This window comes from Clostridium sp. DFI.1.208, assembly GCF_024463855.1.
Lineage (GTDB): Bacteria > Bacillota_I > Bacilli_A > Erysipelotrichales > Erysipelotrichaceae > Clostridium_AQ.
This window is the reverse complement of sequence record NZ_JANGCA010000041.1, coordinates 1-42,542: the sequence shown is the minus strand read 5'-3', so window position 1 is coordinate 42,542 and position 42,542 is coordinate 1. Positions and strand designations below refer to the sequence as shown.

The window sequence follows — 42,542 nt, the reverse complement described above, 5'->3', positions numbered from 1 at the left end:
AAATCCACATTCACAATTACACATTTTATCACAACCTGAAGTGATACCAAATAATTCAGGTGGAAAGGAGAACTGGTATATTAAATTTATTACTCATTATATGAGTAACTTAAATATACCAGGAGTATTATGAAAGCACTAATATTTGGAGGTACAGGCGCAATTGGAACACCATTAGTAAAAATGCTTGCAGGAAAAGGATATCAAGTATATGTTACAACAAGAAGTGATAGGATTTCAAAAAATCAAAATATTAAGTATTTAAAGGGAAACGCACATGATTTCTATTTTATACAAGAACTTCTAAAAGATAATCGATATGATATAATTGTAGACTTTATGATTTATCGAACAGAGGAGTTTAATCAGAGAATTATGTTATTGCTTACTTCTACTACACATTATATTTTTTTGAGTTCTAGTCGAGTCTATGCAAATTCAACTTCAGTAATTACTGAAGAGTCACCTCGTTTATTAGATATTTGCAAAGATCAAGAATATCTAAAAACTGATGAATATGCATTAGCAAAGGCTAGACAAGAAGATATATTGTTTACATCTGAATATAAAAATTGGACGATATTACGTCCCTATATAACTTATAATGCTGAGAGACTTCAACTCGCAACATTAGAAAAAGATATATGGTTAAAGAGAGCATTACAGGGAATGAGCATTCCCTTACCCAAAGATGTTGCTATGCATCGGACTACTTTGACATTTGGAGATGATGTGGCGAAAGCAATTATATGCTTAATCGGTAATAGTAATGCAATGCATGAAGCAATACATCTTACAGGTGATGAAGCTATAACATGGGAAGAAATACTTAATATATATAGTAATGCATTAGTAAGGAAAACTGGAAAAAAGCCCAAAATATGGATGCCGAAAAATAGTGATTTTATTGCAGATATAATGGGAAACTATTATCAAATATATTATGATAGAAAATTTGATCGTGTATTTGACAATAGTAAAATGCGTGCAATTTGTTGCAAGGATTTTCAATTCACTCCAATACAAAAGGGCTTGACAAACTGTATTGAAAATTTTATTGATAACCCATCTTTTAAAGAATTAGATGCTGCTGTTATAGCTAAATTTGATTACTATAGCAGAGATGTGACAGCATTAAAAAATTTTACAGGAATAGAACAAAAATTGAAATATATTGCTTGGAGATATGCACCAAAAATAATTAAAATGGTTAAGTCTAATTGTTAGTATTAAAAAAGAAATATTAAAATATGAAAAAAACTTTATCATTTACTTAATTCATGAGGGTACTTGGAATGTATTATTTAGATATTCAGATATGAGTCTACCAGCTATTATTTATGCCCCATTTTATGTTGGTCTTGTGTATATAGCATCTTTTTATATATATGAATTTTATGCATTAATAGAATTAAAATAAATATCCATATAAAGATATATTGAAGCATCGTTTTGTTAAAATATTCATTCCATATATTATTATAGTGATTATATCATTTTTAATTCCTTGTATGTATACTGGTTCTCATCGTGTATTTGCCTTATTCAGTCATATATTTCTATTTAAGATGTTTGCAGAACAATTTGTGAGTAGTTTCGGTATTCAATTCTGGTATATTTCTACCTTATTTCAGTTGTATTTAATTTTTATACCACTTTGTAAAATAAAAGAAAACTTGGAAAATAATAAATTTTTTTTATTATGCTTTTGCATAAGCTTAATATGGTGGATATTCACAGTGATAACCTCTTATTATGAAATTAGAATTTGGAGTAGCTATTTCCTGCAATATTTGTGGGAGTTTGATTTAGGAATTCATTTAGCAAGCTTAGTTCATTGGGGGGGATTAAATATATAAGTAGAATAAGGCTTATAATAATCTGCATATTTTGGACTGGCATTAGAAGCTGTTTTAGCCTTAAGAGGTGGCTGGATAAATTCCTTTAATGATATTTTCGCTGTATTTGGTTATGGAAGCTTAGCAGTTTTATTATGTCAAAATAATGTAGTAAGAAATATTGAGATTTATATTTCAAAAAATATCGTATGAATGGTATCTAACACATATACTGATTTTTACGATTATTTATTATCTTGTTCCTTCTAATGATATTATAACTATATTATTAATAGCGCCTATCGCATTTATTATTAGCTTAATTATTGCGAAACTAACTGAAGATCAAAAGAGAATGAATATGAACATTAAAACATTTTTTGTAAATCATAACTACATGAAACGTATACGACTTCCTGCTTGATGTGGAACACGCACCCAGCATAAATACCATCACTACCACCAATTAAAGAAGATATGGATAACTCTGTATCTTCATTTTTTTTATTTTACCATAATATTTACATAAATTACAAATCTCTGAAATCATTACACCTTTTGTATTCATAGCATCCCTCCTCACATTCCTGTATAATATTACCCATGTTCCCTTATAATTCATCCAACTTTAGGATTTCTTTAGAATTCCTGCGATATACTGAACATACAGAAATGAGAGGTAATCAAAAATGTTGCTGCGACTACTAAAAAACGACCTGCTGCATGGCAAGCTGACCAACTTCATGGTAATGATATTCCTTGCCGTATCCACCATGCTGTCCTGTGCCAGTATAACTTTGATCTATTCGTCACAAAACCAGATATCCTACTTCATGGACGATATGGGAAAGGTGGCTGACTATAACTTTTCCATGATGAACATCACCAAAAAAGACATACAGAAAATTACAGCCTTCATGAAAGCAAAAGACATCGATGCATATCAAATCGAGCATGCTATCACCCTGCCGCTGAGTGTTATGCGCTTCAATGGCACCAACGACCTGGAAAGCTCCGGCTGCTTTGCGACGACCTTGCCAAAGACCTATAATTTTCTATTTGATGAAAACAACAATATCCCGGATATCCAACCAGGTGAGGTCGGCATCCCGCTATCTATGAAGCATCAGCTAAACCTACAGCTGCATGACACCTTCCAGATTTTGCGCGGTACCAGGACCTATACCTATAAAATCACCAGCTTTGTACGTGATTCCGTATACGGCTCTGATATGATGGGACAAAAACGCATCATCCTGCACCCTGCAGATTATCAAATTCAATATGATATCACGCAGGACATTGATCATGCTGTGGTACTCTCGGTAAACGATGGGCCAAACACAAAGCAGCTGGAATATGAAATGCAGAAGGCCAGCTTGCCCAATGCGATTCTTGTAGACAAAGAAACAGCAGAGCTCTCCTTTATGGGAGTCAGCCTCGGCACCAGTGCAATGCTTCTCATGAGTGGCATCATTCTGCTATGCATGTCCTTTTTAATCATTCGCTTCACCATCCTCTTTCAGATAGAAAGCAACTATGCGGAAATCGGGATCATGAAAGCAATCGGATTCCAGCACTCTCAAATCAAGCCACTCTATCTGATGAAATATATGGGTATCACACTTATCGGTGTTATTATAGGATTCTTTACCTCCATTCCGTTTGCTGAGCTGCTGGAAAATATGCAGGCCAGCGTCGTTCCAATTATGCCGGGGAACACAGGCACCTATCTGTCCCTGATCATTGTTATCCTAATCCCGGCACTTGTCTATACCGTGACAACTCTGGTACTGCGAAAGCTGAAAAAGCAAAGCACGATGGATGCCATCCGCAAAGGGAACGAGGGAGAGACTTATAAGGAACACACGCACTTCACACTCGCAAAAACCCGCCTTCACCGCCTTCACAGCTTTCTGGCCTTCAACGATCTCATGACACATAGAAAGCACTTCCTTATGATGGTTATCATCTACGCCTTCTGCATGGTATTGATACTCGTTCCGCTAACCCTTAAGGATGCCTTCCAGAAGGATACCTTTCTGCAAATTCTGAAGATATCAATCGGTGATCTCTACTCCCAGCAAAACGGGGGAAACAGCGTAAAGGATTTGGAAGAAAAACGTGCCATGGTACTCCGCGATTTGAAAGTATACGATGAGAATATCCGTGTCGATCTTGAAACCATGACCAGTGCATCCCTCAGCGATGCTGGTCTGAATACCTCGGTATTTCTCATGAAACGCGCCGATGGGAATACAATCGCCTTTGATTATGGCAAGGCTCCCAAGCTGTCCAATGAGCTTGCACTTTCCACTACACTGGCAAAGCGTTATGGAAAAACTGTCGGCGACTCCATCAGCATGGAATACGAAGGAAAGAAAAATACCTACCTCATCAGCGGTATTTACAGCAGTATGATGAATCTGGGAAACAACATTCTTGCAGGTGATCTTGAATATGAATATGCATATACCGGTTATCTGGTGATTCACCTTTCCCAGGACGAGCTAACCAACCATCAGGTTGCAGAAACTATTAAAAAGGAGTATAAGGGTCTGAAGCTGATTGACAGCAAGCAGATGACGAAATCCTTCAGCGGCGATATGCCGCAGCAGATCACCATGATGTCGGATCTGATTATTTCTATCATTCTGATCATTCTATTTGCTTTGACGATTTTATTCTCCAAGCTGCACATGCTGCGTGCAAAAAAAGCAATCGCTCTAATGCGCAGTATGGGCTATGCCAAACGAAATATCCGCAGATGGCTGTTTGTTCGCTGTATGATTCAGGTACTGTGCGGTCTACTACTGGGTATTCTGTTACACACCTTCTGCATGAACGGACTACTGGAGGCCTATCTGGAATCCATGGGAATGGGGAGCGTAGAGCTGAGAAGTGCTCCACTCAACATGTATGTCCTGTATCCGTTACTGTTTATTCTAGCAGCTATGGCAGCACAATGGATTGTCAACCGTACCATACCGGCATGGAATATCAAAGATTTGAGTGAGGAATAAATACACCGCAACCATATCAAAAATTGAAATACATCAGAAAATCAAGGAGGAAAACGAATGGAAGCAATGATAGAGGTCCGAAAGCTGTGCAAAAGCTTTGTTGTAAATAAAAAACAGAATCATGTCCTGCGCAATGTGAATCTTTCCATTTACAAAGGGGAATTCATCGCCGTTATGGGACCAAGCGGCAGCGGTAAATCCACCCTGCTATATACAATCAGCGGTATGGATCATATCAACTCCGGAACCGTGGAATTTGACCATAAAGAAATCAGCAGGTATAATGAAATGGAAATGGCGAAGCTGCGCCTGCATGAAATGGGATTTATCTTCCAGCAGATGCATTTTCTAAATAACCTGAACATCTATGACAATGTGATACTTCCCGGCTATATGGCAAAGAAACGGAAGCATAAGGAAATCAATGCCTATGCGGATGAGCTGCTGCGGAAATTTCAGATTACTTCAATTGCAGGACACAGCATTCAGGAAGTAAGCGGCGGAGAGCTGCAGCGTGCCTGTATCGCCAGAGCAATGATCAATCAGCCGCAGATTCTGTTTGCGGATGAGCCTACGGGAGCGTTAAACAGCTTTCATGCGAGGGAAGTCATGGATATGTTTTCAAAGGTACATGAGCAGGGAACGACGATTCTGATGGTAACGCATGATGTGAAGGTGGCTTCCTATGCACAGCGCATCTGCTATATCAATGATGGAAAAATTGAAAGCAATCTTGATATCGGTGTGCTGAAGCATGCGGATGAGCTGAAGGAACGGGAAAAAAAGGTATACAACTGGCTGATGGAAAAGGGCTGGTAGAAGGGATGCGTGTGTATGATTGATATTCTTGTTGTTGAGGATAATGATGAGCTGCGAGATGTATTAGAGCGGTTTCTGTTACATGAGGGATATCAGACATGCTGTGTACAGCGGGGAAATGACGCACTTACACTCTTACAGCAGGAGAAGGTGCGTCTTCTTCTCGTTGATATCATGCTGCTGGATATGGACGGCTTTCGCATTTGTACCGAGGCCAGGCAAAGCAGCAATCTTCCCATTATCATCATGAGTGCACGAACGCAGACAAGCGATCAGCTGTTGGGCTATGAGCTGGGAGCGGATGATTATGTAGAAAAGCCCTTTGCCATGGCGGTCATGCTGGCTAAAATCAAAGCTCAGCTGAGAAGAGGCTATGAAATGCAGGAGGAGCGCAATGTGCTGAAGGACGATGATCTTCTGGTAGACATCGAGCGGCGAAGTGTGACATTAAAAGGAAAGCAGCTGGCTCTTTCTGTAAAGGAGTTTGAGCTGCTGGTTCTGCTGCTGAGAAAAAAGCATACAACGCTGCGTAAGGACTATATATTTTCCGCAATCTGGACGGATGCCTCTGAAAGTGAGCTGTCCACGCTGACAACGCATGTCAATACGCTGCGTGAAAAAATAGAAACCGATCCACGTCATCCAAAGCGGCTGATCACCGTATGGGGAGTAGGCTACCGCTATGAAGGCATGGAATAGGCTGACCGTGCTTGTTCCGGCACTGCTTCTGCTGCTTTTGCTGGGATTGAATGGCCTTCTTTTACAGCTGCGTGATGAAACAATACCGGATGAAGCTCTGGTAGAAATCAATCGCATGGCGAAAGAGCTGGAAGAGGGAAAGCAGATGAAAGAGCTTGCTTCATCAGAAATTCAAATAGAGCTGCTTGAACTGAAGAAGACCTCCATGCAATCCTATATGGATCGCTCCCGTACAAGAAGTGTGCTTCTTCCGGCAAAGCAGGAGGGCAGCTTCTATCGCTTTACCTATCGTGTACAGCGCATACCGTCTTCGGTCTTCTGGATTATCAATACCACCCTGCTTGGTGTCATATTGTTTGTTATCTATCTTCTATTCTATATCCGTCGCCAGATCATACAGCCCTTTCATAATATGGAGGCGATGGCAACGGCTTTGAAAAACAGAGACTTCACCTATGTGCTGCCCCAGCAGAAACAGCGGTATTTCGGGAAATTTGTCTGGGCAATCGATGTAATGAAGGAGGAGCTGCGTCATCATGAGGAAAAAGAAACAGCGCTGATGAAGGAAAAGCAAACGATGATTGCCTCTCTTTCCCATGATATCAAGACACCGCTTTCCAACATCCGTCTGTATACGGACGCAATGAAGGAGCACCTGTATGCGGAAGAGCTGATCTGTGAGCGCCTGTATGAAAACTGTGATAAAATTGATCAGTATGTAAAGGAAATCATGCATACGAGCAATGAAGATCTGTTTGATTTTGATGTACTAATGGAAGAGGTCTATCTCCATGATGTGGAAGCCTTGCTGAGGCGGGAACAGGAGCGCATTGAACTGGCACTGATATCCTATGAGCAAGCTCCCTGTAAGGACCAGCTGATCTTTACAGATTTGATCAGGTTACGTGAAGTCATTGGGAATGTTGTTGATAATGCGATGAAATACGGAGATGGAAAATGGATTCACATATCCTTTTATGAAGAAGATCATCACAGTATCCTGAAGATAGAAAATTCCGGCTCCTATATTGACCAAAGTGATGCCGGTGCTATCTTTCAAAGCTTTTACCGGGGAAACAATGTTGCCGGTCATGCAGGAAATGGTCTGGGCTTGTATATCTGTAAGCAGCTGATGCAGAAAATGGATGGCGATATTTTTATGACACAGGAACAGGGGAGTGTGAGCTTTCATCTTGTGCTTGGTACAGTATAGGCCAGTAACAGGATTGAGATTTTCCAATCACGTGGTATGATACCACTAAGGAGCTGATGACATGAAGCGTTTACCGATCGGTGTAGAAGACTTTAAAGAATTGATTGATCATCAATATTATTACATAGATAAAACCATGTTTGTTCAGGTTGTGCTGAAAGAAAAAGTTGTTCTGTATACCAGACCGCAAAGATTCGGGAAACTTTGAACATGAGCAGGCGCTGCCCGCCCAGGCGTGCTGTATTATTTTTTCTCAATCAAACAAAAGGAAAACGCGTCCCTTTTTAACGGGTTAAACATTACCAAAAACAAGACTGCATTACAATATCAAAATCAGTATCCGGTTATCCTGATAACACTTAAGGATATGAAGGATATCAGGTTTCAAAATCAGATTGATATTTTCAAAGTGATCATACGGGAGCTGATAGGTAAATATAAGGATTTACTTACAAGTGAGGGACTGGATGAAATTGATAAAAAACTTCTCAAATGCTATCAGGAAGGTAATGTGAACATTGCTGACTTAAAAAACGGATTGCGCTTTTTAAGTCAATGTCTATATAAACATTATCAGAAGAAAGTAATTATTCTGATTGATGAATAGGCACTGCCCGCCCAAGGCGTGATGTTCCTTTGCAAAATGCGTATTTAAATGCTTATTATGAAGAAATGACAGATTTTCTTGGTGGTATCTTCAGTGCAGTATTGAAAACAAATGAAGTTCTGGAAAAAGGAAATCTAACCGGCTGTCTGCGAATCGCGAAGGAATCTATTTTTACAGGTCTTAATAATTTTAAAGTGAATTCTATCTTTGATGAGGTATCAAGCCAACAATTTGGCTTTTCCTCTACGGAAATAAGTTCACTGTTACAGGATTATCATTTGCGTGAATATCAAAGGGACATAAAAGACTGGTAGGCGCTGCCCGCCCATGGCGTGATGGATACCGGTTTGGGAATCAGGATATTTACAATCCATGGAGTGTATTGATGTATATCTGAACACAAGCAGAAAGACGCCGGTATCCTTTTGGGCAAATACGAGTGGTAATGATATTATTTACCGCTATATAAAAGAAGCTGATGCCACTATGCGACAGGAATTTGAGATATTGTCTTCCGGTGATTATATTGAGAAACCAATGAAGGAAAGTCTGACATATAGAGAAATGGATCAGATCAATCATGTATATAGCTTTTTATGATACACAGGGTATTTGAAAGCCATAGATTGCGTTATGAGGAAAACAGCATATATCGCCTCATGATTCCCAATAAAGAGATTAAAAGGATTTATACTACGATTTTTGAAGAATGGTTCCAGGAACAGGTAAAGGAAATACGTACTGATTTTACAGAAGCATTGCGAAGGGAAGATGTGAATCTGGCGAATGAGCTATTAAATACGATCTTATTTGAATCCATCAGCTATTTTGATTACGATGAAAAATTTTATCATGGCATGCTGGTTGGATTGTTTAGCAACTCAGATTCTTTTGAATCAGGAAACCGGGTTGGGAAGGCTCGCACTGCGCACCTTGAGGTGAGATCTTGCGGTGCTTCCATTCTATAAGAAGAAACGGGGGTTCCTGCTGGTATTAAAGGTTGCCTCAAAAGAGGAAGAGATGGAATATGCAGCAGTTCAGGCATGTGAGCAGATAAAGGATAAGCAGTATCTGGAGGGTTTGCAGAAGAAAGGATATACAGATATTGTAGGATATGGAATCGCATTTTATAAGAAATCATGTCTTATTGTAGCACTTCCATAATGTTTATTTACTATGCAATGTGTGAATAATCTGTAGTTTATGAAAACTGTGATATAACGCTGTCGCAGTTTTTTTGTTATGATGGCTTTGTCACAAGCATAACTTGCAGCTATGTGGCAGGAAGGAGAATGCAATGAATCCATACAGACAATGTCCTATATATCAAGATGAAAATTATCGTATTCGATTCGTAAAACAGAGTGATGCGAATGATTTGTTAAAGGTATACAGTGATCCAAAAACGGTTGCTCTTTGCAATTGTGATAATTGTGAAAATGATTTTTATTATACGAGCAGAGTACGGATGGAACAGGCAATCAATTACTGGATCATAGAATACCAAAGAGAAGGGTTTGTTCGCTGGAGTATTCTGGACTGTGCTTCCTCGACTGCAATCGGGACGATGGAGCTTTTTAAACGTTCAGCAAATGATGCCTATGACAATACGGCTCTACTGCGCCTTGATCTTTTAAGCAAATATGAAGAACAATCCTGTCTTCAAGGGATCCTTTCTTTGATTCTGCCGCATATCTGCGATTTATTCCAGTGCCCGCAGGTTATAACCAAATGTGTGCAGGAAGCAGATAAACGCAGGGCTATATTGCTGGATATGGGATTTTGCCCATCCAGGGAGCCGCTGGTCGGCTGGGATGGCACACGTTATCAGGATTATTATCTGCGAAAGCTATAAGCGGTCTAATATAAAAAACGTGTATACTGGAACCGAAGTTCTGATATACACGTTTTTTTGTAGCTCCTTTCATTCCTAATCCTGTGCTCTCCAATACGGATGGGCTGCCGCAAGGATGCATTCTGCACTTCCTGTAAGCTGAATGCATTCCTCTGGCATAACAAGGATACTACCACCCTGTGACACGGGAAAGGTATCTACCTGAAGATTACCGGAAACCACGGATATCACGGATGCGATGGAATACGGATTCGTATAGCTGCCGGATAAGGTGAGGTGCCGCAAAGAGAACTCCCGCTGATCAAAGCTGCTTCCTTCTGAAAAACTCTGTTTTTGAACATGCAGGGAGGAATCCAGATTCGCAAGTGCTTCCTTCACATGGAGTGGTCTTGTATGACCATGCATATCCTTTCGCTCATAATCATATAAGCGGTAGGTAACGTTGGTAGACTGTTGAATCTCATAAATCAAGGACCCTGCGGTAAGGGCATGCATCATGCCGCTTCGGATATACACAAGGTCATTTTCAGAAACGGGAATATGATCGATTACACCATGGAAATCCTTTTTTTGCAGTGCAGCTTCCACAGCTGTTCGATGACCCGCCTTGTTCTCGGCATACACCCAGCCCTCACTTGGCTTCTCTATGAAATACCAGGCCTCGCTTTTTCCATAGGGCAAGTGCAGCTGCTCTTTTGCATAGGTATCGGTTGGATGAATCTGAAAGCTGACATCCTGTGCACAGGAATCAAAAGCGATGATCAAAGGAAATTCCTCGCCCGCTTCAAGACCAAAGGCAGCAGGATTCTCCTTCACTGCCCTGCGAAGGGTTGTTCGTTCCTTTTTATTATAAATTTCACAGTCGATTCCATCGATTCCACTCAGCGTATACACACAGCCAATCATCTGCGCAGCACGATCTCCCTGATAGGCATGCAGACGCGTATCTCCCCAGAGGGTTTCCATCGTAACGGGACGCACAATATACATAACAATAACCTCCTGACTTCTCCATATCTACTGTGATTGTAGCATATCTCACTATCAGAATATAGTGGTTACCGACATAAAGAACGTAATTCCCTTTTATCTGTCACAGCTGCCGTGATATAATGTAGTTACAGGAGCTGATAGCTATGAAGCATATAACGATTGGCATTGAAAATTTTAAAGAATTGATTGTTGGGGATATTATTATGTAGATAAGACACTGTTTATAAAGGAAGTGTGCAAAGGAAAGGTCGCATTATATACAAGACCAAGACGCTTTCACCGAAATAGTGTCGAAACCTTTAGTATCCGACAAGAGGCGCGCTAGTAGCGGGTAAAACTCTGAATATGAATAGACGCTGCCCGCCCATGGCGTGACGGTTATCTGTTTGGAAACAAAGAGATATACAATCCATGGAGTGTACTGAAATATGTGCTGAAAATCCTGCAGGTAAATGATGTATCGGAATCTTTCTGGGCGAATAATACGAGTGGGAATGATAGTATATACCGTTACATTCAGAAAGCCGCGGATTTTGATATGCTGACATCTGGCGGAAGGATTACACAAACGGTAAGATATGAACTTACCTATCGTGAGATGGATCAGATTAACCATATTTACAGTTTTCTGCTGTTCACAGGCTACCTGAAAGCGATAGCGTGTGTCAATAAAGATAAAGCAGTTTATCAGCTTATGATACCGAATAAGGAAATCAACAGAATCTATACCTCGATATTTGAAGAATGGTTTCAGGAGCAGGTAAAAGCAAAGAGCAGAGAATTGGTAGATGCTTTTCTGAAAGAGGACGTGGAAACCGCAAATGAAGTTTTGAATACCATATTGTTTACATCCATAAGCGATTTCGATTATGATGAAAAATTTTATCATTGAGTGTTGGTTGGTATGCTCAGTGATTATCAAATCGTATCCAATCAGGAAACCGGTAATGGCCGCAGTGATATCATTGTCCTACCGGCCTATAAGAAAAAAAGAGGACTTGTGCTTGAGGTAAAGGTTGCAACAAAAGAAAAGGATATAGAAATAACCGCACAAGGAGCATGCCGTCAGATCAGGGAAATGAAATATATCGATGGTTTACAGGAAAGAGGATATCCGGATATTATAGGATATGGGATTGCTTTTTATAAGAAATCCTGCGTAATTATGCTGGCGAAGTAAAACGCTTTGCTTGATCGGAAGGTGAACCGACATAGTCGCATTGAAGTGAGCATTTCATCTATAGGATACCCCATCCTTCTAGGTAACAACAGGGGTGTGATATATCAATAAGAAAAGGCAGGACTTTTCTGGAAAGGAGAATATTTATGAAACGATGGACAGTAGAAGAGCTGGCAGGGATGATTGATCATACCTATGTCAAGGCAGATGCAACACGCAAACAGATGGAAAAGCTATGTAAGGAAGCCAGAGAATATCATTTCGCGATGGCCGCCATCAATTCTTCACAAACCGCCTTATGTGCAGAATACTTACGGGACAGTGATGTTCATGTGGGGGCTGCAATCGGCTTTCCGCTGGGACAGACAACAATTGCTGCCAAGGTGTTTGAAGCAAAGGATGCCATACAAAACGGAGCGGATGAAATTGATTACATGATCAATTTAACAGAAGTAAAGGCCGGAAACTGGGAGTATGTAAAAGAGGAAATGCAGCGTATCGTTACGGTATGCAGAAACAATGGAAAGCTGTGCAAGGTCATTTTGGAAACCTGTTATCTGACAAAGGATGAAATTAGACAGATTTGTAAAATTGCGGTGGCTGTCAAACCGGATTTTGTGAAAACCTCAACCGGCTTTGGAAGCGCAGGAGCTACTGTGGAGGATGTGGCACTGATGCGCAGGTGTGTCGGTACCGCAGTCAAGGTTAAAGCCTCTGGAGGAATACGGGATGCACGTACATTCAAAAACATGGTTGCCAGTGGAGCTTTGCGTATAGGGACAAGTGCCGGGGTATCCATTGTCAAGGAGCTGCAGACGGAGGCCTTCAAGCACAGCGGTTATATCGCAATACCGGAAGAATATTAGTATGCCCTGTGATTCCATAATATGAGCACAGCTGTCTTCTGTTAAAAAACAGGAGACAGTGATGAAAAGGGAATGAAAATATTTTCACAAAATAATGTAACGGAATTACAAAAATGCATTGACAATTTACAAGAAATGCTATATCCTTTTGATAGTGACTACAAAACCAAAGGCAAGGATCGGGACCAGCATAGGAACCTTCTGCTGTAGAGAGCCGCTGGCTGGTGAAAAGCGGCGCAGAAATCTTATCCACTCACCCGTAAGCTGTAACCTGAACACATCGCTGATGTCAGTAAGCGTTACCGTCTGCTCACACGTTATCGTGAGAACATATTCGAAGTCTGGATATGTGAGGGGAATGATGCTTTTCATCATTCAACAAGAGTGGTACCGCGGAATTGGTGATAAGCTTCCGTCTCTTAGGATAGAGATGGAAGCTTTTTTTGTTACAATAAGGAGGACAGGATGATGGAAGGATATCAGAAGTACAAAAGACAGTATTTTTTACCACCGGAGCCATGTATGGACTGGGCAGGAAAGGAATATATCGAATCCGCACCACAATGGTGCAGCGTGGATTTGCGGGATGGCAATCAGGCATTGATCATACCGATGAGTCTGGATGAAAAAATCGAATTTTTCCAGCTGCTTGTAGAGGTTGGCTTTAAGGAAATTGAAATCGGCTTTCCGGCAGCCAGTCAGACGGAATTTGAATTTCTGCGCAAGCTGATCGATGAGAATTTGATTCCGGAGGATGTAACGATTCAGGTGCTGACACAGGCAAGAGAGCATATTATCCGCAGAACCTTTGAAGCTGTCAGGGGTGCGAAAAATGCGGTGATACATTTATACAATTCCACATCTCTGGCACAGCGAGAACAGGTGTTCAAAAAATCAAAGGAAGAAATTCTGAATATCGCTGTGGAGGGTGCCAGGCTGTTAAAGAAGCTGACAGAGGAGGACGGCGGCAATTACCGCTTTGAATACTCACCGGAAAGCTTTACGGGAACAGAAGTGGAGTATGCTCTGGAGGTCTGCAATGCCGTATTGGATATATGGCAGCCAACCGCAGATAACAAGGTCATCATCAATCTGCCGGTGACTGTGGAAATGAGCATGCCGCATATTTATGCACAGCAGATTGAATACATGTGCAAGCATATGAACTATCGTGAGAATGTTATCGTATCCCTGCATCCGCACAATGACCGCGGATGTGGCGTTGCGGATACGGAAATGGGTATTCTGGCAGGTGCTGACCGCATCGAGGGAACGCTGTTTGGCAACGGGGAGCGTACCGGAAATGTGGATATTATTACACTTGCAATGAACATGTATGCGATGGGTGTCGATCCCAAGCTAAACTTCACGGATATGCCGCATATCGTCGAGGTCTATGAGCGCTGTACCCGCATGCAGGTGCACATGCGTCAGCCCTATGCGGGACAGCTGGTATTCGCAGCCTTCTCCGGCTCTCATCAGGATGCCATCGCCAAAGGCATGCATTACCGTGATGCACAGGATCCCGAGCACTGGACTGTACCGTATCTGCCAATCGATCCAAGAGATGTCGGACGTGTATATGAAACAGATGTTATCCGCATCAACTCACAGTCCGGTAAGGGCGGCATCGGCTATATGCTGGAGGAATACTACGGCTATGATCTGCCATCCGATATGCGCGAGCAGGTTGGCTATTTTATGAAGGATGTATCCGACCATGAGCACAAGGAGCTGCTGCCAAATGAGATCAACGATCTGTTCCAGAAGGAATACATGAATGTCAATGCGCCGTATGCGCTGAATGATTATCATTTCGTACGTCAGGGTGATATCGTAACCGTAACGATGAATATCACCTATGAGGGAAAATCGCAGTTCATCACCGCTATGGGAAACGGACGTCTCGATGCTGTCAGCAATGCCCTTCGCGATAATATGAACCTGACCTTCGACATTCTGGATTACAAGGAGCATGCGGTAAGCAAGGGCTCCACATCCAGAGCGGTATCCTATGTAAAAATCATCGACTGCCGCAAAAAGGATCAATGGGGTGTGGGACTGCATGACGATATCATCGCATCCAGTGTACAGGCATTATTTTCTGCCATCAACCGTGCAGTAGCACAGCGCCGTGAGGCAGAAAAAGACGCAGAAGCGTAAACAATAACAGCAGGAGGAAAACCATTATGGGAATGACAATGACACAGAAAATTCTGGCAGCACATGCCGGTCTGGATCACGTAGAGGCAGGACAGCTGATCGAAGTGAATCTGGATATGGTACTGGGAAATGATATCACATCACCAGTCGCTATCAAGGAATTTGAAAAATATGGCTTTACACAGGTATTTGATCCCGGGAAAATCAGCATGGTAATGGATCATTTTGCGCCAAACAAGGATATCAAGGCAGCCCAGCAGTGCAAGGCTTGCCGTACCTTTGCCTATGCAAAGAACATCGAACACTTTTACGATGTCGGAGAAATGGGAATCGAGCATGCTTTGCTTCCGGAAAAGGGAATTGTAGGTCCTGGGGAATGCATCATCGGTGCTGACTCCCATACCTGTACGTATGGAGCGCTGAATGCTTTTTCAACCGGTGTGGGCAGTACGGATATGGCCGCAGGCATGGCTACCGGCAAATGCTGGTTCAAAATCCCGGAAGCTATCAAATTCGATCTGCGTGGAAAGCTTGCTCCGCATGTCAGCGGAAAGGATGTTATTTTACACATCATCGGCATGATCGGTGTGGATGGCGCTTTGTATAAATCCATGGAATTCAGCGGTATCGGTTTACAGAGTCTGAGCATGGATGATCGCTTATGCATGGCAAATATGGCAATCGAAGCCGGTGCGAAAAACGGAATTTTCGCCTTCGATGAGATTACGGAGGCTTATGTCAAGGATCGTGTAAATCGCCCGTATGTTACTTATGAAGCAGATGCGGATGCAGAGTATTGCAATGTTTATCATCTGGATTTAAGCCAGATCACGCATACCGTAGCCTTTCCACATCTGCCGGAAAACACGAGAACGATTGATGAAATCAAAGAGCCTGTGGTGATTGATCAGGTTGTCATCGGCTCCTGTACGAATGGACGTCTGTCTGATATGGCAGAGGCTGCACAGATTCTGAAGGGAAAGCATGTAGCCAAGGGAGTGCGTGCCATCATCATTCCGGCAACACAGGAAATTTACAAGCAGTGCATACAACTCGGCTATACGGAAATCTTCATCGATGCAGGCTGCGTGGTATCCACACCGACCTGTGGACCATGCCTGGGCGGCTATATGGGAATTCTGGCAGAGAATGAACGCTGTGTTGCGACGACCAATCGGAACTTTGTCGGCCGTATGGGGCATGTGGATTCCGAGGTATATCTGGCAAGTCCGGCTGTAGCTGCAGCCAGTGCCATCATGGGCAGAATCGCAGCACCAAAGGAGGTAGCGTAAGCATGAATGCAAATGGAACAGCACATAAATACGGAGATAATGTTGATACTGATGTTATCATTCCCGCAAGATATCTGAATACCAGCGATCCCTTGGAGCTGGCAGAAAAATGCATGTGTGATATCGATGCGGACTTTGTAAAGAAAATCAAACCGGATGATATTATGGTGGCAGGCTTCAATTTCGGTTGCGGAAGCAGTCGTGAGCATGCGCCGATCGCCATCAAGGCAAGCGGCATCTCCTGCGTTATCGCGAAAAGCTTTGCGCGTATCTTCTACCGCAATGCGATCAACATCGGGCTGCCGATTCTGGAATGTGTAGAGGCAAGCGAGCGTATTGATGACAAGGATGAGGTCGAAATCAACTTCGATACCGGAGAAATTATAAATAAGACAAAAAACGAAACCTATCAGGCACAGCCGTTCCCTGCATTTATTCAAAACATCATGCAACATAACGGATTACTGAATGCTATTAAAGAGGGGGGAAAGTAAATGGAGAAGCATATTGCGGTGATACCGGGAGATGGTATCGGTCCGGAAATCGTCAAAGAGGCAGTCAAGGTACTGGATGTGATAGCAAAAACATACGGACACAGCTTTGTATACACAGAAGTGGATGCCGGAGGCTGCGCCATTGATAAATACGGAACCTCTCTGCCACAGGAAAGCCTGGATGCGGCCCTTGCCAGTGACAGTGTGCTGCTGGGGGCAGTTGGCGGACCGAAATGGGATCATGTCGACCCATCCATTCGTCCGGAGAAAGCATTGCTGAGTATTCGCAAGGAGCTTGGCCTGTATGCTAATCTGCGTCCTGCGAAAATCTTTGCGGAATTATCCGATGCCTCTCCGCTGCGCAGGTATATCGTCGCAAACGGAATTGATTTTATGGTGGTTCGGGAATTGATCGGCGGTGTATATTTCGGAGAAAAAAGCACAGTAGAGAAAAACGGAGAGCTGTATGCCAGTGACAACATGTGCTATTATGCGCACGAAATCCGCAGAATTGCCCATACAGCATTTCAGACGGCTCGTAAAAGGGGACGCCGCGTTATTTCCGTAGATAAGGCAAATGTACTTGACACCTCCCGTTTATGGCGTAAAATCGTAAGTGAAGTCGCCATGGAATATCCGGATGTAACCCTTTCTCATATGCTGGTGGATAATGCCGCAATGCAGATTGTGAAGGATCCATCCCAGTTTGATGTCGTGGTGACAGAAAATATGTTCGGAGATATCCTGAGTGATGAGGCCAGCATGATCACCGGCTCCATCGGTCTGATACCGAGTGCATCCCTTGGGGAAACAAAGCGCGGTATGTATGAGCCGATTCACGGCTCTGCTCCGGATATCGCAGGTCAAAACATCGCCAATCCGATCGGTACAATTCTGGCAGCCGGCATGATGCTGAAGTATGCCTTTGATATGGATCAGGAGGCTGCGGTAATCGAGGCAGCTGTGGAAGAGGCACTTCGTCTGGGCTATCGAACAAAGGATATTATGGAGGATGGTAAAACATACCGGACTTGTTCCCAGATGGGAGATACGATTGCAGAACTGATTACGAACGCATAGGAAGTGCAAAGGAGAGCAGACAACATGTTGATTAAGAATGGAAGAATTCATACGATGGCCGCAAGCGGAACTATACAGGCCGATATTCGCGTGCAAAATGGAAAAATTGCGGCAGTGGGTGAAAATCTGAAAGAGGAAATTGGAGAACTGATCATTGACGCATCCGGGAAACAGGTGTTCCCTGGAATGGTGGAAGCACATTGTCATTTGGGGATGGAGGAAAGTGCCATCCGCGGGGAAGGGGACGATGTGAATGAAATGAGTGATCCGATCACGCCGCAGGTGCGAGCAATCGACGGCTGCAACCCGCTGGATGAAACGATCATCAATGCCCGCAATGCAGGTATTACAACCGTAGCCGCAGGTCCGGGAAGCGCCAATGTCATCGGGGGTACCTTTATGGCCTATAAAACACACGGCGTCAGCATTGATGAAATGGTGATACAGAATCCGGTAGCGATGAAATGCGCCTTTGGTGAGAATCCAAAGCGTGTCTATCAGGACAGCCGTATCAAAACCAGAATGAATATCGCGGCACTGCTGCGGGAAACGCTGGCAAAAACGAAGGAATATATCGCAAAAAAGGAAGCCGCTCAGAATGATCCACTGAAACTGCCGGCCTATGATATGAAGCTGGAGGCGATGATTCCGGTCATCAAAAAGGAACTGCCGTTAAAATGCCACGCGCATCGTGCGGATGATATTCTGACGGTGATACGAATCGCAAAGGAATTTGATGTCAACGTGACGCTTGATCATTGTACGGATGGAGAGGTTATCAAGGCACAGGTAAAGGCAAGCGGATATCCGGCCATCGTCGGACCATCCCTGACTCATAAATCGAAATTTGAGCTGGCAAACAAGTCCTTTACGACGCCGGGTGTTCTGTGCAAAGAAGGTGTTCTGATCGCCATTACGACGGATTCACCGGTCGTGCCACAGGAATATCTGCCATTGTGTGCAGCACTAGCTATGAAGGACGGGCTGCCAGAGGAAGAGGCATTAAAAGCAATCACTATCAATCCGGCAAAAATTCTCGGTCTGGAGAAACGCATCGGCAGCATCGAGGAGGGCAAGGATGCCGATCTTATCATCTGTGACAGCTCCTTGCTGGATACACAAAACGTTATCAGCTATACGATTATCAATGGGGAAATCGCCTATCAAAGAGCTTAGGCGGTTACATAAGCTAAAAAATCCGTTTGGTAAAGGAAGGAGTGCTTCCATGGTCATACACAGACCGTAAGCGCTCCTTTTTCAATGATGCTAAAGCGATAATTGCAGCCATACACGATCTGAGATCAGTGCGAATCCGATTGACCGTAACCCTGTGCCACTGTGCTATTTTTTGTACATGCTTGCACCCATCCTTTTTTCCTGACAAGGAACTGAAATGCTGTCAGGTATAGAAAAGCAGCCGGTAATCATCAAGCAGAGAAAAGCCGCTATGGATCAATTCGCCAAATGGATACGGCTGTCGCATAAGACGATCACAGCGTATGGGGTTTTCGATAGTTGATCATGACAGCTTGTGTTGACATGCGGTCAGCAATTCTGAAAAAACTATCGTTTCTATGGCTTTCCTGCTGCCTCTTGCCTCTGCAGGTAATCATGTAATATCAGAAAAAACGCAAATGCGTCTTATGCGAAAGCTAAAATTTCCATTTTTTTCGTAATTTGTAATGGAAATATTGTAAATGACTGGCAATTCTTTTATAATATCAATGGATGTATATAAAAAAGCATACTTTATGAAATAGGCAAGATTTCCGCGAAAAGCGCCGTTTTTTAAACAAAATAAAGGAAAAATCATAAAAAAACACACTGTCTATTTACGTATAATTTTATAGATATACACAAGGAAATGGGGCGAAGCCATGAAGGATGCACTGCTGGATTATATATTTGAAAACTGTGATGCTGCTTATATTTCTGATCTTCGACAGAGGATGATATTTCAGGAATATGCGGACATGATTCTAGGGATAGAGGATTCTAAATTCACAGCCGAGGAATGGAATTATGTGTACCAGTATCTAACAGGAGCAAATGCTGTGTTTTCTACTGTAGCTGAGGTGAAGAAAGCTTTGCAATCCTGGATGCAGGCATGACGGAAAATGCGATAAGCATGCTATCATATTATTCATAATATACAAGAAAGAGGGTTCACGATCAGGTAACGATCAGTTTGAAGTCTCTTTTTTGTATGCCAATACCCCTTTCATGATTGAGCCCTCCCATATGCTATGATTCCTTCGATTGGATTTCAGCACAAACCCGACGGCAGGTGGTGATGAAATCCTGTAAGCCGGCATGCAGATGCTTGTTTGCGTGATAGATGATGTAATAATCCCTTTGAAAGGAAACATCCGATAAATACAAACGGGTGACAATGCCTGTTTCCAGCTCAGCCTTTACCATCTGATAGGGAAGGATGGAGATACCGAAACCAAATTGTACACCCTTAACCAGTGCTCTGGTACTGGCGCTCTCCCATATGGGATGCAGCTGGATGTCATGCACCTTCATGATGGAGTCCAGTATTTCCCTTGTACCGCTGCCTTTTTCCCGCAGTAAAAACGGCTCCTGTGCAATGTCCTGCAGGCACAGCTCCTGTTTTTTTGTCAGGGGATGCTCTCTGGCACAAATAACGGCCAGCTCATCCTTGAAAAACGATATCTTTTGAATATGCTCATGGGTTGGTATACCTTCAATCAATGCCAGATCCAGCTTATTGGAAACGATTGACTCCTCAAGAATCGTGGAATTCTCGATGAGTATCTGCGTCTGTCGCTTTGGATACTGCTGCTTGTAGCTGTACAGGCATTCACAAAGCAGACTGTTGGCAATCGTGATACTGGAGCCGATGGACATGCTTTCCATATCACTCCAGTGCTCCATACTGTTCTCCATTTCATCAAACAAGGAGGTGATGTGGCTGGCGTATTTGAGAAAGCGTTCACCATCATCTGTCAGATATAATTTGCGGGAAATTCTGTCAAACAGCTGCAGCTGATAATATTCCTCCAGCTCCCGTATGGCAAGGGATACCGAGGGCTGTGCGATATGCAGCTTTTCAGCAGCCTTTGTGATACTCCCCCAGGTGCATACCGCAACGAAGATACGTAAATGTCGCAGGGTCATGGAAATCTCCTTTCATAATAATAAATTATAAAATATATATAATAATACTATTTTCATTATGAAATGACAAGGACTATAATAGTAGGGAAGGTGATGAAAATGGAGAAAAATGCAAAAATGTACGGAAAATTATTTTCTTCCGTGTTTATGTTAAGTGCCTGTACCTTTGGTGGAGGCTATGTGATCGTACCATTGATGAGAAAGAAATTTGTTGAGGATCTGCATTGGATCGAAGAGGGAGAGATGATGGATCTGGTGGCCATTGCCCAATCCTCCCCCGGAGCAATCGCTGTCAATGCCTCAATCAGTATCGGCTATCGCTGTGCAGGCATTCTGGGGGCAATCGTTGCGGTAATTGGAACGGTGCTGCCTCCGCTTGTGATTTTAACAGTGATATCCTACTGCTATGAGGCGTTTATTCAGATACGCTGGATACAGCTTATGCTGTTTGGGATGCAGGCAGGAGTGGTTGCGACCATCTGCGATGTGGTATGGACGATGGGCAGGGAGGTCTGGAGTCAGCCGCAGAAGGTGTATGTGCTCATTATGCTGGCAGCGTTTGTTTGCAATGTGATGTTTGATGTCAATCTGCTCATTATCATCCTGGTGTGTGGAGCACTGGGCTATATGATTGAGCGTGCGATGAAAAAGGAGGGTGGTCTGCAATGACGTTGTTACAGCTGCTGCTGAGCTTTCTGCAAATCGGACTTTTGAGTATCGGCGGAGGGTATGCGGCACTTCCGATAATTCAGGATCAGGTCGTTGCCATGCATGGCTGGCTGAGCATGCGGGAGTTTGCGGATATCCTGACCATTTCACAGATGACCCCGGGGCCGATTGCAATCAATGCGGCCAGCTTTGTCGGAACCAAGATTGCCGGCCTTCCCGGGGCTTTGGTAGCATCTCTTGGTGTTGTACTGCCCAGCTTTGTCATTGTCCTGACGCTGTCCTTTCTGTATTATAAATATCGGCAGCTGGATGCTATACAGGCAGTACTGAAGGGACTTCGTCCTGCTGTGGTCGCATTGATTGCCTCTGCGGGCGTGTCGTTGGGAATTGATGCCTTCTGGGGAGGAAAAGCGATTTCTCTTGCTGATTTAAACATAGAAAGCGTGCTGCTGTTTGCACTGGGATTTCTTCTGTTGAGAAAATATAAAAAGAGTCCGATAACCGTAATGCTGCTGTGTGGTGTGCTGGCAGTCGGCTATGGATTCCTGAGTGGAAGTCTTGCTTTTTAGAAATTGTTACATTCATGATGTAACAATATGCAGTACGATAGCATTGTCAGAAAGGATGATGCTATATGAGTTGCGGATTACAGATTCACAAACAGGCCGTTATGATAGAATACTATCTCAATCAGGCAGTAAACAAGGTGCGGGGGCAGAGAAACTGTTCTCTTGCTGATATCACGATGGTATACGACCAGCCGATTCGCCTTACTGCGGATATCCTCAGTGAATTGCAGGATAAGGTGCGAAATGAGACCGAGCTGAAAACCATCCAGGATATCAAAACCAAATACTGTACGTATCAGGGATACATCCTGTCACAGCTGGATGAAGAGGTATGTGAGAATCTGGTGGATGATCTGAAGCGTTTAAGTGAATGAGAGCACCGGAGATGAATACCTGTCAGGCTTGCAAAAGGAGGCTTTCCAATAGGGGCGCCTCCTTTTTGGTACAGCAAGCGGATCATAGCGTTAGCTGGTGAACGTTGAAAACGCCATATGCTATCCGTTATCGCAATACTGTATAGGAGCTCTCCTGTTTCTTTAATCAGAGCTGTCAAGTGTGCAGGCTTCTGCATTTCTTTTCAATTCTTCAAGCAGCTGTTCTTTGGTATTTCGGGAAGGATCCTGCATCGCGTAGTCCAGAAGCATATGCAGTGCGGTTTTGATCTGTTTGCCGCGCAGACCGCAATCCATCATGTCTCTGCCATTCACCGCAAGTGTCTGTAGGCTGAGAAGCTCCTCTTCAGCGTGCATCTTCAGCAGCAGCTCCTTGCATTGCCGGATGAGCTGGACCCCGTTTGCGGCCAGCTCCGGATTTTTCGCCAGCTGGTCTGCGAGCTGTACATCCAATGCCAGTAAGGCATCCGGCAGCTGATTATCAAATTTTGACAGATATCTGCGCAGGGTGCTTTTTTTCGGTGTGAGATTGTAATCATGATATGCAATGCAGCGCAAAACACGATGTATGGTTTTGTTGTCATAGCGAAGCTCCTTCAGCCAATGTTTTGCAAGCTCAACGGATTTCTGCGCATGACCGTAATAGTGAGAGATGCCATCGGCATCAAAAGCTTCACATGCCGGTTTGCCTACGTCATGAAAAATGATGGCTAGCTTGCCCTCCAATGGCATTCCTGCCGTGTGGTTCAGTGCCACGTCGGTATGCGTGAATACATCATATATATGCCAGGGATTGTTCTGTTCTTTATTCATCAACCTCGTATAGCCTGCCGCAATCGCATCCAATACCCGCATATCCTTTAACAGCTGTAATGTATCCGGATAATCCTGCAGCAGGATACGGTTGAATTCCTCACGAATACGTTCTCTGGATATATAGGAGAGCAGATGGGCATGGGTGCGTATTGCCTGCGCGGTTTCTTCCTCGATTGCAAAGTGCAGCGTACAGTGAAAGCGCAGTGCACGAAGAATGCGCAGGGCATCCTCCTGCATTCTTTCAGAAGCATTCCCCACACAGCGAATGATTTTTCTGGCGATGTCTGCCTGACCATGATAAGGGTCATGAAAGCCCCGCTTCGGATGCCAGGCGATTGCATTCATTGTGAAATCACGCCGTTTTAAATCCTCATCGAGATCTGAGGTGAAGCGGACTGCTTTTGGACTGCGGTGATCTGTATAAGCACTTTCTGTACGATAGGTAGTGATTTCAACCGGCTCATCCTGTACAAGGACTGTTACAGTACCATGCTTCAAGCCGCTTGGTATGACACGGTAGCCGTATTTCCTGAACAGCGCCATCACCTCATACGGCGTAGCATCCGTTGTGATATCATAATCATGCAGCTCTCGTTCCATCAGCATATCACGTACACAGCCTCCCACCAGCCAGGCTTCCTTATGGATGGTAGGAAAGAGCTGTAACACCATTTGAATATGGGAATCGTTTATTGTTTTCATAGCATTCTCCTTACTGCTATTATATAATGAATACAGTGGTGAAAAAAGGAGATTACATGAAAAAAGTTGTTGAAATCGTTCATGATATCATGAACAGCCAGTTAACAGAAAATAGCATCTGTGCTGATTTTACCATGGGGCAGGGATATGATACGCTGTTTCTTGCACGGCAGAAGAACTGTTCTCATGTCTATGCGTTTGATATTCAGCCACAGGCGTATGCGCAGACCAAAGAAAAGCTGAAGGCTGAACAGCTGGAGGAAAAGGCTACCCTGATTTTGGATTCACATGAAAGCTGTGATGCCTATATCCGGGAGCCGCTGGATCTGGGTGTGTTTAATTTCGGATATCTGCCGCATGGGGATCCTGAAATCATGACAAGGCGGGAAACGTCTCTTTGTGCTGTCACAAAAGCATTGCATCTGTTGAGAAAGCATGGTATTCTGATTCTGGTATTGTATTGGGGACAGGCCTGTAACAGAGAAGAAAGTGAAGCTCTGCTGGCATGGAGTGCTGGATTGCAGAGCCGCTTTTATAGCGTATGTAGAATTACGATGCAGAACAAGCAGAATTGTCCCGATATACTGGTAATAAGCAAGGAAAAGGAGAAAGTAGAGTATGATCAAAGCCGTAATATTTGATATGGATGGGGTGCTGGTGGATAGCGAACCAAAAAATTTGGAGCAGCTGAGGGGATTTTATAAAAGCTATGGAACTGAGGTGGATGATGCTTTTATGCATTCTCTGGTCGGCAGCTCCTATACGTATACATATACAGAAAGCATGCGGGTCATGCATATGGACTGGCCAATGGAAAAGTTTAAGGAAAAGCTGGATGATTACTGTAAGCTTCATGCGTTTGGATATGATGAGGTATTGAATCCCGGCGTTAAGGAAACTTTGATCTGGCTGCGTGAGCATGGCTATAAAACGGCTGTTGCATCCAGCTCAGCCATGCATCAGATTCAGACCATGGAAAATGTCTGTGATCTGGTTGGCTGCTTTGACGAGCTGCTGAGTGGTGAGATGTTCCATGAAAGCAAGCCCAATCCCGAAATTTATCTGACAGCCGCAAAAAAGCTGAATGTGAAGCCGGAGGAATGTATCGCGGTGGAGGATAGCAAATATGGTATAGCGGCAGGAAATGCTGCGGGTATGCGCGTGCTTGCCTATGCGGACGATCGTTATGGAGTAGATCAGAGCAAGGCTTATGCAAGAATTCATAATATGCAGGAAATCAAAGCTTATCTGAACGATTAAGAAATAATTGAGGAGACAGCTTGTCAGTTTGATAAAGGGATGCTGCGTGACAGCTGCCATATTGACACGTACTTATAGGATCAGCAGGTGTGAGACCACCTGCTTTTTTACGGCTCCAGCTTCTCTTTTTTCGTAAGAAGGAGGGCGGAGTTTCAGGAGTGTGAAGCATACGGATAAATTTTGTAAACGATATTGCAGATAGGAGGATATCTTTCATAAAGCATGCAGTTTCCGTAATGAGAATATGCAACACAGGGAATGCTGTGCTTGATGATAGCTGGACTGAAAAATTCAATCACTTCTGCAGGCAATTCTGGTTTCTCTATCCTTGATTGGTTTCAATCAGAAGAATAAATGCCATAGGTGGTCTATTCCTACTTTTTCACTATACTTTTTCTCTTTTTTAGCACTCAGGTGTTGACAGTGCTAAAAACTGTGCTATAATAGCATTAGCAATCAAAGAGTGAGAGTGCTAAAAAGGAGCGTGATCGTATGAACTTTGATAAAATGAGTGAAAAGCTGCAGGAGATTATCATGCAGGCAGTGGAAATCTGCAAATCGTATCAGCATACAACCGTTGACACCATCCAGATGCTGAAGGCCATCTTTGAACATGATGTGCTGGATGGCTTATTCAAGCGCCTGAATATAGATAAGACAAGAGCCCTGACGCTGATTGATCAGGAAATGAATAGAGTGGCAACCAGCAGCAATGTCAATCCGCAGCTGTCAAATGAGGTAGCTCAGTCTTTTTCCAAGGCGGAGCAGTGGAGTGCGGGAATTCAGGAAACCTATCTGAGTGTTGCCAGTGTCTGGATTGCCCTGATGTTCAACAAATCCTATATATCCAAGCAGTTGGTTAAGGAATTTCATCTTAACGAAAATACCTGCAAGGATGAGGAGCTGAAGCGCAGAGGCGGTAAGCGGATGGATTCACCGAATGCGGAATCCAATCTGGAGGCGTTGAGTAAATACGGACGTGATCTGGTGGAGGATGTAAAGAATGGAAAAATCGATCCGATTATCGGACGGGATGATGAAATCCGCCGTGTTATACAGATTTTATCCCGGAAGACAAAAAACAATCCGGTGCTCATCGGTGAACCCGGCGTTGGAAAAACCGCTGTTGTGGAAGGAATCGCCTGGCGGATTATGAAGGGAGATGTACCGCAGTCCCTGAAGGAAAAGAAACTGATTGAGCTGGATATGGGGTCTCTGATTGCGGGCGCGAAATATCGCGGTGAGTTTGAGGAGCGTCTAAAATCCATTCTGGAGGAAGTGAAGCAGGCAGAAGGAAATATCATTCTGTTTATTGATGAAATTCACAATCTGGTTGGTGCAGGCAAAACGGAGGGCAGTATGGATGCCGGCAATATGCTGAAGCCGATGCTGGCACGTGGTGAGCTGCGCTGTATCGGGGCAACTACCTTCAATGAATATCGACAGTATATCGAAAAGGATGCGGCCCTGGAACGACGGTTCCAGCGAGTTATGGTGCAGGAGCCAAGCGTAGAGGATACCATTTCCATCCTGCGTGGGTTGAAGGACCGCTTTGAATCCTATCACGGTGTTAAGATTTTGGATGAGGCTATCCTTGCTGCAGCTACGATGTCCAACCGCTACATCACTGACCGGTTCCTGCCGGATAAGGCGATCGATCTGATTGATGAAGCATGTGCCACTCTGCGGGTGGAAATGGAGTCTATGCCGCAGGAGCTTGATGAGCTGCAAAGAAAGATCATGCAGCTGCAGATTGAGGAAACCGCACTGAAGAAAGAGGAAGATAAAAAGGCGAAGGAGCGTCTGGAGGATATTCGCACAGAGCTTGCGCAGCTGCAGGCGGAAAAGGACTCCCTGTATACAAAATGGGAGGATGAGAAAGCAGAGCTGGAGGAAAGCAAGGATGCCAAGGTTCGTCTGGAGAAGGCAAAGTTGGATCTGGAGCAGGCACAGAATGAAGCACGATACGAGGATGCTGCCAAGCTGCAATATGCAACAATACCACATCTGGAAAAGCTGATTCGTGAACAATCGGATAAGCAGAAGGAGGACGCCCTCATTCAGGAAACTGTGAATGAAGAGCTGATCGCAAAAATCGTATCCCGCTGGACTGGCGTGGAGGTCAGCCGTCTTGTGGAAAGCGAACGTCAAAAGCTCTTGCATTTAAAGGAAGCATTGCAGAAACGTGTCATCGGACAGGATAATGCATTGGAGCTTGTCAGTGATGCCATTCTGCGCAGTAAGGCACAGATACAGGATGAGCATCGTCCAATTGGAAGCTTCCTGTTTTTGGGGCCGACCGGTGTTGGTAAGACGGAGGTTGCCAAGGCATTGGCAGAGCAGCTGTTTGACAGTGAGTCTCATATCGTCCGCATTGATATGAGTGAATATATGGAAAAGCACAGTGTTTCCCGTTTGATTGGTGCACCTCCAGGATATGTCGGCTACGATGAAGGCGGACAGCTGAGCGAGGCCGTGCGCCGCAATCCATATTCTATCATTCTATTCGATGAGGTAGAAAAGGCGCATCCGGATGTATTCAATGTACTTCTGCAAATTCTGGATGATGGAAGAATTACCGATTCCAAGGGTGTGACTGTGGATTTCAAAAACACGCTGCTGATTATGACCAGCAATCTGGGAAGTCAGTTTGCCTTTGATGGTGTTGATCGTGATGCAAATTATATGAACGAAGTGAAGAAGTACTTTAAGCCGGAGTTTATTAACCGAATCGATGAAATTGTTGTTTTCAATGCATTGAATGATGATATGCTTGGTAAAATCGCACATAAATTCATGAGAGAGCTTACCCAGCGTCTTGCGCATAAGGATATTACGCTGCAGGTCAGTGATGCTGTATACAAAGCCATTGCTACACAGGGTGTGGATCCATTGTATGGTGCGCGTCCAATGAAGCGTTATATCCAGAGAAATATTGAAACTTTGATTGCTCGCAGGATGATTGAAGGCAATGCAGGTAAGGATGATAAAATCAGTGTAGATGTCAGAGATGGGGAGTATACGGTTGAGATAACCCATTTTGATAATTAAAAAAAGTTGCGCATACCCGTTACAGGGATGTGCAGCTTTTTTATGTTTCGTAGCCGGAGCTTGTTGAAAAGAAAAGCAATCTGTATAGCGGACAGTTTTTGACGTGAGCATACGGTCAGCGGATAAATAAATGAAATTTTCTTAGATTCAGGCTTGCTTTATCATCTGATTTTTTTATGTACAGATAAAGGTTTTTAATTTTTTTTTCATAAAATTTAGGAGTTTTGCCCTTTTCCTACGTATATAAGAGTGTATAAGAAAAAAAGGAGGGCTCCACCTATGGAAAAAGGGAAGGAAAGGGAGTATCCGATCCCCTTTCACAATGATGTTTTTTTCAAGTATATGCTGATTGGAGAGGATGCGGACTCTGAAATGCTGAGAAGCAGGATCATTGAAGAAATTTACGGATTGAAGGTTCAAAAGACAAGGGTGTTGAATCCGGAGCTGTTACCGGAAGTCTTTTTTGGAAAACGAGCGGTGCTGGATGTTGTGTTGGAGGATGAGACAGGTCATTTTTATGATTTGGAAATGCAGGTATCCGGATACACGAGGGAGGAACAGCTGCGTTTTCAGCAGTATGGCTACCGACTGGTCGGCAGACAGCTGAAGCAGGGGGATGATTACACAAGGCTGAAGCCGTTTTACCAGATCATTTTTCTGAATTGCAGACCAAACGATACAGGACGTATGATCCGTCATTACACGGTAAAGGATGAGGATAACCGGGAGGAGCCAAACGGTACGCTGCATCGTGCGATTGTATTTTTACCGCTGATCAGACAGCGCATCAGGGAAGTGGGAGGCGTAGAAAACCTGACAGAGTTTGAAACCTTCTGCTATGTACTTGCATATAATCCGGATGATGTTATACTAAACATGAAGAGAAGGATGGTGAAGGTTGCTGTGGAAAAATATAATGAAATGCGAGAGGATGGTCCGTTATTCAGCTGGGCGGAATCGATAGAATTTGCGCAGCGTGCAGTAGACGCCAATCTGAAGGAGCAAACGGCTGAAGCTGAAAAGCTAGGTCTTGCGAAAGGCTTTAAAGAAGGTATGGAGCAGGGACTTGAACAGGGGATTGAAAAAGGAATTGAGAAAGGAATCGAAAAAGGGCTTGAGAAGGGCAAAAGGACATTATTAAAATCATTGATTGTCCACAAGTATGGTATTGATGACGATTGGGAGAATACCTTATCCGATCTGCAGATTGATGATGCAGTCATCCAAATTCTGGAATGTGATACATATGATGCTTTAAAAGAGAGACTGAATAGGAATAAATAAAAATGAAGAATGCAGAAATTCGTTAGAATTAAAAAGTGCATTCTTTTTTTATGATAAAACTACGTCATTCTACATATTTTTCATATAAATATTGAAAAAATAGTGTCTTTCTATATCTTGCGGCACGCTGGTTGCTAACAAATAGGGTGAGCGGTAGGAACCGTAAAAGAATGAAAGGAGGAGAATTATGAGAAAAGCTGTACATTTTGGTGCTGGTAGTATTGGACGAGGTTTTATCGGGGAACGTTTGCATGCTTCCGGATATGAGGTCGTATTCGCAGATGTGAATGAAGAGCTGATCGATATGATCAACGAGGATCAAGGGTATGATCTGCAGCTGATTAACCATGATTTGCAACCGCTGCATATCGATCATGTCTGTGCTCTTTCAACGATAGACGATAAGGAACAGCTGCTTTGGGAACTTGCGCACTGTGATGTAATCACCACTTCTGTCTGGCCAAACAATCTGCCTAAAATCGCACCATTGATTTGTGAAGGCCTGCTGCTGCGCCAACGTTTAAAGAAGGACAGCGTACAGGTATTGGCATGTGAAAATGCAATTTTTGCATCAACTATGCTAAAGGAGGAGGTATTGAAGCTTGCCAAAGATGATGTGGAGCAAATACAGCAATCCGCAGTATTTGTTAATACGGCTATTGCAAGAATGGTTATTGATGGGGAAGAAAACGGGCATAAATTTGTTAAAATCGCAGATGATTATGAGCTTGTGATTGCGGAAAATGAGTTGCTTGACCGAAAAGAGCATCCAATTGAAGGCGGATTGTATACCAGCCATTTGCAAAAGTATATCGAGCGTAAGCTGTTTATTGTGAATTCAGCGCATTGTATCGGTGGTTATTTTGGCTGGCTTTACCATAAGAGGTATGTGCGTGAATGCTTTGAGGATAAGGCAATCTGTAACCGGGTTGAAAAAGCCATGCAGGAGGCTGCAGATTTGATTGCCTTAAAGCATGGATTCGCAAAGGAAGAGCTGGAGGCATTTATTGATTACACCATACGGCGTTATATCACACCGGGCGTGTATGATGATATAACGCGTGTATGCAGAAGTCCTATTCGCAAAATAGCGGCAAATGACCGCCTGGTGCTTCCAATCGTTGAATGTGCTAGAAATGGATTAGCCAATACTGCATTATGTGAAGGTCTTGCTGCGGCTTATCTTTATCGAAATCAGGGGGAGGCGCAGGCTGTTGAAATTCAGGAATATATCGAAACACATGGAATCCGGGAGGCGGTAGCTCATTATTCTGTTCTGGATGAAAATCCGGCACTGATTGATAAGGTAGTGGCTGCGTATTATCACATAAAGGAGGAAATCAAAAATGAAACTGCAGTTGGCTTATGATGGTATCCATCTTGATGATGCTGTAAGGTGCATTGAGCAGATACAGGAATATGTTGATATTATTGAAATAGGTACGCCTTTTGTATTATCTGTTGGGATGGAAGGAGTTCGCACGATGCGAAGATTGTTTCCGGAAAAGGAAATTCTGGCAGATATGAAAATTATGGATGGCGGAAAAAAAGAAGCGGAAATGGCATTTGAAAGCGGTGCTGATTATGTCACCATGCTGGGGGTTACGGATCGTGCTACGATAGCAGCATGTGTGAAGGCCGCAAAGCAGTATGAGAAAAAGACAGTAGTGGATATGATCTGTGTGCCGGACTTCAGGAAAACGGTTGCGGATGTGGAAGCATTGGGAGTCGATTACATAGCGGTGCATACAGGCAGTGATCAGCAGCTGCTCGGACGCACACCGCTCGAAGATTTAAAGGAAATCCAGCAGTATGTGAAAAACTGCCGCATTGCAGTTGCCGGAGGTATTAACAGCAGTACCGTACAGGAATATCTTAGCTATCATCCGGATATTCTCATTGTTGGAAAAAGTATTACGCAGGCTAAGAATCCCAAAGAAGAAGCCAGAAGGATCAAAGAGGCGATGGAGCGTGCTGTCATATGACACCATGTAAAAACTTATCCGCTATTCTAAATGAATTAAACACCGACGCACAAGCTGTGAGTGAAGATGAGGTACAGCAGGTTGTAAAAGAAATCATGCAGGCAAACCGTGTGTTTGTTGCTGGTGCAGGAAGATCCGGATTTGCAGCCAGAGCATTCTCCAATCGATTGCTACATCTGGGCTATCGTGTAGCATTTGTTGGTGAACCGACAACACCACCAATTAAGCAGGGGGATCTTCTCATCATCTGTTCCGGCTCCGGTGAGACTGCTTCTCTGGTGGCGGCAGGAAAAAAAGCAACAGCACAGGGAGCCCGTGTAGCGTTGCTTACAATTTTCCCGCAGAGCACCATTGGGAAGCTGGCAGTCTGTCATATTGCAATTCCCGGCATTACATCCAAAACGACAGATCGCAATATAAAGAAAAGTACAATACAGCCACGCGGTTCATCCTTTGAACAGCTGACCTGGCTGATATGCGACAGCATGGTAATGTATTTGAAGGAGTATACACATCAAAGCAATGATGATTTGTATGCCCGCCATGCCAATATGGAATAAGGGGGCATTCGTTTTGTTTGAAAAAATCGTAATTACGACACATGGCGTATTTAGTGAGGCTTTGAAAAACAGTGCCGAAATGATTATCGGTACACAAAAGGACATTGAGGTTTGCCCCTATTTGGAGGGGATGTCACTGGAGCATCTGCAGAAGGATTTGAAAGAAAAAATAGGGGATAAGAAGACGCTCGTGCTTGTTGATTTGTTTGGAGGCACTCCCTGTAATGTAGCAATGGGACTGATGAAAAGTGAAAACATCGCGCTGATTACGGGAGTGAATCTGGCTTTGCTGATTGAAGCTGTCATGAATCTGAAGCAGCTGAATGAGCAGGAGCTGCTGTGCTACCTTCAGAAAATACATATCCAGAGTCTGAAACAGTTTTACGAAAAAAAGGAGGTTCAGATATATGGCTGCAATTAAAATGGTTCGTGTCGATTATCGGCTGATACATGGGCAGGTAATAACAAAATGGGTGAAGCAGGCAAATGCATCTCAGATCATCATAATCAATGATGAATTAAGCAAAGACCCGTTTATGTCAAGTATTTACACCATGGCGGCACCACCGCAAATCAAGGTTCACGTCTATAGTAAGGAACAGGCGGTTCAGCTTTATAAAGAAAATGAATTTGGCTCCGGCAATGCGTTCCTTCTATTCAGAAATGTACAAGATGCGAAGGAATGTCTGGAAAGAGGAATTGTCTATCCGGCCTTAAATATTGGCGGTATTGCATCTGAGCCGGGGAAAAAGATGATTGTAGGACAGGTGTATCTATCCAAGCAGGAATATGGGGATTTAGCTGAAATCTATGCAAGCGGTGTGAAAATCGATGTACAGGTTCTGCCAAATGAGACAAGAATTCAGTTTTCAGATATAAAAATGTGAGGAGGAAGTATTCATGACAAGTATCGCTATTGCAATCTTCTGCGGAGTTTATTACTGGTTTGCAGCAACAAAAATCGGATATACACTAAGCAGTTCACTTCGCCAGCCTATTCTGATCGCAGGTATTTTGGGGTTCTTCTATGGAGATATACCTACGGCGATGGTAATTGGTGCCTATATTGAGTTGATTTACCTTGGAATGATCTCACCCGGTAATAATATGCCAGCCGATGAGGCTCTGGCTGCAATTATCGCGATTCCGATTGCTTTAAGTACAGGGATGTCTGCTGAGGAAGCTGTTATACTTGCAGTACCGCTTGGTGTTGCAGGCGCTTTGATTGAACAGATTCGGCGTACCGGAAATGCGAAGTTCACACATAATGCAGATAAGCACGCCAAAAACGGAAATACAAAAGGAATCTGGTTGAATGCAACCATATATCCTCTGATTTTTGCCTTCCTGCTTCGTTTTCCTCCAGTATTCATCGCAAATCTGGTAGGACCGGATGCTATTCAGAATCTGCTGAATATTCTTCCTGCATGGATCACGACCGGATTGAACGTAGCTGGAGGTATCCTGCCGGCTCTGGGATTTGCCATCGTTATTGTAACACTTGGTAAACCCAAGCTGCTTGCTTTCTTCTTCCTGGGATATTTCTCTATTATTTTCCTTGGAATCAACACGATGGCTGCAGCAATTTTTGGAACGCTGATTGCAATTATCATTGTCTTTGTAATTGGTGATCAGCAAAAAGAAAACGCGGAGGGATAGTACATATGGAGAGAAAATTAACAAAGAAGGATATTACAAAAACATGGAATCTATGGTATCTGCAGCCGGAAATTTCAAATTCCTTTGAACGTATGCAGGCGTTATCGTTTTGTGCCTGCATGACACCTTGTCTGAAAAAGCTGTATCCGGATAAAGAGGAATATGCGCAGGCTTTGCAGCGTCATCTGCAGTTTTATAACAGTGAAGGAATCTTCGGGTCGGTCATTCACGGTATCACATTGTCCCTGGAGGAACAAAAGGCCAATGGGGAAATGATCGGTGATGAAATGATTACCAGTATCAAAACAGGGCTTATGGGACCTTTGGCCGGAATCGGGGATACCCTTACCTGGGCGACGCTGAAGCCGCTGTTTTACTCTATCGGTGTTACCTTCGCAATGCAGGGCAGTCTGATTGGGGCCTTTATACCTCTTCTGTTCGCACTTGTTACGTATATCATTGGATATTATGTAATTCATTTCGGATATAAGCTGGGGAAGGAATCCGTTGCCCTTATGCTGCATAATGGAATTATCAACAAAGTGATCACCTCCACCGCAATACTGGGACTATTCATGATGGGAGCTCTGAGTGCCAGCTATATTAAGGTTGAGACAATTCTGAAATTCAAGCTGGCGAACGCAAAGGAACCGCTTGTTATCCAGAATATTCTTGACAGTATCTGTCCGGGACTGCTTCCATTGATAGCTGTTATGGGAATCTATCTGTATTTCCGTAAAAAAGGTCAGAACTACAATATGATTCTGATCATCATTCTGGCTGTTTCTCTGATTGGTGCATTTATTGGAATTTTTTAACAAAAATCAGGTCAATATCATTTGGATATTGACCTTGCCTTGCAGAATCCGACAATGTAATATCGCTTTGTAATAATGTTATGATACAATAATTGAGTAGAGGATGGGATATGAAAAGTACGCAGGAATTTACATGGAAAGAGCAATATGAGCAGAAGCAGACACAGTATCTGAGTCAGCTGCAGCAGTTTAGTCTGCATATGCTTTGCATGCCGGCTTCTGAGATCGATCTCACGATTGTAAAGGAGATTGAAGAAAATCCAATGGTTGAATTTGAAGAGTACGCAGCACTTCCTGCAGGAAACGAATACAACAGGAATCAGATTGAACAGCTTGCTCAGACAAGAACCCTGTTTGATGAGCTGAAGCAGCAGCTGGCGCTTATCCATGGCTGTAATATGGATATCGCCGATCTGATTTTAATGAATCTCGATGCTCATGGATTTCTTGCGGACGCATGTATTGATGATTTTATAAAAGCAGGCTATGCAAGGAGGATAATTCTGGACACCATTGAAAAGCTGAAGATATGTGAACCGGCTGGTCTTGGATGCAGGGATGTAAAGGATTTTATTTTATTTCAGCTACAGCGCCTTTGTAATCCCGATCCGACTGCTATACGTATCGTAGAGCATTATCTGGAGCTGTTTTATTTCAACAGACAGAGTGAAAGGCTTCTGCTGGCAGTGCAATGCAGCAGGGAGGAGCTTCTTCGTGCAGAAGCATCCATTCTTTCCTGTCAGCCATACCCAGCACAGCTGCAGGATGATTTCGCATATATTCAGCCGGATGTCATCATAACATTGCAGCCGGCCCTATGCATTGAAATACGGCAGCCCTGTTATCGATTAAAGCCTTCCTCCATAGCAATGCAGTATGAATACAAAGAATATGCAAAAGCCTATGTTTCCAGAATTCGGCAGATCAACGACGCCATTACCATGCGCAATACTACACTGTATCATATCATGGAATACATCATTCAGGAGCAGGAGGAATTCTTTTATCGTCATGGCACGTTGCGACCGTTGACCATGCAGGAGGCGGGGACCAGGCTTCATATGCATAAATCGACGATTTCCCGTGCTGTTTGTGATAAATATGTTCAGGTACAGGATAACGTGTATCCGATGCGTATCTTTTTCAATAACGATCCGCTGCATTGCGGTCATACACAGCAAAGCATTGCATTGCAAATACGGCAAATCATTGAACAGGAGCAGAGTCCCTGGAAGGACGAGGAAATCGCAAAGGCTTTGCAGCATAAGGGGATTCGCATATCAAGGCGAACAGTGAGCAAGTATCGTCAGCGGATGGGGGTTGATAATTACAAAAGCAGGAGAGGCTACCATGAAAGAAAAGATTTATGAATTTATAAAACAGCAGAGTAAGCAGGTGGATGTGGAGATGATTCAATTTGGCTTCAACGGCTTTGATGCAGCAATCATCCAGAAAGCACTTGGCTGCAGCCGTGATTGTGTGCAGACTCATACAAAAGAGCTTGTTCAGGAGCATCGCCTGCTTCGGATCGCAGGACGACCTGTACGCTATTTCGATAGGGAGCGATTGGCGGAATTGAAACAAGGGACGATTCCGGAGCTTGATTATTCAGATTTGAACAGTGCTTTGGCATATACAGAAGAAACAGCAGATGATGAGGTTGACTATTTTGCTTCGGTAATCGGTGCGGAGGATAGCTTAAAGCAGTGTCTGGAAAAAGCAAAGGCGGCTATGATTTATCCCCCCAACGGGCTGCATACCCTGCTGCATGGACCTACCGGGGTTGGAAAGACCATGCTGGCGGAAATGATGTTTGAGTTTGCGTTGGCAAATCACATACTAAAAGAAAATGCGCGCTTTGTGGTTTTAAACTGTGCAGACTATGCAGATAATCCACAGCTGCTGACCGGTATGCTCTTCGGCTATATAAAGGGTGCCTTTACAGGAGCCAATGAGGATAAGGAAGGTCTTGTCAAGGAAGCAGATGGAGGTATTTTGTTTCTCGATGAAATCCACCGCCTGTCTGTAGAAGGCCAGGAAATGCTGTTTCTACTCATGGATAAGGGAATCTATCGTAGAATCGGTGATTCCTCACGGGTGAATCAGGCAAAGGTTTTGATTATCGGCGCAACCACAGCAAATCTGACGGAGAGCCTATTGGATACATTTAAAAGAAGGATTCCGATGATTATCGATATCCCGGCACTGAGTGAGCGAACCATATATGAACGCTATGATCTCATCGTCCGCTTTTTCTCCATCGAGTACAATATGATCAAGGTGGAAATGGTTATCGAGCCCATCGTTATGAAGTCTCTTTTATCCTATTCCTGCAATGGGAATGTAGGGCAGCTCATGGCGGATATCAAAATGATCTGTGCAAGAGCATATCTGGATTATCGTACACAAAATCAGAAATTTCTGCATATTGACCGAGAGCACCTTGGCAATGATGTGATTTCCGGCTATCTCAACTGGAATAAAAATAAGCAGGAAAATGATTTGGCTGTAAACACACCGCTTGTTGTAAATTAGCATTATAACGCAACATCCTTTGATCATATACAGGCTGGTAACATCTATGTGAAAATCAACGAAAAATTTGCCTTATATTCCCGTGAATACGACGATCCTGCCCTGATTAACAAAAAGCTGAAAGCATATATGAATGAATATGTAGACAAGCTGTCAAAAAAATTTCAGGTAAGCAGCGCAGCGAATAAGCTGCTGAATATCATCAATTCCAGTGTATATCAGGTTGTGAAAAATGCGATTGAGTATGCAGAAATAAAAATTAATCGCAAGCTGTCCGAGGAGGTCTTTACAGCGATTTGCCTGCATATATCCTCACTCGTGGAAAATGCCAGTCGCAAGACCATTCTGAATAAGGATACGATCGATATCGCAAGTGAGAACACGACTGAATTCATGGTTGCAAAAAATATGAAGAAGGATATTGAATTCCAGCTGAATATCAGTTTGAATGACGATGAGACCTTTATGCTGACAATGTTTTTATGTATGGATAAAATGCGGAATGAGTCAAAAATAAGCATACTGGTTTTGTCTCATGGAGACGGTGTTGCCTATCATATGGTCAAGGTCGCAAATGAGCTTTTAAAATGCTCGAATGTGTATAGTATGGATATGGATTTGAACGAGAATACGCTCACCTTTATCGATAAGGTGGAAGAGAAGATGAAGGCGATCCCGCATTCCCGCGGAATATTACTTATGGTGGATATGGGGTCTCTGCTCTCCTTTGGTGAAATTCTATCTGAGAAAACCGGCATCGATTGCAGGGTCATCAGTATGGTGAACACGCCGCTGCTGCTGGAGGCGATACGAAGAAGCATGAATGGGGATCTGAGTCTTCAGGAACTGCATGCGGAGCTATCGGATCATGTGCCCTATCTCGCGAAAAATATCAGTGGGGCGTTAAAAACGAAGCTGTCACAGAAAACCGCAGTTGTTATCACATGTCTCAGCGGGGAAGGGACAGCGGTGAAATTGAAGAAGATCATACAGGATACACTTCATGCAGTAAAGGATTTCGGTATCACGTTATTCACCTGCAATCATGACAGTGCTGCCGGCATCAATTTTACAGATTACAGAATTCTTGCAAACGTAGGAACTGTTAATCTTCATATGGAGGATGTACCCTTTATTTCAACAAACGAGATTATCATTGAAAATGGTTTGAAAAGATTAAGTGATCTGATTTCTGTTTATTATGAACAGGATCCCGGAGGCAGCGAGGATGTTCCCAATTATATGATTGAGATGCTGCTGAAGGATCAACTGCAATTTTTAAGTGCGGATAAAATGTATAAGCTGGGCTATACGATTTATCAGGAGCTTGTTGAAGGTCTGCAGCTGCCAAAAGAGAATATCACACTGATTCCATTTCTGACACACCTGTCGATTATGGCTGAACGAGCTGTATGCAGGAATCAATTTGATAATTCCTTAAATGTGGAGCTCGATGAGATTTTTGATCTTTGTAAGCGTAAGCTCAGCCTGTTGGAGGATATCTTTCATATACAATTAACCGATACGGAGATTTCTCTTGTTGGAGATATTTTCCGGTATTATATGACATAGAAAGGGGAATTTTATGAGCAATCAATTTTTGATGCCATCCAGATTATATACCGGCATGGATGCATTGAAACAGAGCGAGGAGTTGTTTTGTGAATATGGAGCATCGGCTTTTATTGTAACAGATCCACTTATGATAAGCCTTGGCAATGTCCAGCGTATTACAGATATACTGGACAGGCTGCAGATTCACTATCGTATATTCAGCGGAGTTACGGGTGAGCCTACCACAGGCATGATACAGGAAGGCTATGATGCGTATGCGCTATGTCCAGAGAATACCTTTATCATTGCCATTGGAGGCGGTTCCGTTATCGACAGTGCGAAGGCTGTGGCTATGATGAGCGTTTTAAAAACGATAAAAAATCTATGTGCGTGCATGGGACGATCATATACTGAGAAACTTCCGCCGATAATCGCTATACCGACAACTGCAGGAACGGGCTCCGAGGTTACGCAATTCACGATTATCACGGATGAACAGACAGATATTAAAATGCTGTTGAAGGGAAGCTCTTTGATGCCTGCAGCAGCAATCGTTGATCCTTCGTTTACACTGTCTGTGCCTCCCATCGTCACTGCTGCTACAGGCGTGGATGCTCTTTGTCATGCGATTGAAGCATATCTGTCAGTACATGCACAGCCGCTTTCCAGTGTGCATGCAGTAAATGCGATACAGCGTATTTTAGGAAATCTTCAAAGGGCCCTGCAAAATCCGAATAATCTGGATGCGCGCAATGAAATGGCACTTGCGGCCTTAGAGGCCGGGATTGCCTTTAATAATGCATCTGTAACAATCGTACACGGTATGTCTCGTCCAATCGGTGCCCTGTTTCATATCCCGCATGGGGAGTCCAACGCAGTATTACTGATGAACTGTCTGCACTTCATAAATACCCATATGCATGAAAAGCTGGAAGCATTATCCGCAGCCCTGCATCTACCGAAAAATAGTGATACTGAGGATGGGGCAGAGGTATTCATAAAGACGATGGAGGTTTTTCTTGCTGCTCTGCATATCCCTTCTCTTTCTGCACGTGGAATCAGCAGGGAACGATTTCTGCAGTGTATTGAGAAGATGAGTAAAGATGCAGTAAGCAGCGGAAGTCCGCAAAATTTAGGGATTGACATCACCCGGGAGCAAATAGCAATGCTGTATCAAAAGCTATTTGCGGATGCATGTTAAGCAAAGCAGAGCATCCGCTTTAGCCTTGACAAAGGAAGAAGGTACATACTACATATATGAAGAGCTGCAGAGGAGTTTCTGCGGCTTTTTGATCAGGACAATGCCTGTTCGCTGTAGTGATCACCTTATCGGCAAAGTTGTTTTTTCCTTTGAAGTATGGTATCTTGTTCTTGGTGATGCCTCATGATGATACTGATTGCTCCGGCAAAACGAATACGTCCAACAATTGATTATATGGACCATAGGCGCATGCCGTGTTTTTTACAGGAAAGTAAGCGGCTTGTCACATATCTGAAAACAAGGAAGCAGGAGGAATTAAAAGCTATGCTGAACTGCAGTGATGCCATTGCTGAATGGACATACAACAGCTATCAGCACATGGATGTAAGCACCTCCTGTGTGCCGGCACTGCTTAGCTTTGACGGTATTCAATACAGCTATATGGCACCGGACCTTTTTTCGGATGAATACTTCGCCTATGCTGAACAGCATCTTCGCATATTATCCGGTCTGTATGGAATTCTAGAGCCCTTTGACGGCGTAGTTCCCTATCGTTTAGAGCTGGACAGTCCCTTTCATACACCCTTTTGTACAAGCCTTTATGATTTCTGGGGAAGCAAGCCCTATCAACGGCTGATTGAGGAGGATAAGCATATTCTGGACTTATCCAGTAAACAGTACGGCAAGCTTATAAAAAGGCATCTGGATCATCGTGTACACTGTGTTAGCGTATTCTTTCTGGAAGAGGAGGATGGGCAGCGTAGAGAAAAGGGTGTCTATGTGAAAATGGCAAGAGGAGAAATGGTGCGCTGGCTGGCAGAGCAGAATATTCAGCAATTTGAAGATGTAAAGCGCTTCTGCCGACTGGGCTATCGCTTTGATGCTGCAGCCTCGGATGAACATCATTATCGCTTTGTGCGAAAAGCAGGCTGGAAGCATAGGAAATTCACAACCGATGGAGATTGACGGCACGTTCAATAGGGTATGAGACTAAGGAATACCATAGCCATAATCGAAGACCTTGACATCAGATACCGTCAGGAAGGCTTTCAGAAAAGGAGATTACAATGAAAATACAAACAGAAATATGCTGTGGCAGCTATGATGATGCACTGCAGGCAGAGCAGGGTGGTGCTGTCCGTATTGAATTAAACAGTGCTTTACACATGGGAGGACTGACACCGAGTGTCAGCTCTTTAAAGCTGGTTAAGCAGCACACGCAGCTAAGCGTCATGGCAATGGTTCGTCCCCGTGGAGGAGGCTTCTGTTATGAGCGTGCAGACTTTGCACAGCTGTTGGACGAAGCTAAAGAAATGCTGAAAAATGGAGCGGATGGAATCGTATTTGGCTGTCTGCATGCGGATGGAACCATAGACGAGCAGCAGAGTGCTCAACTGATTGCACTGGCTCATGCTGCAGGAAAAACAGCGGTATTCCATCGGGCCTTTGACTGTACACCGGATCCGTTCGCTGCAATAGAAACGCTGATTGCACTCGGCGTAGACCGTATTCTGACAAGTGGACAGCAACCCAAAGCCATGCAGGCGCTCAAGCTGTTGAAGAAGCTGCAAAACACGTATGGCTCCCGCATTGAGCTATTGGCAGGAAGTGGTCTGCATGCGGATAATGTACAGCAGTTTCTGGCGGAAACCGGAATTTGGCAGGTGCATTCCTCCTGCAAGGACTGGAAAGCGGATGTGACTACGATTAGTAAATCGGTAAGCTTCTCCTATGCACCACAGCCGCATGCGTCCGAATATGAGATCGTAAGCGCGCAAAGAGTTCGTGCATTTCTTGCGGCAGTAAAGAGCGTGTAATTATAAGTGATACGCTTTATAAATGGAAGACGATTCCCATATGGTGATGAATTGCATATCCTATGTTGTTGAAGGATGCGTAAACATACATGGAAAGCTGATTGAGGATAATTGTAAATAGTAATAAAGGAATTCCTTCCTGTCTTCACATGGAAGCAGGGAAAAATAAGAATAGGGCTGCGATTATGCTTTATACAAGGGAAGGTGTTGGATTTTTATCCCTCATCTGCCCTTTTGCTAGTGTGCCGGGCATGGCATAAATTCAGTTGGAGACAAACCAACCACAGGTAGTTACCGCCAAGTGTAGTGAACCACAAGCCGTTGATAGTGATGTCATGGGTGAAGGAAGTGGTGTAACGATTCTTTTGAGCGTACGAACAGAAACTTGATGAGGCTAAATGGTG

43 protein-coding genes, 1 pseudogene and 1 other annotated feature are annotated in these 42,542 nt (G+C 43.6%); of the genes and pseudogenes, 41 read left to right on the top strand and 3 right to left on the bottom strand.

Features of this window, described 5'->3' with window-relative positions:
* Positions 1 to 129: 129 nt before the first annotated feature.
* The 11 genes and pseudogenes from NE665_RS17685 (at position 130) to NE665_RS17635 (ending at position 10,054) form a co-directional block, all read left to right on the top strand.
* On the top strand, positions 130 to 1,227 hold the full coding sequence (locus NE665_RS17685; RefSeq protein ID WP_117444661.1) for an NAD-dependent epimerase/dehydratase family protein: 1,098 nt from the start codon (positions 130 to 132) through the stop codon (positions 1,225 to 1,227).
* Between the two features lie 1,300 nt (positions 1,228 to 2,527).
* Positions 2,528 to 4,861 carry an ABC transporter permease gene (locus NE665_RS17680; RefSeq protein WP_117444663.1) on the top strand — a complete coding sequence of 778 codons (2,334 nt, stop codon included), beginning with the start codon at positions 2,528 to 2,530 and terminating at the stop codon, positions 4,859 to 4,861.
* Between the two features lie 57 nt (positions 4,862 to 4,918).
* Positions 4,919 to 5,680 carry an ABC transporter ATP-binding protein gene (locus NE665_RS17675; RefSeq protein ID WP_117444664.1) on the top strand — a complete coding sequence of 254 codons (762 nt, stop codon included), beginning with the start codon at positions 4,919 to 4,921 and terminating at the stop codon, positions 5,678 to 5,680.
* A 15-nt stretch (positions 5,681 to 5,695) separates the two neighbouring features.
* Positions 5,696 to 6,379, top strand: a complete 684-nt coding sequence (locus NE665_RS17670) for a response regulator transcription factor (protein ID WP_117444665.1) — start codon at positions 5,696 to 5,698, stop codon at positions 6,377 to 6,379.
* Positions 6,363 to 7,592, top strand: coding sequence for a HAMP domain-containing sensor histidine kinase (locus NE665_RS17665; protein WP_117444666.1), 1,230 nt, complete (start codon positions 6,363 to 6,365; stop codon positions 7,590 to 7,592). Before NE665_RS17670 ends, NE665_RS17665 begins: the two co-directional genes overlap by 17 nt.
* Before the next feature lie 61 nt (positions 7,593 to 7,653).
* Positions 7,654 to 8,199 (top strand): annotated as a pseudogene (locus NE665_RS17660) (AAA family ATPase).
* A gap of 29 nt (positions 8,200 to 8,228) precedes the next feature.
* Positions 8,229 to 8,513, top strand: coding sequence for an AAA family ATPase (locus NE665_RS17655; protein ID WP_117444668.1), 285 nt, complete (start codon positions 8,229 to 8,231; stop codon positions 8,511 to 8,513).
* A 58-nt stretch (positions 8,514 to 8,571) separates the two neighbouring features.
* Positions 8,572 to 8,799: a hypothetical protein gene (locus NE665_RS17650; protein ID WP_117444669.1), complete on the top strand. Its 228-nt coding sequence runs from the start codon at positions 8,572 to 8,574 to the stop codon at positions 8,797 to 8,799.
* 59 nt (positions 8,800 to 8,858) lie between these two features.
* Positions 8,859 to 9,167 (top strand): hypothetical protein, encoded by a 309-nt coding sequence (locus NE665_RS17645; RefSeq protein ID WP_220431412.1) that lies wholly within the window; start codon positions 8,859 to 8,861, stop codon positions 9,165 to 9,167.
* The gene (locus NE665_RS17640) at positions 9,151 to 9,363 is read left to right on the top strand and encodes a PD-(D/E)XK nuclease domain-containing protein (protein WP_233104969.1); all 213 of its coding nucleotides are present in this window, start codon (positions 9,151 to 9,153) and stop codon (positions 9,361 to 9,363) included. The genes NE665_RS17645 and NE665_RS17640 overlap by 17 nt, the downstream gene beginning before the upstream one ends.
* A 133-nt stretch (positions 9,364 to 9,496) precedes the next feature.
* Positions 9,497 to 10,054: a GNAT family N-acetyltransferase gene (locus NE665_RS17635; protein WP_233104777.1), complete on the top strand. Its 558-nt coding sequence runs from the start codon at positions 9,497 to 9,499 to the stop codon at positions 10,052 to 10,054.
* Positions 10,055 to 10,129: 75 nt separating this feature from the next.
* Here NE665_RS17635 and NE665_RS17630 read toward each other — a convergent pair whose 3' ends face one another.
* Positions 10,130 to 11,044 (bottom strand): class I mannose-6-phosphate isomerase, encoded by a 915-nt coding sequence (locus tag NE665_RS17630; protein ID WP_117444670.1) that lies wholly within the window; start codon positions 11,042 to 11,044, stop codon positions 10,130 to 10,132.
* 433 nt (positions 11,045 to 11,477) lie between these two features.
* Between NE665_RS17630 and NE665_RS17625 the strand changes: the two genes are divergently transcribed.
* The 10 genes from NE665_RS17625 to NE665_RS17580 all read left to right on the top strand — a co-directional run bounded on the left by NE665_RS17625 (position 11,478) and on the right by NE665_RS17580 (position 20,233).
* On the top strand, positions 11,478 to 11,939 hold the full coding sequence (locus tag NE665_RS17625; RefSeq protein WP_233104775.1) for a hypothetical protein: 462 nt from the start codon (positions 11,478 to 11,480) through the stop codon (positions 11,937 to 11,939).
* 12 nt (positions 11,940 to 11,951) lie between these two features.
* Positions 11,952 to 12,227 carry a PD-(D/E)XK nuclease domain-containing protein gene (locus NE665_RS17620; protein WP_233104774.1) on the top strand — a complete coding sequence of 92 codons (276 nt, stop codon included), beginning with the start codon at positions 11,952 to 11,954 and terminating at the stop codon, positions 12,225 to 12,227.
* A 146-nt stretch (positions 12,228 to 12,373) separates the two neighbouring features.
* A complete protein-coding gene (gene deoC / locus NE665_RS17615; RefSeq protein ID WP_117444671.1) occupies positions 12,374 to 13,093 on the top strand; it encodes a deoxyribose-phosphate aldolase in 720 nt (239 codons plus the stop codon).
* Between the two features lie 166 nt (positions 13,094 to 13,259).
* Positions 13,260 to 13,516, top strand: a binding site (T-box leader).
* 45 nt (positions 13,517 to 13,561) lie between these two features.
* Positions 13,562 to 15,256 (top strand): 2-isopropylmalate synthase, encoded by a 1,695-nt coding sequence (leuA, locus tag NE665_RS17610; protein WP_118654590.1) that lies wholly within the window; start codon positions 13,562 to 13,564, stop codon positions 15,254 to 15,256.
* 26 nt (positions 15,257 to 15,282) lie between these two features.
* Positions 15,283 to 16,548: a 3-isopropylmalate dehydratase large subunit gene (gene leuC, locus NE665_RS17605; RefSeq protein ID WP_117444672.1), complete on the top strand. Its 1,266-nt coding sequence runs from the start codon at positions 15,283 to 15,285 to the stop codon at positions 16,546 to 16,548.
* A gap of 2 nt (positions 16,549 to 16,550) precedes the next feature.
* On the top strand, positions 16,551 to 17,042 hold the full coding sequence (leuD, locus tag NE665_RS17600) for a 3-isopropylmalate dehydratase small subunit (RefSeq protein WP_117444673.1): 492 nt from the start codon (positions 16,551 to 16,553) through the stop codon (positions 17,040 to 17,042).
* Positions 17,043 to 18,122, top strand: a complete 1,080-nt coding sequence (gene leuB / locus NE665_RS17595) for a 3-isopropylmalate dehydrogenase (protein WP_117444674.1) — start codon at positions 17,043 to 17,045, stop codon at positions 18,120 to 18,122.
* Between the two features lie 24 nt (positions 18,123 to 18,146).
* A complete protein-coding gene (locus NE665_RS17590; RefSeq protein WP_117444675.1) occupies positions 18,147 to 19,298 on the top strand; it encodes an amidohydrolase in 1,152 nt (383 codons plus the stop codon).
* Positions 19,299 to 19,515: 217 nt separating this feature from the next.
* Entirely contained in the window at positions 19,516 to 19,641 is a 126-nt protein-coding gene (locus NE665_RS17585; RefSeq protein WP_256302587.1) for a hypothetical protein, read from the top strand.
* 358 nt (positions 19,642 to 19,999) lie between these two features.
* Positions 20,000 to 20,233, top strand: a complete 234-nt coding sequence (locus NE665_RS17580; protein ID WP_117444676.1) for a hypothetical protein — start codon at positions 20,000 to 20,002, stop codon at positions 20,231 to 20,233.
* Positions 20,234 to 20,366: 133 nt separating this feature from the next.
* Here the strand turns inward: NE665_RS17580 and NE665_RS17575 are convergent, their stop codons facing one another.
* Positions 20,367 to 21,266 carry a LysR family transcriptional regulator gene (locus NE665_RS17575; RefSeq protein WP_117444677.1) on the bottom strand — a complete coding sequence of 300 codons (900 nt, stop codon included), beginning with the start codon at positions 21,264 to 21,266 and terminating at the stop codon, positions 20,367 to 20,369.
* Between the two features lie 99 nt (positions 21,267 to 21,365).
* Here NE665_RS17575 and NE665_RS17570 point away from each other — a divergent pair, with 99 nt between their 5' ends.
* The 3 genes from NE665_RS17570 (at position 21,366) to NE665_RS17560 (ending at position 22,878) form a co-directional block, all read left to right on the top strand.
* Complete coding sequence (locus NE665_RS17570; protein WP_178759758.1) at positions 21,366 to 21,935, top strand: chromate transporter; 570 nt, start codon at positions 21,366 to 21,368, stop codon at positions 21,933 to 21,935.
* Positions 21,932 to 22,504: a chromate transporter gene (locus NE665_RS17565; RefSeq protein ID WP_117444679.1), complete on the top strand. Its 573-nt coding sequence runs from the start codon at positions 21,932 to 21,934 to the stop codon at positions 22,502 to 22,504. The genes NE665_RS17570 and NE665_RS17565 overlap by 4 nt, the downstream gene beginning before the upstream one ends.
* 65 nt (positions 22,505 to 22,569) lie before the next feature.
* Complete coding sequence (locus NE665_RS17560; RefSeq protein WP_117444680.1) at positions 22,570 to 22,878, top strand: hypothetical protein; 309 nt, start codon at positions 22,570 to 22,572, stop codon at positions 22,876 to 22,878.
* 162 nt (positions 22,879 to 23,040) lie between these two features.
* Here the strand turns inward: NE665_RS17560 and NE665_RS17555 are convergent, their stop codons facing one another.
* Positions 23,041 to 24,414 carry an HD domain-containing protein gene (locus tag NE665_RS17555; RefSeq protein ID WP_117444681.1) on the bottom strand — a complete coding sequence of 458 codons (1,374 nt, stop codon included), beginning with the start codon at positions 24,412 to 24,414 and terminating at the stop codon, positions 23,041 to 23,043.
* A 56-nt stretch (positions 24,415 to 24,470) separates the two neighbouring features.
* Here NE665_RS17555 and NE665_RS17550 point away from each other — a divergent pair, with 56 nt between their 5' ends.
* The 17 genes from NE665_RS17550 (at position 24,471) to NE665_RS17470 (ending at position 42,138) form a co-directional block, all read left to right on the top strand.
* Positions 24,471 to 25,055: a class I SAM-dependent methyltransferase gene (locus tag NE665_RS17550; RefSeq protein ID WP_117444682.1), complete on the top strand. Its 585-nt coding sequence runs from the start codon at positions 24,471 to 24,473 to the stop codon at positions 25,053 to 25,055.
* Positions 25,033 to 25,674, top strand: a complete 642-nt coding sequence (locus NE665_RS17545) for an HAD family phosphatase (RefSeq protein WP_117444683.1) — start codon at positions 25,033 to 25,035, stop codon at positions 25,672 to 25,674. The genes NE665_RS17550 and NE665_RS17545 overlap by 23 nt, the downstream gene beginning before the upstream one ends.
* Before the next feature lie 492 nt (positions 25,675 to 26,166).
* Positions 26,167 to 28,725: an AAA family ATPase gene (locus tag NE665_RS17540; protein WP_117444684.1), complete on the top strand. Its 2,559-nt coding sequence runs from the start codon at positions 26,167 to 26,169 to the stop codon at positions 28,723 to 28,725.
* A 279-nt stretch (positions 28,726 to 29,004) separates the two neighbouring features.
* On the top strand, positions 29,005 to 30,009 hold the full coding sequence (locus NE665_RS17535; protein WP_256302586.1) for a PD-(D/E)XK nuclease family transposase: 1,005 nt from the start codon (positions 29,005 to 29,007) through the stop codon (positions 30,007 to 30,009).
* A 187-nt stretch (positions 30,010 to 30,196) separates the two neighbouring features.
* Positions 30,197 to 31,378 (top strand): mannitol dehydrogenase, encoded by a 1,182-nt coding sequence (locus tag NE665_RS17530; protein ID WP_117444954.1) that lies wholly within the window; start codon positions 30,197 to 30,199, stop codon positions 31,376 to 31,378.
* On the top strand, positions 31,356 to 31,994 hold the full coding sequence (gene hxlA, locus NE665_RS17525; RefSeq protein ID WP_117444953.1) for a 3-hexulose-6-phosphate synthase: 639 nt from the start codon (positions 31,356 to 31,358) through the stop codon (positions 31,992 to 31,994). The genes NE665_RS17530 and hxlA overlap by 23 nt, the downstream gene beginning before the upstream one ends.
* Complete coding sequence (hxlB, locus tag NE665_RS17520) at positions 31,991 to 32,554, top strand: 6-phospho-3-hexuloisomerase (RefSeq protein ID WP_117444952.1); 564 nt, start codon at positions 31,991 to 31,993, stop codon at positions 32,552 to 32,554. Before hxlA ends, hxlB begins: the two co-directional genes overlap by 4 nt.
* A 13-nt stretch (positions 32,555 to 32,567) precedes the next feature.
* Positions 32,568 to 32,975, top strand: coding sequence for a PTS sugar transporter subunit IIA (locus NE665_RS17515; RefSeq protein WP_178759771.1), 408 nt, complete (start codon positions 32,568 to 32,570; stop codon positions 32,973 to 32,975).
* Entirely contained in the window at positions 32,962 to 33,441 is a 480-nt protein-coding gene (locus NE665_RS17510) for a PTS sugar transporter subunit IIB (RefSeq protein WP_117444950.1), read from the top strand. The genes NE665_RS17515 and NE665_RS17510 overlap by 14 nt, the downstream gene beginning before the upstream one ends.
* Before the next feature lie 13 nt (positions 33,442 to 33,454).
* Entirely contained in the window at positions 33,455 to 34,213 is a 759-nt protein-coding gene (locus NE665_RS17505) for a PTS sugar transporter subunit IIC (RefSeq protein ID WP_117444949.1), read from the top strand.
* A gap of 5 nt (positions 34,214 to 34,218) precedes the next feature.
* A complete protein-coding gene (locus NE665_RS17500) occupies positions 34,219 to 35,031 on the top strand; it encodes a PTS system mannose/fructose/sorbose family transporter subunit IID (protein ID WP_117444948.1) in 813 nt (270 codons plus the stop codon).
* A 110-nt stretch (positions 35,032 to 35,141) separates the two neighbouring features.
* Positions 35,142 to 36,401, top strand: a complete 1,260-nt coding sequence (locus NE665_RS17495) for a hypothetical protein (protein WP_117444947.1) — start codon at positions 35,142 to 35,144, stop codon at positions 36,399 to 36,401.
* On the top strand, positions 36,382 to 37,566 hold the full coding sequence (locus NE665_RS17490) for a sigma 54-interacting transcriptional regulator (RefSeq protein ID WP_117444946.1): 1,185 nt from the start codon (positions 36,382 to 36,384) through the stop codon (positions 37,564 to 37,566). The genes NE665_RS17495 and NE665_RS17490 overlap by 20 nt, the downstream gene beginning before the upstream one ends.
* A 48-nt stretch (positions 37,567 to 37,614) precedes the next feature.
* Positions 37,615 to 39,138 (top strand): PRD domain-containing protein, encoded by a 1,524-nt coding sequence (locus NE665_RS17485; RefSeq protein ID WP_117444945.1) that lies wholly within the window; start codon positions 37,615 to 37,617, stop codon positions 39,136 to 39,138.
* 13 nt (positions 39,139 to 39,151) lie between these two features.
* A complete protein-coding gene (locus NE665_RS17480) occupies positions 39,152 to 40,321 on the top strand; it encodes an iron-containing alcohol dehydrogenase (RefSeq protein WP_117444944.1) in 1,170 nt (389 codons plus the stop codon).
* A 183-nt stretch (positions 40,322 to 40,504) separates the two neighbouring features.
* Positions 40,505 to 41,287, top strand: a complete 783-nt coding sequence (gene yaaA / locus NE665_RS17475) for a peroxide stress protein YaaA (protein WP_117444942.1) — start codon at positions 40,505 to 40,507, stop codon at positions 41,285 to 41,287.
* Positions 41,288 to 41,388: 101 nt separating this feature from the next.
* Complete coding sequence (locus NE665_RS17470; RefSeq protein WP_117444941.1) at positions 41,389 to 42,138, top strand: copper homeostasis protein CutC; 750 nt, start codon at positions 41,389 to 41,391, stop codon at positions 42,136 to 42,138.
* The last annotated feature ends 404 nt before the right edge of the window (positions 42,139 to 42,542 follow it).

Coding starts and splice junctions, on each gene's coding strand:
- NE665_RS17560 (WP_117444680.1), top strand. CDS start 22,570: ATGAGTTGCGGATTACAGATTCACAAACAGGCCGTTATGATAGAATAC.
- NE665_RS17645 (WP_220431412.1), top strand. CDS start 8,859: ATGATTCCCAATAAAGAGATTAAAAGGATTTATACTACGATTTTTGAA.
- NE665_RS17630 (WP_117444670.1), bottom strand. CDS start 11,044: ATGTATATTGTGCGTCCCGTTACGATGGAAACCCTCTGGGGAGATACG.
- NE665_RS17575 (WP_117444677.1), bottom strand. CDS start 21,266: ATGACCCTGCGACATTTACGTATCTTCGTTGCGGTATGCACCTGGGGG.
- NE665_RS17550 (WP_117444682.1), top strand. CDS start 24,471: ATGAAAAAAGTTGTTGAAATCGTTCATGATATCATGAACAGCCAGTTA.
- NE665_RS17620 (WP_233104774.1), top strand. CDS start 11,952: ATGCTCAGTGATTATCAAATCGTATCCAATCAGGAAACCGGTAATGGC.
- NE665_RS17650 (WP_117444669.1), top strand. CDS start 8,572: ATGGAGTGTATTGATGTATATCTGAACACAAGCAGAAAGACGCCGGTA.
- NE665_RS17540 (WP_117444684.1), top strand. CDS start 26,167: ATGAACTTTGATAAAATGAGTGAAAAGCTGCAGGAGATTATCATGCAG.
- leuB (WP_117444674.1), top strand. CDS start 17,043: ATGGAGAAGCATATTGCGGTGATACCGGGAGATGGTATCGGTCCGGAA.
- NE665_RS17580 (WP_117444676.1), top strand. CDS start 20,000: ATGAAGGATGCACTGCTGGATTATATATTTGAAAACTGTGATGCTGCT.
- NE665_RS17675 (WP_117444664.1), top strand. CDS start 4,919: ATGGAAGCAATGATAGAGGTCCGAAAGCTGTGCAAAAGCTTTGTTGTA.
- NE665_RS17480 (WP_117444944.1), top strand. CDS start 39,152: ATGAGCAATCAATTTTTGATGCCATCCAGATTATATACCGGCATGGAT.
- hxlB (WP_117444952.1), top strand. CDS start 31,991: ATGACACCATGTAAAAACTTATCCGCTATTCTAAATGAATTAAACACC.
- NE665_RS17570 (WP_178759758.1), top strand. CDS start 21,366: ATGGAGAAAAATGCAAAAATGTACGGAAAATTATTTTCTTCCGTGTTT.
- NE665_RS17665 (WP_117444666.1), top strand. CDS start 6,363: ATGAAGGCATGGAATAGGCTGACCGTGCTTGTTCCGGCACTGCTTCTG.
- deoC (WP_117444671.1), top strand. CDS start 12,374: ATGAAACGATGGACAGTAGAAGAGCTGGCAGGGATGATTGATCATACC.
- NE665_RS17510 (WP_117444950.1), top strand. CDS start 32,962: ATGGCTGCAATTAAAATGGTTCGTGTCGATTATCGGCTGATACATGGG.
- NE665_RS17490 (WP_117444946.1), top strand. CDS start 36,382: ATGAAAGAAAAGATTTATGAATTTATAAAACAGCAGAGTAAGCAGGTG.
- NE665_RS17495 (WP_117444947.1), top strand. CDS start 35,142: ATGAAAAGTACGCAGGAATTTACATGGAAAGAGCAATATGAGCAGAAG.
- hxlA (WP_117444953.1), top strand. CDS start 31,356: ATGAAACTGCAGTTGGCTTATGATGGTATCCATCTTGATGATGCTGTA.
- NE665_RS17585 (WP_256302587.1), top strand. CDS start 19,516: ATGCTGTCAGGTATAGAAAAGCAGCCGGTAATCATCAAGCAGAGAAAA.
- NE665_RS17500 (WP_117444948.1), top strand. CDS start 34,219: ATGGAGAGAAAATTAACAAAGAAGGATATTACAAAAACATGGAATCTA.
- NE665_RS17555 (WP_117444681.1), bottom strand. CDS start 24,414: ATGAAAACAATAAACGATTCCCATATTCAAATGGTGTTACAGCTCTTT.
- NE665_RS17545 (WP_117444683.1), top strand. CDS start 25,033: ATGATCAAAGCCGTAATATTTGATATGGATGGGGTGCTGGTGGATAGC.
- NE665_RS17470 (WP_117444941.1), top strand. CDS start 41,389: ATGAAAATACAAACAGAAATATGCTGTGGCAGCTATGATGATGCACTG.
- leuC (WP_117444672.1), top strand. CDS start 15,283: ATGGGAATGACAATGACACAGAAAATTCTGGCAGCACATGCCGGTCTG.
- yaaA (WP_117444942.1), top strand. CDS start 40,505: ATGATGATACTGATTGCTCCGGCAAAACGAATACGTCCAACAATTGAT.
- leuA (WP_118654590.1), top strand. CDS start 13,562: ATGGAAGGATATCAGAAGTACAAAAGACAGTATTTTTTACCACCGGAG.
- NE665_RS17505 (WP_117444949.1), top strand. CDS start 33,455: ATGACAAGTATCGCTATTGCAATCTTCTGCGGAGTTTATTACTGGTTT.
- NE665_RS17685 (WP_117444661.1), top strand. CDS start 130: ATGAAAGCACTAATATTTGGAGGTACAGGCGCAATTGGAACACCATTA.
- NE665_RS17635 (WP_233104777.1), top strand. CDS start 9,497: ATGAATCCATACAGACAATGTCCTATATATCAAGATGAAAATTATCGT.
- NE665_RS17535 (WP_256302586.1), top strand. CDS start 29,005: ATGGAAAAAGGGAAGGAAAGGGAGTATCCGATCCCCTTTCACAATGAT.
- NE665_RS17590 (WP_117444675.1), top strand. CDS start 18,147: ATGTTGATTAAGAATGGAAGAATTCATACGATGGCCGCAAGCGGAACT.
- NE665_RS17565 (WP_117444679.1), top strand. CDS start 21,932: ATGACGTTGTTACAGCTGCTGCTGAGCTTTCTGCAAATCGGACTTTTG.
- leuD (WP_117444673.1), top strand. CDS start 16,551: ATGAATGCAAATGGAACAGCACATAAATACGGAGATAATGTTGATACT.
- NE665_RS17670 (WP_117444665.1), top strand. CDS start 5,696: ATGATTGATATTCTTGTTGTTGAGGATAATGATGAGCTGCGAGATGTA.
- NE665_RS17530 (WP_117444954.1), top strand. CDS start 30,197: ATGAGAAAAGCTGTACATTTTGGTGCTGGTAGTATTGGACGAGGTTTT.
- NE665_RS17680 (WP_117444663.1), top strand. CDS start 2,528: ATGTTGCTGCGACTACTAAAAAACGACCTGCTGCATGGCAAGCTGACC.